The following is a 56,365-nucleotide window of genomic DNA, read 5'->3' as shown; positions in this document are numbered from 1 at the left end:
CGCCCGCGCCGCGGCGGAGGCCGCCGGTGTGCAGGCCGAGTGGATCCACTCCGGGCTCGACGACGTCGAGCTGCCCGAGGATGGCTTCGACCTCGTCTCGGTGTTCTACCCGGCCCTGCCGTCGCAGCCCGAGGGCGTGAACCTCATCGCGCTGCTCGGCGCAGTCGCCCCGGGAGGCACGCTGCTGTTCGTCGGCCACGCGGACATCGACCCCGAGGAAGCCCGGGCTCGCGGCTTCGATCCGGAGGACTACCTCTCGATCGACGATCTGGAGGCTGCGCTGCAGCGCTCCTCGCGCTGGGAGATCGCCGTCCGCGAGCGTCGTCCCCGCCATGTGGAGGGCGGCGCCGGCGGTGGCCACACGCACGACGAGATCCTGAAGGCGGTGCGCTCTGCGGACTGATCCTCGGCGGGGCTGGTAGCGTCCCGAAGCCATGGACCCCGCGCAGCAGCAGCCCGTGAGCGAGACCTCTGCGGCAGGAGGGCGCTCGCGCCCAGTCGCCCCGTCGTCGAAGCCCTCAGTCGATCCCGTACGCGCTGCGGAACCCGCCGAGGACGACCTGCGCACCCAGTCGGTGCGCTGGGCCGTCGAGCTGTTCGAGCGCGAAGGGTTCGAAGCCACGAGCGTGGCGGACATCGCCGCCGCGGCGGGCATCTCCCGAGCCACCTTCTTCCGTCAGGTGGGCGGCAAGGAGGACGCGGTCTTCGCCGATCACCCCCCGCTGCTCGAGCGCATCGAGGCTTGGATGCTCCAGCGGCTCGCGGAGGACGGAGCGGAAGCGCACGTGATCGTGTGCGAGGCTTCCCTGCAGGTCCTGTCCCACCTGGCTCGAGACCTTCCGGCGGCCCGGCGACGCTACGGCGTGGTCCGCTCCGTGGCGGCTCTGCGCGAGCGCGAGATCGTCACCGAGCGGCGCTACGAGCAGCTGTTCGTCCAGACCCTGCGCGCCCACCTGCCGCAGGCGGATTCCCTGGGCACCGTGGTCTTCGCCGCCGCCGTGACCGCGGCGCACAATCACGCGCTGCGCTCTCTGCTGCGCGATGAGCATGCCCAGCAGCCGCAAGCCGTCGACGCGGCCGTCGAGTCGCTGCGCGCAGCCCTCAAGGATCTGCGCGCCCGGCTGGCGACCGGCTCGGCGGGGCTCGGCGGCGAAACCGGCGAAGACGGCGATGGCCACGGCGACCCGGGCGCGCACGACGGTCCAGGCGTGCTCGATGGAGGCAGTCGGGCGGACAGCTCTGCGGCGGATGCGGTGACGGTCGTGGTGGCCACGGCGCCGTCGTCGTCGGGCTCCGGGGTCGATGTCGACGCTGTCGTCGAGAAGGTGCGCAGAGCTCTGAGCTGAGGTGATACTGCGTCTCATTCCATTTGATACGCAGTATCGCTAGAGTGGGGCCATGACTGAGACCCCGCTTCCCGGCGCCACCGAGCCCGAGTACTCGGTGACCCACGCCCTGGACATCGACTACTACAGCCTCTTCACGCAGATCCCGGAGGCCGACCGCGAGCTCTGGGAACGGGCTCGGGAGGTGGGCACCGGGCTGCAGGAGCGCATGGCCGCGGCGTGGGACGCCCACGAGTACCCGCTCGAGGCTGTTGCCGCGCTGGGGGCCGCCGACCTGTTTGTCGACGGGCTCGAGCACCCCCTGCTGAGCGAGATGTCCCCGCTGGGGGCCGGGCTCGTGAACATGGAGCTCTCCCGCATCGACGGCTCGCTCGGCACCATCGTGGCGGTGCAGGGCGGTCTGGCCCTGCGCAGCCTGATCCTGCACGGCAGCCCCGAGCAGCAGCAGCGCTGGGCGAAGCCGCTGGCTTCAGGCGAGGTCTTCGGCGCCTTCGCACTCACCGAACCGGATCACGGCTCGGACTCCGCGCAGCTGGAGACCGTCGCCGAGCGCACGGCCGAGGGATGGACGCTGCGCGGGGCCAAGAAGTGGATCGGCAACGGGGCCGCCGGCGGGATCAGCTTCGTGTGGGCGCGCGTAGTCGACGATTCCGTGCCCGAGGGCGTGCCCGGGGCCACCGGCTCGGTGCGCTGCTTCCTGATCCCGCAGGAGACGCTCGGCTACCGCGCCGAGGTCATCAAGGGCAAGGGCGCTCTGCGCGCGATCGACCAGGCGCTGATCCGCCTGGAGGATGTGAAGGTCCCCGCAGATGCCGTGCTGCCCGGCTCCACGAGCTTCCGCGACGCCTCGCGCGTGCTCTACGCGACCCGCTCCGGGGTGGCCTGGTCCGCGCTGGGCCACGCGACCGGCTGCTTCGAGTCCGCGCTGTCCTACGCCAAGCAGCGACGCCAGTTCGGCAAGCCCCTGGCTGAGCATCAGCTCGTGCAGGAGCGGCTGACCCGCATGCTGTCCATGCTCACGTCCATGCAGCTGTACTGCTCCCAGCTCGCCGCCTCCGAGGCCGGAGGGCATCTGCGGCCCACCCAGGCCTCGCTGGCGAAATACCACAACACCCGCACGGCCCGCGCGATCGCCGCCGAGGCCCGCGACCTCATGGGCGGCAACGGCATCCTGATCGACAACGGGGTCATGCGCCACCTGGCGGACATCGAGGCGATCCACACCTACGAGGGCACCGAGTCGGTGCAGGCGCTGCTGATCGGCCGAGACCTGACGGGCTTCAGCGCGTTCGCCTGAGCGCAGGCGTCGTCGTCGGGTTCGAGCGCTTCAGCTGTTGAGCCCGCGGGCGGCGACCTTCCACGAGCCCAGCACGGCCCCGCCGTCGATCACCGTGACGGAGCCGATGAGGTTCAGGGTCAGGCACACGTGGTTGGGGATCACGCGCAGCTGCTCGCCCATGGCCGGCAGCGCGTCCTCGGACGGGAAGACGACGGTCGCGTGGTGCTCGGACAGCGCCGTGATCCGCGCCCGCGGGTGGTTCGGCAGGCGCCCGTACCCGGTGGCCCACGCCGGGCGGTCGCTGCCGAGGACCTTCGAGCCCGCGTCCAGCACGATCCGGCGCAACGACGGTCCGTCGTCCTCCGCTTCCTCGTGGTCGTGGCGGGAGATGACGGTGGCCGCGACCGACAGGGACACGTCCTGGATGCCGATGCGCCCGAGCTCGAGCTGCTGGGCGTCGCCGAAGACGTAGACGCCCGGGCGGATCTCCTGCGCCGCCGTGGGCTCCTCCACCTCGGCGGTGGGGCTCGAGCCGCCGCTGACGTGCACGATCTCGTGGCCGGCCTCGCGCAGCTCTCGGGCAGTGCCTGCAAGGATCGCGCTCTCCTGGGTGGCCGCCGAGGACTGCTCGCCCGGGGCGTAGCTGTGCCCCGGGAAGGTGAAGAGGCCGTCCAGTCGCACGCCCAGCTCCCGGGCGCGCTGCGCGATCGGCAGGGCGTCGTCGGGCAGCACGCCGCTGCGGTGGTGGCCGCTGTCCAGCTCCAGGGACACCGAGAGCGGCGCATCGCCCAGCTCGCGGGCGATCTGCTCGACGGCCTCGACCGAATCCGTGCCGATGCGCAGCCGCGTCTTCTCCGCCAGCAGCTTCAGCCGCACGGCCTTGCGCATGTCGACCCACAGGGGATAGGCGATGAACAGGTCCTCGATGCCGGCACCGGCGAAGACCTCCGCCTCGCCGATCGTGGCCACGGTCAGGCCCACCGCACCGGCGTCGATCTGCCGGCGGGCGATCTCCGGGATCTTGTGCGTCTTGGCATGCGGGCGCAGCATCAGGCCGCGCCGAGCCGCCGAGTCGGCCACCCGAGCGATATTGGCATCCAGGATCCGACGATCCACCACCACCGCAGGCGTGGACAGGGGAAGATCCGGCAGGTGCTGGGCGGGGAAGTCGGCATGAGCTTCGGTCATGGCCCGACCCTATCTGCGTGCGCCCGGGTCCTGAGCCCCCACCCGACTGCCCGAATCCGAACCGCACCGCCACCGACAGGCCGAGTCGTCACCGGTTCCGGCGGCTTGCGGTGAGGAAGCGGCCACCGGATCCAGGAGCGGTGGGCAATCGGCCAGTCGCTGGAGGGGGAGCGGCGATGCGGCCGCTCGGGCGCCCGGACATCTACGCGACATCAGCCGGGTCTAGGATCTGCTCGACGGCCGCAGGGCCGCCCGTGCGTCGCAGCCGCGGCGCCGCTGCCCCACAGGAGCCTCGATGTCCCCGGCTGAGCCGCACGGAACCCGCAAGACCGACCGCTCGACGCTCGGTGAGCCCGGAACAGCGTCGTCTGTGCGGTCGAACTCGAGTGCCGGATCACCTGAATCCACAGGACCCACGGCCACGGATCATCCGGCCGATGAGCCCGCCGGTCTCGCGGATCTGCTGGACGAGCAGCCGGTCCAGGAATCCCCGGAGACGGGGGTGCCTGCCGAGGACCGCACCACCCTGACCCCGGTCGAGGCCTTCGAGGCCGCACGCGACGGATCCCCTGATGACGGACAGCCACAGGGACAGGAAGAGGCGACCGGGCCGACCCTCGACACAGCCGCTTCGATGCGCGGGGGCGAGGCCGGGTCGCGTCGTCTGGTGCTGATGCTGGTCGGGGTGGCGGCGGCACTGCTGGCTCTGGAGGGGATCAGCCGCTACGCCAGCTTCATCGCCCCGGTCTTCTTCGCGCTGAACATGGTGATCATCGTCCACCCCCTGCACGCCTGGCTCGTGCGAAGGCTGCGGTGGCCGGTCTGGCTGGCCGCGATCACCGCTCTGGCAGTGGTGCTGATCGCGCTGCTGGCCTTCTTCTACTCCATGGGATGGGCGATCTTCGCGCTGCTGACGGCATTGCCCGGCTACTCCGGAGAGTTCGCCGCGCTGGGCGATGACCTCATGCAGTGGCTCGCGCAGTTCGGCGTGACGACCGAGACCATGGCGGCCAACATCGAAGCCAATGTGCCCGACATCGTGGGCTTCTCGACGGAATGGCTGCTCGATGTGGCCTCGAACGTCTCCGGAGTGGCCACCATGCTGGCGATCGTCATCACCGCGATCTTCTTCCTCACCCTGGACTCCATGACCATCCGCCGGCGGATGGGCGTGATCCTGCTGCAGAAGCCCCTGGTGGGCCGCGCGCTGCTCAGCTTCGCCGCCGGGGTGCGCAGGTACTGGATCGTCACGACGGTCTTCGGGCTGATCGTGGCGCTCATGGACCTGGGCTACCTGTGGGCCCTGGGGATCCCGCTGGCCGGTGTCTGGGCGGTGCTGGCCTTCGTGACGAACTACATCCCCAACATCGGGTTCGTCATCGGCATGATCCCGCCGACCATGATGGGCCTGCTCGAGGGCGGCTGGCTCGATGCGCTGGCCGTGATCCTGGGCTTCAGCGTGATCAACCTGGTCATGCAGTCGTTCATCCAGCCCAAGTTCACCGGCGACGCCGTGGGAGTCACCCCGATGGTCTCGTTCGTCTCCGTGCTGCTGTGGTCGCTCGTGCTCGGCCCGCTGGGGGCGCTGCTCGCCCTGCCGGCCACGCTGCTGGTGAAGGCCCTGCTCGTGGATCCCAACCCAGACGTGCGCTTTGTCAACGCGCTGATCGCCTCCTCGCCGGAGGACGGGCTGTCGTCGGCGGCCGCCGAGCAGGCCCGTGCCTCCCGCGGCGCCCTGGCCCGTTGGATCAGCGGGACCACCCGACGCCGGCGCCGCCCCGCACCGGTGGCGGGTCGCAGCACAGCGGAGGCGAGCGACTCGACGCAGGCCTCGGAGGCGCCCGCAGCCTTGGCAGACGAGCGCTCCTGACCCGTCACGGAAGCTTCCCGCGTCAGCGACGTGCGGGGTCTCACTCCACTGAGTCCGACAATTTGAGGGACGCGTCATCTTTTTCTCGTACCGTGGAAGCATGAACTCGCAGATTCCCCTGCAGACCAGTCCGTTCACCGCCGTAGGCGACCTTCCTCTGCATCCGCTCGTGGTGCATCTTCCGGTCGTGGTGCTGCCGCTGACGGCCATCCTGCTGATCGTCGCGGCGGTGGTGCCAGCCGTGCGCCGACGCGTCCTGGGCCTGTCCGTGATCGGCGCCGCGCTCGGGCTGGCCGGGGTCATCCTGGCCCTGATCTCCGGCAACGCCTTCGCCCAGCAGGTCGGCATGCCGCAGCAGCACGCCGACGCCGCGAACCGCCTGCTCGCGGCCTCGATCGCGCTGTTCGTGCTGACGACGGCCTGGTGGATCAGCCGGGTCCTCGCCGACCGGAAGCAGCGCGCCGAGGTCGAGGGCTCGGGCGCAGGTGCGCTGCCGACGGTCCTGGGCGCGCTGAGCGCTCTGACGGGCGCGGCCGTGCTGATCTTCGCCGTGCAGACCGGTCACACGGGCGCCCAGGCCGCGTGGTCAGGGGCCATGGCCACGAACGACCCTGCGGGCACCAGCGCCGAGGAGTCGTCCTCGGCCGCCACCGAGTCCGAGGCTGAGACCGACACGATGGATGAGGTTGCCGAGCACGACGGCGCCGAGTCCTGCTGGGCCGCGATCGACGACGGCGTCTACGACCTCAGCGACTGGATCGCCCAGCATCCCGGGGGTGAGGGCGCGATCGAGTCGCTGTGCGGGAGCGACGGCACCGAGGCCTTCACCGGCCAGCACGAGGGCAGCGATCGGGTGGCCGAGCAGCTCGCGGAGTTCAGGATCGGCGAGCTCGCCGCCTGAGCCTGCTGGCGCACTCAGCGCAGTCCGGCCCGCGTCTGCGGCCGAGCCCCGGAGGTCCTGCCGTCCGGGGCCGGGAGTCGCAGTCCCGGCCTTCCGTGCTGGACCGGGACTCGCAGTCGCTGCCGTCCGGGATCATCGGAGAGCGCGCTGCGCTCAGTCGCCGATCCGGACCTCGGCCGTGCCTGCGACCGCTGCGAAGCGCTCCGGCGTGGCGGTGAGCAGGATGACCTGAGCCCGGCGTCCGGCCGATTCGAGAGCCGCGGCCAGGCTGGCCAGACGCTCGGGGTCGGAGTGGCCAAGGGCGTCGTCGAAGATCACCGGCACTCCCTCCACCGGATCCACCAGGGTGGCCACGGCCAGGCGCACCAGCACGGCGAGCTGCTCGCGGGCGCCCGTGGACAGCGACGACTCGTCGATCCAGGTCCCGTGCATGAAGCGGCGGGTGACCTCCAGATCCTCGTCGACCTCGACCCGGAAGCTTAAGCCGAAGACGTGGGCCCCCAGCCGCTCCAGCTGCTGGCGGAACGGCTCCGTGTAGCGGCGATGCGCCTCCGCCTGGAAGCGCTCCAGGGTGCCGGCCAGCAGCTTGGCGGCCGCTGCCCGCCGCAGATGGCTGCTCAGCTCCTGAGCGACCGCGCGGCGCCGGGTGAGCGCGGTGTCGAAATCGGACTGCTTCTGGTCTCGGTCCAATGCCATCAGAGCACCCCGGGACTGGGCGCGCTGATCGCGGGCCTGATCCAGCACCCGGCGCAGTGCCTCTGGGCGGCGCATGCGCGCCTCGTACTGGCTGCGCTTGTGCTCGCCGTCCTGGTCCTGCCACTGCCGCTCGAGCTGGGCTGCCTGCTCCTGGGCCCGCGCGAGCTCGTCGATGGCCTCCTGATGCGAGGCCTCCACGGCATCGTCGGCGATCTGCTCGCGCTCGTGGGCGAGCTGCTGCTCGTCGCGCTGCGCGGACTCCGCCTGCGCGTCCAGCGCGGCCCGCGCGGCACCCAGCTCCTCCCGCCGGGCTGACAGGGCCGCTTCTGCGCCGGAGACGTCGTCGCGCACGGTCTCCAGCGTGCTGCGGGCGTCCTCGGCGGCCTCCTCCGCCTCCTGCAGGGCATCTGCGGCTTCCTGCGCCGATCCGGTCATGGCCGGAGGATCTGAGTCCGCGGGCCGCTCCGAATCGGCCAGCAAGGAGGCAAGCCGCTCGTGCTCGCGGCGCAGCTCGGCCTCGTCGTGCTGGGCGAGCACGCTACGGCGGCGCTGTACCAGCGCGGTGCGCTCGCGCTGCGCCTCCGTCTGCTCGCGCAGCAGATCGCGGGCCTCCTGCGGGGAGGCGACCTCCCACCGGACCAGCGCTTGCCGCAGGGCCTCCTGAGCGTCGTTCGCGGCCCGGCTGCGGTCCTCGCGCCCCTTTTCGGGGACCACGCTCACCCGCAGCTGCCCCGGCAGCTCGAGGTCGATCTGCTCGGTCACGGCGCGGGTCTGCGCTTGCTGATCGAGCAGCTCGATCGACTCGTCGCCCAGGTGCACCGTGCGGGGGCCTCCCAGGGCGGTCACCGTCAGCTCGGCGGAACCGGCTGCGACCTGCGCTCGAGCGGTCGCCAGGGCCCGCTCGGCGGCATCGATCCGCTCGACGTCGGCGGCGCCGATGGGGGAGTCAGGGGCCTGACCCAGCGCCTCGAGCTGCTGGGCGATCTCCTCGAGCTCGTGCAGCTGCTGTGCCAGCTCGCTGTGGCGCTGCCGGTGCTGGACCAGGCGCTGGGCGGTGCGCAGCGCGCGGACTCGGCCCCGGGCCTGCTCCTCCGCAGTGCGAGCGCTCTCGAGCTCGGTGCGGTGCTGCTGCGCTGCTTCCTGCGCGGAGTCGAGCTTGACCTGCAGCGCTTCTGCCTCCGTACGCAGCTGCGCGGCACGCTGGTGAGCCTCCTGTGCCCGGGTGCGCAGCCGCTCGCGCTGCTCGAGATCGGATCGGCGCTGCTCGGTGCGCGATGAAGCCGCCTCCGCCGCCGCTGCGGCCTGCTCCCTGCGGGTCTGCAGCTGAGTGAGCGCGGCGGCCGAGACTCTGGCCTGCTCGGCGTCCTCCTCCGCTGACGCGAGGGTGCGCTGGGCGGCGGTCAGCGCGCGCTCGTCCCGCTCCAGGCGCTCTTCGGCTTCCACGAGGCTCGCGAGCTCGGCGTCGGCTCGCTCATGGTCGGCCACGGCCTCACGGTGCCGGTCGCGCACGGCCTTGGTGGCGGCGTTCTCCTTGCCGCCGGCCGTCCAGTACCGCTCGCGCTCGGCCTGGGCCAGAGCGAGCAGGCTCGAACCGGACTCGCTCTGGGCGCTGCCTCCGCTGGCCTGCTCCAGGGCGGACTTCAGCGCCGAGGAGTCGGTGAGCCTCTCCCGGCCCGAGGCCGAGCCCTGCAGCATGCGCAGCGCCGACCACAGCGTCTGATCGGAGCGCTCGCGCAGGGCCATGACGGTGTCGTGGGCCTCCCGCCCCGAGAGCGTGTCCCCGGCGCGCGGTCCCTCGAGGAAGCGCAGGGTGGTCTTCTTGGCCTTGAGCCACTGCTTGCGGTACAGCAGGCGGTGGCCCTCCAGGGTGAACTCCGCCTCCACGGCGATCCCCAGGTCATCGCCCACGGGATCCGCCGCCTTGACGGCCTTGGCCCCGGAGCTGTCCGGGATCTCCAGCAGGAGGTCGAAGGCCTCGATGAGGGACGACTTCCCGGACTCGTTGCGCCCCTGCAGCACGGTGATCCCTGTGTCCGGGAACTCGACCGTGCGGTCCCGGACTCCCTTGAAGCTGTCGACGGCGATGCGGTGGATCCTCATGCGCGCTGCCCTCCGCTCAGCCGCACCAGCAGGCGCAGGGCATCCTGGGCGGTCTCGTGCTCAGCAGGCGGCGCCGGCTCGCGGAGCATCTCCTCCTGCTCGGCCTGCTCCGAGAGCTCTTCTGCGGCGATCGGCTCGGGCGACCCGTCCTCAGCGCGCTCCCGCTCGGGCTGCCAGGCCCTCTCCCGAAGCTCCTCGAGGGTCTGCTGGGCGAAGCCGCCCAGCGAGATCTCCTGCATCTCCTCCTGGCTGGGCAGGATCACGATGTCCGTGTGCCGGTCCCAGGCCTCCAGCGACGCGAAGCGCGCCCCCTGGGATTCGAGCAGCTCGTCCAGCTGCGCCGCCTGCCCGACCGTGAGGGCTCCCCGCAGAGCCGTCTTGACCATGGTCCGCTCCTTGGGCGTCTGAGCATCCAGCTCGGCGGCCAGCGCCTCGAGGTCCTCCGGGCCGTCGAGCTCGCGCTCGATCACCACGTGGCGCCACCGCCCGACCTGGTGGTCCTGCACCGTGACCTGGGACCCGGCCGGGGCCTGCGGATCGATCTGGACCTCCAGCACCAGGCCCAGACCGGTCTCCCGGAAGCTGGTGGTCTCGTGGGCCCCCGAGTACTGGATGGCCCCGCGTCCGTCCTGCGGCCAGCGGATGTGGCGATCGCCCAGTGCGACGTAGTGGATCCGCCCGTCCGCCAAGGCTGCCTCCAGCGGTGCCCGCCTGACGGTGACGGGGGAGGAGGCATCCGGATCCAGCTCCTCCAGCATGCCGTGGCCGACGAGCACGCGGACGGTCCCATCTGTCTCCAGGCCCTCCAGCGCAGGAGCCACGGGATCCGCGTCCGGCTTGCGGGTCCGCCACGGCGCCCCGACCACCTGGACGCCGTCGAGCACCTGGACGGGATCCGAGTCCCGCAGCAGCACGACGTTGTCCGGGAGGCCGTCGCGCACGGCGGGCGAGTCCCACAGCGAGCCCGTGCCCAGAGGGTCGTGGTTGCCCGGAAGCAGCAGTACCGGCAGCTCGCAGCGCATGGCCTCCAGCGCCCGGCCCATGTCCTGAGGGCTGAGATTGGCATGGTCGAACACGTCTCCTGCCACGACCACGAACGAGCATTCGCGCTCCAGGGCCAGCGCCAGGAGGGTGCGCACGGTGTCCACCCGGTCGGCGGTGAAGCGCGGCTGAGCCTCACCGGCCAGGTAGTGCCGGGTCATGCCCAGCTGCCAGTCGCTGGTGTGCAGGAAACGAACGGTCACGGCGGGCCTCCATCAGGGCGCTCCGGCGGATGCGGGGACGAGAACGGGCCGGGGAAGCGAACTCCCATGACCCTAGGAAGCGAGTCCGACATCACAAGGTCCTGGTGAGACCCGATGTCAGGCCGTCAGCGAGGTGATGATCCCGTAGATTGGGCCCACGGAATGCGCGGCGGCCGTGCGTCCCCTTCCGGTCCCGCCGCCCCTGAGAGCGAGGAGACCCCATGTCGCAGAACACCCCTTCCGAGCCGACCTGGAACCCGGAGACCAGCCCGGCCGGCGTGTCCGCCTCCGAGGTGCCCGGACAGCAGCCGGAGCAGCCTCGTCCCGCGCAGGAGCCGGCGCCTGCGCCCCAGCAGGCTCCGCGCCAGGCCCCGCCGACCGATCCCGAGCTCGACGGCCACAGCTCCGGCCCGGGCGCCGGCGTGTGGGCCGCGCTGATCGTGGGCATCCTGGTGCTGATCGTCCTGCTGATCTTCATCCTCCAGAACATGGAGGACGCCACGATCCACTTCATGTCCTGGACCTCCTCCATGCCCACCGGCGTGGCCATGCTGCTCGCCGCGATCGCCGGCGCCCTGGTCATGGCCCTGGTCGGCTCGGTGCGACTGTTCGCCGTGAACCGTCGCGTGCGCAAGCTCGAGAAGGAGCGCGAGCGCATCAAGTCCACGCTGCGCTGAGCGCGCTGATCGATCCGCGGAGCATCTCCATGACGGCCGCGTCCTCGCCTGTGCGGGACGCGGCCGTCGTCGGAAGCGGCTCTCCGTGAGCGATCGTGCGGACGTCGTCGTCATCGTGCATCCGCTGAGGCGCCATGCCGCTGCGATCGAGCCCCTGCTGCGGCAGCGAGCGGCCGCGGCCGGGCTGCGGGTGCGCTTCGAGGCGACCACCTCGCAGCGCCCCGGCGCGCAGCAGGCCGCCCAGGCCGTGGCCGACGGTGCGGCTCGGGTGATCGTCGCCGGCGGCGACGGCACCGTCCGCAGCGTCGCTTCCGGCCTGGCAGGCTCGGGAGCGGCGCTGGGGATCATCCCGACGGGCACCGCCAACCTCTTCGCCCGGAATCTGGGCCTCCGTGCTCCGCGCACGGTGAAAGCGCTCGACGCTGCGCTGCGCCATGTGCTCGCAGCTGACCCGATTCCTCGCGACGTCGGCCTCCTGAGCTGGCGCGACGCCGATCAGCAGCGGCATGACGACGTCTTCCTGGCGGTCGCCGGCATGGGCGAGGACGCAGCGGTCGTGGCCGCCACGGACGAGGCGCTCAAATCCCGCACCGGCTGGCCGGCCTACCTGCTGCGCGGTGCCGCCAGGCTGCGCTCGCCCCTGCACACCCTCGGCATGCGCGTGGACGACGGCCCCGAGCTCGAGCTGCCCGCCTGGTCCGTGCTGATCGGCAGCGCGCCGCGGATCCCGCTGGGCATCCGCGTCTTCCCGCACGTGCGCACGGACTCCGGGGACCTGGAGCTGCTACGAGCAGCGCCGCAGTCGCTGCGCGACTGGGCGAGCATCGGCTGGCACGGGCTGATCCGACGACCCCAGCGGGCGCGCGCCCTGCATTACGACTGCGCCCTGTCCGTCGAGCTGCGAGCGCGGAGCCCGCTGCTGCTGCAGGCCGACGGCGATCTGCTGGGCCGCGCTGTCCAGGTCCGGGCCGAGGTCAGCCCCGCAGCGCTGCTCGTGGCGAGCTGAGCGGATCGGCGTCGGTCAGGCCGTGGACGGGACTGCCGCGCCGAAGCGCATGACGGAGCGCAGCCGCACCGATGCCACACTGATCCCGAGAACCAGCACCCGAGGATCACGTCCCAGGAGGACCCCATGGCAGCACGACTGAGCCCCTTCATCATGTTCTTCGGCGAGAACCACGGCCAGGCGGAGACCGCCCTGAGCACGTGGGTCAGCGCATTCCCCGACTCAGAGGTCCTCGAGCTGTCGCGGTGGTCCGAGAGCGACGAGAACGAGGTCGCGGGCACGATCTCCCAGGGCCTGATCCGCGTGGCGGGGACCACCGTGCGGGCCTTCGACAGCGCCTTCGACCACGGCTTCCCGCTGACCCCGGCGGTGTCGATGTTCGTCGAGCTCGACACGCAGGAGCAGGTCCGCGCCGCCCACGAGATCCTGCTCGACGGCGGCACCGAGCTCATGCCGCGGGGGGAGTACCCCTTCAGCCCCGCCTTCGTGTGGCTGCAGGACCGCTGGGGCGTGAACTGGCAGATCAGCGCGGCGGGCTGAGCTGCATCGAGTCATCGGAGGCGCGTGATCCGCCGGAAAGGCCCTGCGACGCACTGCGGCCCCGCTCACCGATCGGTGAGCGGGGCCGCAGTCTGATCCGGTGCCTCAGCAGAGGCGGGAGATCACTTCTTGAGGCTGTCGATCGCCTCGTTCAGCGTGGCCGAGGGACGCATGACCGCGAAGGCCTTCTCGTCCTCGGGGCGGTAGTAGCCGCCGATGTCCGCCGGGGAGCCCTGGACGCCGAGCAGCTCGGCGACGATCTTCTCCTCGCCGTCGGACAGGCGCTGGGCGACGTCCGAGAACGCCGCGGCCAGCTCGGCATCGGCCGTCTGCTGCGCCAGAGCCTGGGCCCAGTACAGCGCCAGGTAGTAGTGCGAGCCGCGGTTGTCGATCTCTCCGACCTTGCGCGAGGGCGACTTGTTCTCCTCCAGGAAGCGGCCGGTGGCCTCGTCCAGGGCGTCGGCCAGGACCTGCGCCTTGGGGTTGTCGTAGCGCGAGGCCAGGTGCTCGAAGGAGGCCGCCAGCGCCAGGAACTCGCCCAGCGAGTCCCAGCGCAGGTGGTTCTCCTCGACCAGCTGCTGCACGTGCTTGGGTGCGGAGCCGCCGGCACCGGTCTCGAACAGGCCGCCGCCGTTCATCAGCGGGACGATCGAGAGCATCTTGGCGGAGGTGCCCAGCTCCAGGATGGGGAACAGGTCCGTGAGGTAGTCGCGCAGGACGTTGCCGGTCACCGAGATGGTGTCCTCGCCCTTGCGGATGCGCTCGATCGAGAACTTGGTGGCCTCGATCGGGCTCAGGATGCGCAGATCCAGTCCCTCGGTGTCCTCCTCGGCCAGGTACTTCTCGACCTTCTCGATGAGGTTGCGGTCGTGGGCGCGGGACTCGTCGAGCCAGAACACGGCCGGCATGCCGGACTCGCGCGAGCGGCGCACGGCGAGCTGGACCCAGTCCTTGATCGGGGCGTCCTTGGCCTGGCAGGCGCGCCAGATGTCGCCCTGCTCGACCTCGTGGGACATCAGGACCTCGCCGGCCGAGTTCACGACCTCGACGGTACCCGGGGCGGGGATCTCGAAGGTCTTGTCGTGCGAGCCGTACTCCTCGGCCTTCTGCGCCATGAGGCCCACGTTCGGGACGGTGCCCATGGTGGTGGGGTCGTAGGCGCCGTTGGCGCGGCAGTCGTCGATCACGGCCTGGTAGACGCCGGCGTAGGACGAGTCCGGCAGCACGGCCAGGGTGTCCTCCTCGGTGTCGTCCTTGGACCACATGTGACCCGAGGTGCGGATCATGGCCGGCATGGAGGCGTCCACGATGACGTCCGAGGGCACGTGCAGGTTGGTGGTGCCCTTGTCCGAGTTGACGTAGGCCAGGGCCGGGCCCTCTGCCAGGCCCTTCTCGATCTCGGCCTTGACGCCGTCACGGACCTCGGGATCCAGCTGCTCCGCGCCCGAGAGGATCGAGGCCAGGCCGTCGTTGGCGGACAGGCCGGCCGCGGCGAGCTGATCGCCGTAGACCTCGAACAGGGTGGGGAAGAAGGCGCGGACCACGTGGCCGAAGATGATGGGGTCGGAGACCTTCATCATGGTGGCCTTCAGGTGCACGGAGAAAAGCACGCCCTCGGACTTGGCGCGCTGGACCTGCTCGGCCAGGAAGCCGTCCAGGGCGCGGGCGGACATGTTGGTCGAGTCCACGACCTCACCCGCGAGCACCGGCACGGACTCCTTGAGCACCTGCTCGCCGTCCTGCGTGCGCAGGCGGATGGTCAGGGTGTCATCGGCGGGGATCACGACGGACTGCTCGTTGTCGCGGAAGTCGTTCGCATCCATGGTCGCGACGTTCGTCTTGGAGTCCTTCGACCACGCGCCCATCTTGTGGGGGTTCTTCTTGGCGTAGTTCTTCACGGCCTTGGGGGCGCGGCGATCCGAGTTGCCCTCGCGCAGGACCGGGTTCACGGCCGAGCCCTTGACCTTGTCGTAGCGGGCGCGGACGTCCTTCTCCTCGCCCGTCTGCGGGTCCTCGGGGTAGTCCGGGATGTCGAAGCCGGCGGCCTGCAGCTCCTTGACCGCGGCCTTGAGCTGCGGGACGGAGGCCGAGATGTTCGGCAGCTTGACGATGTTCGCCTCGGGCGTCTTGGCCAGCTCACCGAGCTCGGCGAGGGCGTCGTCCAGGCGCTGGTCCTCGGTCAGGCGCTCCGGGAACAGGGCGATGATGCGACCGGCCAGCGAGATGTCGCGGGTCTCGACCTCCACGCCGGCGGTGGTGGCGAACGCCTCCACGATCGGCTTGAAGGAGTAGGTGGCCAGCAGCGGGGCCTCATCGGTCTTGGTCCAGATGATCTTGGGCATATGAGTCGTGACTCCTTCGTTCGACGTCATGCGGTGCGTGATCGCCTTCAAACCTACCCGATCCGACCTCTCCATCAGAGGCCTGGGTCACGCTGTCCGGGCGGCAGGCTGGGACGACGGGTCCGCTGTTGCGCGCGGCGCGAACGCCGACGTCAGCGCGTCCCTGCCTCAGCTTCCGGACAGCTGGAGCGGGTAGAACGGGTCCATGCTCTGGAGATGGCTCGTCAATTCGCTCGCGGTGGCCCTGGCCACCGCCCTGGTGCCCGGCATCCACCTGAACACCGCGACCCTCGGCACCCAGATCCTGGTGATCGTGATCGTGGCCGCCGTGCTCGGTGCGTTCAATGCCGTGGTCAAGCCCGTGCTGCAGCTGCTCAGCGGCTGCCTGATCATCCTGACGTTCGGGCTGTTCCTGATCGTGATCAACGCCGCCATGCTGCTGGCGGTCTCCACCGTCATGGAGGTCTTCGGCGGCTACTGGGCGGTCGAGTCCTTCTGGCCGGCGGCCGTGCTCGGCTCGGTCGTGATCTCGCTGGTCAGCATGCTCATGGGCGCGTTCGAGCCCAGGCGGCGCGACGTCGTCGTGGTCGAGCAGCGTCCCGGTGCCGTTCCGGGCCGCGATCCCTACGGCCGCCCCGTGCGCGGCGGCTCGCAGGCCCCGCGGCGCAGCGGGCCGGACACCTACCAGTACCGCGGCGACGACGGCCGCCTGCACGAGGGCGAGATCTACGACCCGGAGGACCCCACCGGCCGCGGCCGCTGAGCACTCCGCCTGATCAGCCCAGCATCGCCAGGCTCACCGCCATGACAGCCATCCCGGCCACGATGCCGTAGACGCACAGGTGGTGCCCGCCGTACTTCTCGGCCGTGGGCAGCAGCTTGTCCAGCGAGATGAAGACCATGATCCCCGCCACGGCGGCCAGCGAGGCCCCGAACAGGGCGTCGGTCAGGAACGGGCGCAGCAGCAGGAAGCCGATCACCGCGCCCAGCGGCTCCGAGAGCCCGGAGAGGAAGGACAGGCCGATCGCGCGGGCCCGCGAGCCGGTGGCCTGGAAGACGGGCACGGCCACGGCGATGCCCTCGGGGATGTTGTGCAGGGCGATCGCCACCGTGATGGCCACGGCCACCGACGGATCGCCCAGGGCCGCGGCGAAGGTCGCGAAGCCCTCCGGGAAGTTGTGGATCGCGATGGCCAGGGCGGTCAGCATGCCGGTGCGCAGCAGCCGGGAGTCGGCTGCGGGCGCTGCGACTGCGGCGTCGGGTTCGGCGTCGCCGGGCTGATAGGCGAACTCGTGCGGATTGGCCTGATGCGGCACGAGCCGATCGATCACGGCGATCACCGCGATGCCAGCGAAGAAGCCCCCGACCATGCCCCACGTCCCGCGACCGGGCCCCCAGGCGGCGCTCAGCAGGTCGCCGGCCTCGGCCAGGATCTCCACGAACGAGACGTAGAGCATCACGCCCGCGGAGAAGCCCAGGCTCAGCGCCAGGAACGATCCGTTCGAGCGGTTCGTGAGGAAGACGGCAAGACCGCCCAGGCCCGTGGCGAGCCCGGCGATCACCGTCAGCAGCAGGGCAGCGGCCAACGACTCTCCTCAGGCGGTGCGGATCAGCAGCAGCGGATCAGAGGTAGCGCGACGGATCGAAGGCGTCGAGCTCGATGATGCGCAGGCGCGGCAGCGGGGCCTTGAAGGCCTCGAAGTCGTCCTCCAGGTCGACGATCTGCAGGCCCTTGTCCTCCATCTCGTGCAGCCCGGCCGAGAGCAGCTCGCGGAAGCACAGCACGGCCACGCGGCGGCCGTCGTCGAGCAGGGCCTCGATCTCGTCGTGGAAGTCGATGTCGTGGGAGGCCAGGATGACGTCGCCGTGGCCCTGGTCCAGGATCGCCTTGAGCATGCGCTGGATGCCGACGTCGACGACCTTGACCTTGGGCGGGGCGGCCAGGGGGATGACCTGGTAGTCGAAGCCGCGCAGCGCGGCCACGAAGCTGAAGGGCAGGTGCCCGTGGGAGCCGTTGAGGAAGAACAGGCCGTTGGTGTCCTGGCGCCACAGCTTGCGGGCGCCCTTCATGACCTTCTCCCAGCGCGGCCGCTCCTCCGGCTTGGGCTTGCGCTCGAGCAGGGACATGCCCAGGGTGGCGTCGATGTTCTCGCCGTCGACCAGCAGGTAGGTGGTGCTGGGGGCGGAGGCCGACGGCTGGACGGTCGGCTCGTCGGCCACGGCGGACTCTGCCGGGGTGGTGGTCCCCTGCGCGGGCAGGGAGCCGGCCTCCGGGGTGTCGAGGATCGCCGGCGTGGGCGCGGAGGAGTCGGAGCGGCGCGAGCCGAACTGGGCAGTGTCATGCGGAACCATGCTCCTGAGGGTACGGGAGGTTCCTGGCGCGCAGGGGAGCTCGGGTGCCGCCGCGGCCTCCATGTGTTGCGCCTTACACGAGGCCGATAGCCTGAGCGCATGAGCGCCATCCATCCCGTCCTGAACCCCGCCCGCGTCCGCTCGGACCTCTCCCGCTTGGGGCGGGAGTCCGAGCAGTACCTGTCCACCGTCGAGTCCTTCCATGACGACGAGTTCGACAAGCCGTCCCACTGCGAGGGCTGGAACCGCGCCATGGTCATCGCCCACGTGGCGGTCGCGGCCCGTCGGCTCACCCGTCTGCTGGACTGGGCGCAGACAGGCGAGGAGCAGCAGCTCTTCGAGTCCAAGGACGAGCGCACGGAGCTGCTCGAGCAGCTGGCCGCCAAGCCCCGCGAGGAGCTCAAGGCCGAGTCCCGCGCCGCGCTGGAGGCCTTCATCGCCGACGCCGAGGTCCTGACCGGTGAGCTGAAGGCCGAGGAGGTCGGCATCGGCCCCAAGCGCTTCCCGGCCACCTCCATCCCCGCCGTGCTGATCGCGGAGGTCGTGGTCCACCACGCCGATCTGGACACCCAGTGGGAGGTCGAGGAGGCCGATCCCGACTCCCTGCTCAACGCCGTGACCGCCGGAGTGCTGAACCTGTCCGTGAAGAACTCTCCGGGCCTGACCATCGTCACCGACGAGGGCGACGAGTGGGTCGTCGGCGACGGCTCCCTGCGCGTGGAGGGCGACCGCGAGGGCATCCTCGACTGGCTCTCGCGCGGGCGCACCGAGGGCATCTACCTGCCCGAGGGCGTCGACGAGGCCCCGGAGCTGCCGGCCTGGTGAGCCGACCCGGCGCAGACGCTGCCGGAAGACCCGACTGCACGACGAAGGCGCCCGGACCATGACCGGTGCGGGCGCCCTCGCGCACTGCGTTCCCTGACAGCTTCCGAGTGCGTCGGCTCAGGAGCTGCGTCGCTGGCGCGCCTGGACCGCCTCCAGATGGCGCGGGCGGACCGCGACCGCGTGCTGCGCATAGTCGTCGTGCCTCTTCAGCCAGGCCTTGACGTACGGGCACACCGGCACGATCCGGAAGCCGCGCTCGATCGCGTCGTCCAGGGCGAAGCGCACCAGCTGGGAGGCCACGCCCTGACCCTCGAAGGCGTCGTCGACCTCGGTGTGGAAGAAGATGCGCTCGGGCTGCTCGGCCTCCGAGGCGTCCACCCAGTACATCTTGCCGGCGATGGCGTCCCCGGACAGCGCCTCGTAGCGCTGGGGGCCGTCGTCGTTGCGGAAGCTCAGCTCAGTCATGGCGTGCCTCGGCCTTCTTCTTGCGGTCCAGTGCGCGCTCCTGGACGGGGTACTCGGACAGGATGGAGAGGCGGTTGAAGGTCCCGATGGTGATGGCCGCCCACTGCACCGCCGAGAACTGGGCGTCGGTCAGCACCTCGCGGGCGGCCTCCAGGCGCGAGCGGCGGGTGACCTGATCGGGCAGCTCGGCGGCGATCTCGGCCACGGTGAGCGCGGCGCATTCGACGTCGTCGAACAGCTCGGTCTCCTCCCAGGCGGTCAGCACAGCCAGCTGACGATCCGTGACACCGGCCCGACGCGCCAGCTTCACGTGCATGTCCAGGCAGAACCCGCAGCCGTTGAGCTGGGAGACCCGCACGTTGATCAGCTCGGCGACGACCCGGGAGAGGCCGGCCTCCGCCAGTGAATCGGCCACCTGCCGGGAGAGGCCGTTGAGGGCCTTCCAGGAGGCGGGATCCGCCTTGTCGAGGTAGAACCGCGCGTCTTCGCTCATGCACCCGAGAATAACGTGACATGTCACGCGCCACAAGAGCCGGCCATGTCCGGCGACACGCCGATGTCTGCCGAGAATGCCGGTCGGAATCAAAGCGTCCGATCCAGGGGCCGAAACCGCTCCAGCGCTGGACAGTCGGGCTCCGACGGGGCGATCTGGCAGACGGAGCGGGTGGTGGCGCGGGGGTATGCGTGGGAGCGTCCCTGAAATCTTCAGAAATGCTGGATGCGAGCTGTAGCCTGTCTTACATTCAGGGGTGTCTCGGATCACATCAGCGACGGCAGAGCCCCACCAGCACTCTCCACAGGAGGTCACCATGAACCCTTCCTTCTCCCGCCGCGGACTGCTGGGCGCCTTCGCCCTCACCTCGGCCTCTGCCCTCGTCCTCACCGCCTGCGGCGGAGGCGGCGGCGAGGACAGCGACGGCCCCATCACGGCCTTCGGCACCGAGCCCGAGAACCCGCTGGTCCCCACCAACACCACCGAGCAGGGCGGTGGCCGCGTGGTCACCCTGATCTTCGTGGGCCTGATCAGCTACGACGACAATTCCGAGGCTGTCAACGAGCTGGCCGAGTCCATCGAGGCCAACGACGACAACACCGTGTGGACCATCAAGATCAAGTCCGGCAAGAAGTTCACCAACGGCGAGGACATCACCGCCCAGAGCTTCGTGGACTCCTGGAACTACGGCGCTGCCGCCAAGAACGCCCAGCAGGGCTCCTACTTCTTCGAGACCATCAAGGGCTACGACAAGGTCTCCGCCGAGGGCTCGGAGGAGGACGAGATGGAGGGCCTGGTGGCGGTGGACGACACCACCCTGGAGGTCACCCTCTCGGGCCCCGACTCCACCTTCGGCAACCGCCTGGGCTACTCCTCCTACGCGCCCATGCCGCCTTCGGCCTTCGACGACATGGAGGCCTTCGGCGAGAACCCCGTGGGCTGGGGCCCCTACAAGATGGACGGCGAGGGCGCCTGGGTCCACGACCAGGAGATGCGCCTGGTCAAGAACGAGGACTACGACGGCTCCACGCCGGCGGCCAACGACGCCGTGACCTTCAAGATCTACCAGACCGCCGAGGCCGGCTACACCGACCTCGTGGGCGGCAACCTCGATCTGCTCGACACCATCCCGCCGTCGAACATCGAGGTCTCCGAGGACGACCTCTCCGGCCGCCTGACCAATCGCGAGTACGCGGGCAACTACACGTTCGGCATCCCGTACTACCTCGAGGGCTGGTCCGGAGAGGCCGGCAAGCTGCGCCGCCAGGCCATCTCCAAGGCGATCGACCGCGAGGAGCTCATCGAGGTGATCTTCAAGGGCGAGAACACGCCTGCTGTGGACTTCACCTCCCCGGTCGTGGCCGGCTACGACGCCGACGCCCTGAAGAACACGGCCAACGCCGAGTTCGACGCCGACGAGGCCAAGAAGCTGTGGGACCAGGCCGAGGACATCGAGCCCTACAACGGCAACACGTTCGAGATCGCCTACAACGCAGATGGCGGTCACAAGGAGTGGGTCGACGCGGTCTGCAACATGATCAAGAACAACCTCGACATCGAGGCTGCGGGCAAGTCGTACCCGACCTTCAAGGAGCTGCGCACCGAGGCCAACGACGGCAAGCTCACCTCGGCCTTCCGCTCGGGCTGGATGGCGGACTACCCGTCGCTGTACAACTTCCTCTCCGCGCAGTACGCCACGGACGGCTCGTCGAACGACGCCCACTACGAGAACAAGGCGTTCGACGACAAGCTCAAGGAGGGCCTGGCCGCCAGCTCGGACGACGAGGCGAACAAGGCCTTCCTGGAGGCCGACGACATGCTGCTCGAGGATCTGCCCGCGATCCCGCTGTACTACCCGAACCGCACCAGCGGCTACAGCGAGGCCGTGGACAACGTGTCGCTGACCTGGAACGGCGAGATCGACTACACCAAGGTCACCCGGGCCTGATGCCTCGCGACCGGGCCGGAGCCGCTGAGCAGCTCCGGCCCGGTCGCGCTTTTCCCGCAGCCGCATCGTTCCAGGAGCCTCTCGCATCATGACTCACCACGCGCCGGCCCTCCGGCATCTCCGTACGACGGGAGGTGCCCGCTGACATGGCCTGGTACCTCGTCCGCCGCCTCCTCCAGATGATCCCGGTCTTCCTGGGAGCCATCTTCCTCGTCTACTTCCTGATGTTCGCCACCTCCGGCGATCCCACCGCCGCCCTGTGCGGCGAGAAGGGGTGCACCCCGGGCACCAAGGCCGCGCTCGAGGCCCAGTACAACCTCGACAAGCCCTTCCTGATCCAGTTCCTGCTCTACCTCAAGGGCGTCGTGACCCTGGACCTGGGCGACAACTTCTCCGGACGCCCGATCATGTCGGTCATCGCCGACACGTTCCCCACCACGATCAAGCTGGCTGCGCTCGCCGTGATCTTCGAGGCGGTCTTCGGCATCCTCTTCGGCGTGATCGCCGGCCTGCGCAAGGGCACCTGGATCGATTCGACCCTGCTCGTCGTCTCCCTGCTGGTGATCGCGGTGCCCGTGTTCGTGCTCGCCTTCGTGGCCCAGTACGTGATCGGCATCCACTTCGGGCTGGCCAGACCCACGGTCTCGGGAGGCGCACCGCTCAACGAGCTGATACTTCCAGCGCTGGTGCTGGGAGCGCTGTCCTTCGCCTACGTGCTGCGGCTGACCCGCAACTCGATCGCCGAGAACCGCGAGTCCGACCATGTCCGCACCGCCACGGCCAAGGGCCTGCCGCGCCGCCGGGTCATCACTGTGCACGTGCTGCGCAACTCCCTGATCCCGGTCGTGACCTTCCTGGGCGCCGATCTGGGCGCGCTGATGGGAGGGGCGATCGTCACCGAGTCCATCTTCAACGTCAACGGCATCGGCAATCAGCTCTACAAGGCGATCAACCTGGGCGACGGCGCCATGGTGGTCTCCATCGTGACGCTCGTGGTGGTCATCTTCCTGATCACCAACCTGGTCGTCGATCTGCTCTACGCCGTGCTCGACCCGAGGATCCGATATGCCTGAGCAGAACCAGAACCCGAACCCGGATTCCCCGCAGGGCTCGGTGCACGAGACCCTGGACCCGTCGCCTCGCGTGATGGGCTCGCACGAGGTCTACCTGCCGGATCACTTCGTGGCCCCGGTGGTGGAGGAGCAGGGCCGCGCCGGCATCGAGAACCAGCTCGAGGGCAAGCCCTCGAGCCTGTGGCGCGACGCCTGGTCGACCCTGCGCCGCAACCCGGTCTTCCTCGTCTCCGCGGTGCTGATGCTCTTCGTGCTGTTCGTGGCCGCGTTCCCCGGGGTGTTCACCTCGGCTGCACCCAACGCCGGGTGCGAGCTGTCGAACTCCAACGGCGGCCCCGCCCCCGGACATCCGCTGGGCTACACCAACCAGGGCTGCGACATCCTGGCCCGCGTGGTCCACGGAACGGGCCCCTCGATCATGGTGGGCTTCGGCGCCACCCTCGGCGTCGTGCTCATCGGCGGGCTGCTGGGCGCGCTGGCCGGCTACTTCGGCGGCTGGATCGACGCGATCATCTCCCGCTTCATGGACATCATCTTCGCGCTGCCGCTGATCCTGGGCGCGATCGTGTTCATGCAGGTCCCGCTCATGCGGGAGAACCGCGGCGTGACCACGCTGGCGATCACCCTGGTGATCTTCGGGTGGCCGTCGATCGCGCGCATCACTCGAAGCTCCGTGATCTCGGTGCGCAATGCGGACTTCGTGACCGCGGCGCGCTCGCTGGGGATGAGCCGGCTCGGCATCCTGTTCAAGCACGTGATCCCCAATGCCGCCGGGCCCGTCATCGTGATCGCCACGATCTCGCTGGGCACGTTCATCGTGGCCGAGTCCACGCTGTCGTTCCTGGGCATCGGGCTGCCCGCGGAGGCGATCTCCTGGGGCAATGACATCTCGGCGGCGCGGCCTCAGCTGCGCACCAACCCCGAGACGCTGTTCTGGCCCTCGCTCATGCTCTCCATCACCGTGCTGAGCTTCATCATGATGGGCGACTCGCTGCGCGACGCCCTCGACCCCAAGGGGAGGACCAAGTGAGCACCTCGGCGAACAGCCCCCAGCCCGACGGCGGCGGGAAGCACCGGGCCGAGACCCAGGGGCCCTGGGCCCCCGGGCAGGAGCCGCTGACCCGCACGGGCCGGATGGTCAGCCTCAAGGCCCACGAGATCCTCAACGCGGGTTCAGACGCCTCGGGGCAGCGCCAGCAGGGGCAGACGCCGCTGCTGGAGATGAAGGGGGTGGGCATCACCTTCAAGACCGGCACGGGTGACGTCCAGGCCGTGGCCGACTCGGACATCCGGGTGATGCGCGGGGAGACCGTGGCGATCGTGGGCGAGTCCGGCTCGGGCAAGTCCACCTCGGCGCTGGCGGCCATCGGGCTGCTGGCCTCGAACGGGCGCGTGTCCTCCGGGCAGATCCTCTTCGACGGGGAGGACATCACGCATCCGTCGGCCAAGCGGCTGGAGGCGCTGCGCGGCTCGCAGATCGGCATGGTCCCGCAGGACCCCATGTCGAACCTCAACCCGGTGTGGACCATCGGCGCGCAGGTCCGCGAGACGCTCAAGGCCAATGACAAGCCGCACGGCGACGCCGACGTGGTCCGGGCTCTGGAGGAGGCCGGGCTGCCGGATGCCGAGCGGCGCATGAAGCAGTACCCGCACGAGTTCTCCGGCGGCATGCGCCAGCGCGCGCTGATCGCCATCGGGCTCTCGTGCCGCCCGCAGCTGCTGATCGCCGATGAGCCGACCTCCGCACTCGACGTCACCGTCCAGCGCCAGATCCTGGATCACCTGGGGCGGCTGACCAGCGAGCTCGGCACCGCGGTGCTGCTGATCACCCACGACCTCGGCCTGGCCGCCGAGCGCGCGGACCGGGTGATCGTGATGCAGAAGGGCCGCGTGGTCGAGTCCGGCCCCGCACTGAGCCTGCTGCGCAACCCGCAGCATCCCTACACCAAGGAGCTGGTGGCGGCGGTTCCGTCGCTGTCCCCGGATGATCTCGCAGCGAGCGTGGACAGCGCCGCCCCGGAGCTCATCCAGGTGAAGGATCTGGTCAAGGAGTACAAGATCCGCGGCTCGTGGGGCCGGTCCTCCGAGTTCCGCGCCGTGGACGACGTCTCCTTCACGGTGCGCCGCGGCCGCACGACCGCGATCGTGGGGGAGTCCGGCTCGGGCAAGTCCACGATCGCCAAGATGCTGCTGGGACTGGAGGACATCACCTCCGGGACCGTGACCGTGGACGGCCACGACATCAGCGGGTTCAAGGGCCGACAGTGGTTCGACTACCGCCGCAAGGTGCAGCCGATCTTCCAGGACCCCTACGGCTCGCTGGATCCCATGCGCAGCGTCTTCCGCTGCATCGAGGAGCCGCTGAAGGTGCACAAGGTGGGCGATGCCGCCTCGCGCCGGGCGAAGGTCCATGACCTGCTGGACCGCGTGGCGCTGCCGCGCCAGCTCGGCGATCGCTACCCGAACGAGCTCTCGGGCGGTCAGCGCCAGCGCGTGGCCATCGCCCGGGCGCTCGCACTGGATCCGGAGATCGTGGTGTGCGACGAGGCCGTCTCGGCCCTCGACGTCCTGGTCCAGGAGCAGGTCCTGCAGCTGCTCGGCCAACTGCAGCAGGATCTCGGTCTGACCTACCTGTTCATCACCCACGACCTGGCCGTGGTGCGGGAGATCGCCCACGACGTCTGCGTCATGGAGAAGGGCAGGCTCGTGGAGACCGGCACCGTGGACTCGGTGTTCGAGAACCCGCAGCAGGAGTACACGCGCCGACTGCTCGACGCGATCCCCGGCAAGGACCTCCTGGAGGTCTGAGCGCGGTCCCGCACCGGGCCCCGTCGTCGTCTCCTTCCGGGACGGCGACGGGGCCCTTCCGCGTTCCTGCTCAGCCCACCAGCCCGAGCTCGTGGGCCAGCACCACGGCCTGCACGCGGTCGCGAGCTCCTGTCTTGGCGAGCACGCGGGAGACATGTGTCTTCACGGTCGGCTCGGAGAGTACCAGCGCCTCCATGATCTCGTGGTTCGACAGCCCGCGGCCCACGAGCCCGAAGACCTCCTGCTCCCGGGGCGTCAGGGACCGGAGGCGGGGGTCATCGGCCACGGTGCGCTGCGGCGGGTCGATGAACCGGCGCATCAGGCGCTGCGTGGTCGACGGCGCGATCACGGCGTCGCCGCGGGCACAGGTGCGCAGGGCGCCGAGCAGCTCCTCCGGCTCGGCGTCCTTGAGCAGGAAGCCCGAAGCCCCGGCGCGGATGCCCTCGAGCGCGTACTCGTCCAGATCGAACGTGGTCAGCAGGACCACCGTGACCTGCGGATGCTCGGCCAGGATGCGACGGGTGGCCTCCAGGCCGTCCATGCCTGGCATGCGGATGTCCATGAGCAGGACGTCGGGCGCCTCACCGGTCGCGGCCAGGCGCGCGACGAGGTCCACGGCCGCCTGGCCGTCCCCGGCCTCGCCGCCCACGACGAGGTCGGGCTGCGAGCCGATCAGCATGGCCATGCCGCTGCGGATCAGGGGCTGGTCGTCGATCAGCAGGATGCGCAGGGGATCGGTCATCGGGTGCCCTCCTCGGTGGTCGTGGGGGTGCCGTGCTGCGGGTCGGTGGCCTGCGGATCACGTGGGAGATGCGGATCCTTCTCGGCCGGCTGATCCCGTGCGGTCGGCTGGTCTCGTTCGTCCTGCTGGTCGGATGCCTCGGACGAGGCGGCTGGCACGTTCCGGGCCTCGGCGGGCAGGCGACCGGCGAGCAGCCATCGTCCGGGCGATGCGGGGTCGGGGCCGGCCTGGATGGTCCCGCCGTAGAGACCGAAGCGCTCGCGCAGGCCGCGCAGGCCCTGTCCGCCGCCGTCGTGCCCCGGGCGGGGAGGCTCGGGGGACTCCGCGCCCAGGCCGTCGCTGGTGACGCGGACGGTCAGCTCCGCGCCGTCGTGGCGGAGCTCGACCCTGACCCGGGAGGCATCCGGGGCGTGCTTGAGCGTGTTGGTCAGGCCCTCCTGCACGAGGCGGTAGGACGCCAAGGAGGGTCCTGAGGCCAGCTCCGGCAGCGGCTCCGGGGAGGTCTCCACATCGATCTGCAGACCGGCGCTGCGCACCGAGTCCACGAGCGCCGGGAGGTCCTGCACGGTGGGGACCGGAGCGCGCTCGGCCTCCTCGCCTTCGGTGCGCAGCACGCCCAGCAGGCTGCGCATCTCGCTGAGCGACCCGCGAGCGGTCGTGGCGATCGTGGCCAGGACGTCGGCGGCCACCGAGGGATCGCTGCGCACGGCGTACCGGGCGCCGTCGGCCTGGGCGATCACGACGGACAGCGAGTGGGCCACCACATCGTGCATCTCCCGGGCGATGCGGGTGCGCTCGTCCTGTGCGGCCAGGCGCACCTCCTGATCGCGCTCGACCTCCAGGCGGTGCGCCCTCTCGGCGAGGACGTCGGCGCGGTGCGCCTCGGCCTCCCGACGCTGCAGGGTCACACGATGCAGATCGCCGGCCAGGTACGCGGCGACGATGATCAGCATCATCATGATCCCCTGGGTGGCGGCGCCGATGGCCCACTCGGTGGTCGTGACCTCGGCGATGCCGAAGGACAGGGGACCACCCAGGCGCCATCCGGGCCAGCTGGCGCTGACAATCGCAGCCACCAGCAGGGCCAGCGCCAGCACCGACACACGGGTGCGACGGCGGCAGCGCGAGGCCACGGTGTAGAGCAGCCAGGGCACGCCGAGCAGGCCGATGCCCAGGGGGAAGACCCCCAGCACCACCGTGGCGATCACGGACAGGAGGGCGAACAGCGCGGCGGATAGGGCGGGGCGCAGGGGCCGCAGGACCAGCACGGCGATGAGCGCCAGCGAGCAGGCCATCTGCGCCGGCGAGCTCACGGTCACGAGCGTGGTGAAGGCAGCCAGCACCAGGAGGAACAGGGCATTGGCCCAGACGGAGTGGGTGCGCAGCCAGTCGGCCACGCGGTGATGCAGCTGCATGGGACCTCGGGGGTATCGAGCGGATGGGCATCGCGTCGGCACTGGGGCGACGGGCCTCGAGGCGGCCGCGTCGACAGGACAGCGGAGAGCGCTCAGGGCAACGGCCACGGCCGGGACCCGACGGATCGGGCCCCGGCCGCGGACGCGGACCGGATCAGTCCAACGATGCCAGACCCTCCACGGGGGCCACCCGTGTGGCGCGGCGGGCCGGCAGGGCCGAGGACACCAGGGCCACGACGAGCACGCCGATCGCCACCGCGAGCAGACCGCCCCACGGGACCGTGATCGCCACGGGGATGGTGTCGGGGACCATCGCGGAGACCACGCCGGTGCCCAGCAGCCAGCCGGCCACCGCTCCCGCGACGCCGGCCGCGGCGGAGATGACCAGCGCCTCGCGGCGGATCATGGCGCCCAGCTGAGCGCGCGAGAGCCCCAGGGCCCGCAGCAGCGAGTTCTCCCGCGTGCGCTCCAGCACCGACAGCGACATCGTGGACGTGATGCCCAGGACGGAGACCGCCACGGCGGCGGCCAGCAGGCCCAGCGCAACCCAGAGCATCACGTTGAGGATGTCGACCATCATGGCCTTCTGCATGCCGTTCGCCGCGATCTCGTAGGCCTCGGTGTCCGTGAGCTCGGCGATCTCCTGTGCTGCGGTCGTGGTCTCCGTGGAGCCGATGCCGCGCTCGAGATCCACCTCCACGACGTCGTCCGTCTGCTCGACGGAGACCACCGAGTCGACGTCCTCGATCTGCTGCAGGGTGTCCTGGTCCACCTGCTGGGAGACGGTGATGTCCACCGGCATGGAGCGGTCCAGGTCATCGAGCACCGACTTCTGCGCCACGGCGTGGCCGGTGAGCACGGTGGTCACCAGCGTGATGCCGATCAGCAGCGCGGTGGCCGTCGTCGTGGTGCGGGACTTGTGCCGGATCGCGTTCGCGGCTGCCAGCCGTGACGGGACGCCGCCGGGCAGGATCCGTCCCAGCACGCCGACAATCGCCGGCATCCACAGCCGCGAGGTGAGGATCAGGCCCACGCCCGCGCCGATCCCGCTCACGACGCCCACGGCGGGGTGGTCGTGCGTGAAGGCGGCCCATGCCAGGGCGATCACCGAGGGGATCAGCACGAGCAGCCCGAACCCGGAGCGCACCCACGGGATCCGCTCGGCGCGACGGGAGCCGCGCATGCCGTCCAGCGGGAAGGCGCCCATGGCCCGGCGCGCGGGCCCGAGCGAGGCCAGCACGGTCACCAGGATGCCGATCACCAGGCCCAGGACGATGTCCTTGGGGGCCACGGCGACGTCGATCGGGGCGGTGGCGGGAAGCAGCGGCTCGAGCGCGAAGCCCGCACCGACCACCGCCGCTACACCGATCGCCGAGGAGACGAGCCCGAGCACGAGCGCCTCGAGCAGCACCGAGCGCTGGATCTGGCCGCCGGTGGCACCCAGGCAGCGCAGCAGCGCCAGCTCGCGGGCCCGCTGGGCCGTGAGCACTCCGAAGGTCGTGGTGATCACCAGGAAGGCCACCAGCACGGCCAGCATGGCGAAGGCCAGCAGGAAGGCGGACAGACCGGCGGCGGCGCCTGCCATGTCCTCGAGGGCGTCCTCGGTCTGCTCCTGCGGGGTCTGCACCAGGAAGGCGGTGTCGCCGGGCAGGGACTCGAGCTGATCCTGGATGTCCGCGCGCACGGTCTCCAGGTCCGCGCCGTCGGCCAGGGCAATCTGGGTGCTGGAGGAGACCGGCAGCATGTCGGTGTCGAACGGGGAGATGGTGCTCATGACGTCGGGCGAGACCCAGGCCATGTACATGTCCGCGCCGCTCTCGGCGCCCACGATGCCCGTGACGGTGACCTCGGCGTCCCCGCCGGACGGGATCATCTGATCCTCAGACATGCCCTGCTCCTCCGCCGACTGCACGGACAGGGTCATCGTGTCGCCGACGCCCACGCCGAGGTCTTCGGCGCGCTTGGTGTTCAGCGCGATCTCGTTCTCGCCCTGGGGCATGGAGCCCTCGTCGAGCTCCCAGGGGAAGATCTGGGGATCCTCCGGGGCGGTGCCGATGTAGAGGACCGGGGAGGAGCTGTCGTTCGATTCGACGTCGACGGCGGTGCCGGTCGGGGCCCACACCGTCTCCACGCCGTCGATGTCCTGCAGCTGCTTGATGTCTCCGCTGGAGACGTAGTCCGCCCCGTACAGGGACTCGGGGTCCTCGGCATCGGAGGCCTCGGTCTCCTCGGTCTCTGCAGAGGTGTTGTTCTCCCAGTCCTCGCTCACCACCAGATCCGCGTTGCGGGTCGAGTCGGAGATGGTCGAGACCATCGAGTGCTGCATGGTGGTGCCGAGCATCAGCGACCCGGTCGCGAAGGCGGCCGAGACGGCGATCGCCAGCAGGATCAGGACGTAGCGGGTCCACTGCAGGCGCAGTCGGCTCAGGACGATGCGGCGCATCAGCGCACACCCCCTGCCCTGCTGCCGTCGGCGACCGGGCGGCCGGCGCGGGACTCGTCCGAGACGATCGCCCCGTCCTGCACGCGCACGGTGCGGTCCGCGAAGTCCGCCACACGGGGGTCGTGGGTCACGACGACGACCGTGTGGCCCTGCTGGTGGACGGTGTCGGCCAGCAGCTGCAGGACCTGGGTGGTGGTGTCGGTGTCCAGGGCTCCGGTGGGCTCGTCGGCGATGATGACGTCCGGGCTCGTGATCAGCGCGCGGGCGATCGCCACGCGCTGCTGCTGACCGCCCGAGAGCTCGTCGGGGCGGTGGTCCAGGCGCTCTGTGAGACCGAGGCTGTCGGTGATCCGGGCCAGCAGCTCGGGATCGGGCCGGTGCCCGGCCAGGGTCAGGGGCAGCTCGATGTTCTGCCGAGCGGTGAGCACGGGGACCAGGTTGAAGGCCTGGAACACGAAGCCCACGTGCTCGCGACGGAACTCCGTGAGCTCCTTGTCGTTGAGGGAGACGATGTCCCGGCCGCCCACCACGATGGAGGTCTCCGGGCGACGATCGGGGGAGTCCAGGCCCGCCAGGCAGTGCACGAGGGTCGACTTGCCGGAGCCCGAGGGCCCGACGACGGCGGTGAAGGTCCCTCGCTCGATGTCCAGGGAGACGGAGTCCAGGGCGGTGACGGTCAGCTCGCCGTCGCCGTAGGTCTTGGAGACGTTCCGGGCGGCCACCGCGAGCTCGCGCGGGGGCTGCCAGGGGGTGTGCGGGATGGCTTGGTGGGTGTGGCCGGACGGGGCAGAAGACTCAGGCGATGTGCTCATGGTCCAAGACTGCGCCCTCCAGGCCTGCGGCACATCGGACCGACGGCCTATTCGGGGCAGTTGTCAGGTCATCCCGGGGTATGACGTCCTGGGGCGTCGGTCGTGGTCGCGGGCTCCGGTCCGGCCTCCGGCGGACTGCTGGGTGGCCGTCGTCGTTCAGAGCAGCCCGAGCACTCCCTTGACCACGGCGGCCGCCCCGCCGAGACCGGCGAGGATCAGCGCCAGCGTGCGGGCGCGCCCGGGCGTCACGCGGGACTCGAGGGCGGCGGCGACTCCCACCCCGCCGAGCACCAGGGCGATCACCGCGGGCAGGACCCACCACGGGGGCAGTCCCTGGTCTCCGGTGGCGCCCATCAGGGACTTGAGCACGACCGACATCAGTCCCATGGACATGAAGATCGGCTGCAGCGACGCCGCGAACGCCTTCTGCTCCCAGCGGGTGAGCCGAGAGACGATGACCATGGCCGGGGCGGCCACTCCTGCGGTGGTGTTCAGCAGGCCGCCGACAGCTCCGGCCACGGGCAGCGCGGCGCGATTCGTGACATGCGGCAGCTCCGGCGTGGCGACGGTGAGCGACAGGGCGATGAGCACCAGCACGCCGATGCCGATCTGCAGCCAGGAGGCCTCCAGCCACAGCACCAGCAGAGCGCCCAGAACCGCCCCCGGCAGGGCAGCGGCGACCACGATCCCCGCGCGGCGCCAGTCCACGCGCTTGCGGACCGAGAGCATGATCGTGAAGCCGGAGACGGTGGTGACCGCATTCGTCAGCAGCACCCCGGCCACGGGTCCGAGCAGCAGGGAGAGCACCGGGGTCACCACCAGCCCCACGCCGGTGCCCGAGAGCCGCTGCAGTGCGGAGCCGATCAGGATCGCCGCGGCAGCCAGCACCAGAGCGCCCCATGAGAGGTCGCTCAGCATCCTGGCTCCATGGCGTGGCCCCTAGAGTGATTCATGGCACGTTCGATCAGCCACCACGCTACTCGCCTGAAAGGTCCCTCCATGTCGATGGATGCTCCGGCCGCCCGTCCGTTCGCACTCGATGCCCTCGAGGTGCCGCTGATCGCAGCGCCCATGGCCGGCGGGCCGTCGAGTCCGGAGCTGGCGGTCGCGGTCGCGCGCGCAGGCGGACTGGGGATGCTGGCTGCCGGGTATCAGTCGGCCGAGGCGCTCGCCGAGCAGATCGCGGCGGTGCGCTCGGGGCTGCGTGACGTCGACCGTCTGTTCGGTGTCAACGTGTTCGTGGCGGAGTCCTCGCCCACCGATACGCAGCAGCTTGCGGACTTCCGCTCGCGGTGGGTGCAGGCGGTCGCTGCGCTCGATGCCGAGATGGGGGAGCAGGCCGCGGCGCGCCCGCTTCCCGACTACTCGGACGACGGCTGGGATCAGAAGATCGCCCTGCTGGTCGAGGATCCGGTGCCTGTCGTGAGCTTCACCTTCGGCCTGCCGCCGGCGGCCACGATCCGGGCGCTGCAGGATGCGGGCACGACTGTGCTGCTGTCGGTGTCCTCGTCCGAGGAGGCGGTGGAGGCCGCGGCCTTCGGCCCCGACGCCCTGGTCCTGCAGGGCCCCGACGCCGGCGGGCATCGCTTCACGCTCGCGCAGGACACTGCGCCGGGGACCACCCCGCTTCAGGAGCTGCTGGAGCAGACGCTGGCGGCGCTGGCGTCGTCCCATCCGCAGCTGCCGGTCATCGCGGCGGGCGGCATCTCCTTCCGCGCGGATGCGGCTCGGCTGCTGGAAACGGGAGCTCACGCCGTTCAGGTGGGCACCCTCTTCCTCGCCGCCGAGGAGGCCGGCACCGGGGCGGTCCATCGGGAGGCAGTGCTGGCTGCGGCGGGCGATCCGTCGTCGGCGCAGACCGTGGTGACGCGCGCGTTCTCCGGTCGCCCTGCTCGGGCGCTGTCCACGCCGTTCACCGAGGCGATGGCCGAGCACGAGATCGCGGGCTATCCGCAGGTCAACTCGCTGACGTCGCCGATCCGCAAGGCCGCGGCTGCTGCGGGGAAGCGGGAGCTGGTGCACCTGTGGGCCGGCACGGGCTTCCCCGCGTGCCGAGCCCGCCCCGCCGCCGAGATCGTGGAGTCCTTCCGGGGCCTGTGACCCGCACCGGATCACGTGCATCCTCGGTTGCGTTCTGTCCCGAGCCGTACCGCCGCACGCGTCCCACCGCGACGCCCCACCGGGCCGCGCAGCTCGAGGTCGGGTCGAAAGCCTCCGTACCCGTGGTCCTCCAGCATCAGGCGCAGCCGCGTCTCGGGCTCGGAGTCGACGCCCCGCCCCGCCGCGCTCGCTCCAGGGCTCGCAGCACAGCACGCCGTCCCCTGGTCCCCGCGGGCTCGCTCAGGTCGCGCCCGAGCAGCTCCAGACTGCGCAGCGCCGGCGGAAGCCCCAGAGCACGGCCGCAGACTGGTGGCTGATGGCATGGCCGGGCATGGCTTCGCGCTGTGCCCGGGCGAGCTGGATCAGTTCGGCTCGGGCGTCTGGCCGGGCGGAGGCCGCCGATGGCGTCAGGGATCGCCAGATCCCGGAGGCCACGCGCTCGTAGTAGGGCGCTCGCAGCTGCCGTGAAGTGAGGCCGACGGCCATCGCCTCCGGGCGAGCGAAGATGCGCCCTGCAAGAGGCTGGGGAACCTGATGACGCTGCGGCGTGCGCCCAGGGTTTACCGAGACGTCGACGGCGTCCTCCGCGAGCTGTCCGTGTGGAGGCCGAGCCGGGGCGCAGGCGTCGTCCCTCGGTGTGTGTCGCACCCTCAGCTGTTCAGCCGCTGTGCCGAGGAGACGGATCGCCCGGACAGGGAAGCGGCTCTCAGGCCACGCGTTGATCCTGTCGCGTCGAGCGGCCGATCTCTCACCGTTCATGCATCGAGTGGCCAGAAGATCACCGTTTCCCGGCGGAACCGGTGATGGAACGGCCACTCGATGGGAGAGCGGGCCAGAAGCGGCCACTCGATGTGCGGGCCGGTGCCGGCGACGGGCAGAGCGGCGTGCGAGCGCTGCGACGGCGACATCGGCGTGTGAGGTGCGCGACGTCCCGGGGGAGGGGTTGGACTTGCGCGCTAGACTCGTCGGCGGACTTCCGCGACCCTCGTCGCGACCCCCGCCGGCCACGGGCCGGAACCGAGCACCGTCCTGGCAGAAGGGGCGGGAGCACGCCATCGTCTGAAGAGAGACCCCACTCGTATGAGCACTGCCCAGCGCACCGACCTCCGCAACGTCGCGATCGTGGCCCACGTGGACCACGGCAAGACCACGATCGTCGACGCCATGCTCCGGCAGACGAACACGTTCTCCGAGCACGGCGAGGTCGCCGAGCGCGTCATGGACTCGGGCGATCTCGAGCGCGAGAAGGGCATCACCATCCTCGCCAAGAACACCACGGTGTTCTACGAGGGCCCGTCGGCGAACGGCGAGGTCATCACCATCAACGTGATCGACACCCCGGGCCACGCCGACTTCGGCGGCGAGGTCGAGCGCGGCCTGTCCATGGTCGACGGCGTCGTGCTGCTCGTGGACGCCTCCGAGGGACCGCTGCCGCAGACTCGCTTCGTGCTGCGCAAGGCCCTCGAGGCCAAGCTGCCGGTGATCGTGGTCGTCAACAAGATCGACCGCCCCGACGCCCGTGCTGAGGAGGTCGTCTCCGAGACCATGGACCTGCTGCTCGGCCTGGCCTCCGACATCGCCGAGGACTACCCGGACATGGACCTGGACGCCGTGCTCGACGTCCCGGTCGTCTACGCCTCCGGCAAGGCCGGCCGCGCCGACACCGAGTTCCCCGGCGACGGCAACCTGCCGGCCAGCGAGAACCTCGAGCCGCTGTTCAAGACGATCATGGAGCACATCCCGGCTCCGTCCTACGAGGACGACGGCGTGCTGCAGGCCCACGTGACCAACCTGGACGCCTCGCCGTTCCTGGGCCGCCTGGCCCTGCTGCGCATCTTCTCGGGCACGCTGAAGAAGGGCCAGACTGTGGCCTGGGCGCGCAAGGACGGCTCCCTGAAGAACGTGCGCATCTCCGAGCTGCTGGCCACCAAGGGCCTGGACCGCGTCCCGGCCGAGTCGGCCGGCCCCGGCGAGATCGTGGCTGTGGCGGGCATCGAGGACATCACGATCGGCGAGACGCTGACCGATCCCGAGAACCCCAAGCCGCTTCCGGTCATCACGGTCGACGATCCCGCGATCTCCATGACCATCGGCATCAACACCTCGCCCATGGCCGGTCGCGTGAAGAACGCCAAGGTCACCGCCCGCCAGGTCAAGGACCGCCTGGACAAGGAGCTCGTGGGCAACGTGTCGCTGCGCGTGCTGCCGACCGAGCGCCCGGACGCCTGGGAGGTCCAGGGCCGCGGCGAGCTCGCCCTGTCGATCCTGGTCGAGCAGATGCGCCGCGAGGGCTTCGAGCTCACGGTCGGCAAGCCGCAGGTCGTCACCCGCGAGATCGACGGCAAGGTCCACGAGCCGGTCGAGCGCATGACCATCGACACCCCGGACGAGTTCCTGGGTGCGATCACCCAGATCATGGCCACCCGCAAGGGCCGCATGGAGACCATGACGAACCACGGCACCGGCTGGGTGCGCATGGAGTTCGTGGTGCCCGCCCGCGGTCTGATCGGCTTCCGCACCACCTTCATGACGGAGACCCGCGGCGCGGGCATCGCCTCGTCCTACTCCGATGGCTTCGAGCCCTGGTTCGGCCCGATCGAATACCGCACCAACGGCTCCATGATCTCGGACCGCGCCGGTGTGGCCACTCCGTTCGCCATGATCAACCTCCAGGAGCGCGGCACGATCTTCGTGAAGCCGACCGAGGAGGTCTACGAGGGCATGGTCGTCGGCGAGAACGCGCGCGCCGATGACATGGAGGTGAACATCACCAAGGAGAAGAAGCTCACCAACATGCGCTCGGCCGCGGCCGACAACTTCGAGAACCTCACCCCGCCGCGCCAGATGACGCTGGAGGAGTGCCTCGAGTTCGCCCGCGAGGACGAGTGCGTGGAGGTCACCCCGGAGGCCATCCGCATCCGCAAGGTGATCCTGGAGTCCAACGAGCGCGTGCGCCAGGCGCGCCAGCGCAACCGTGCCTGATCAGCACCACGACACGCCGGCGCCGGGGGAGACCTCGGCGCCGCCGTCGTACCCGGAGCCCGGCACGCTGATCCGCCCGGATGCCGTGGACTCGCTGCTGCCGCGCGGCACGGCCCCCGAGCAGGCCCGCGTGGTGGCCGTGCACGCGCATCCCGACGACGAGACGCTGGCCTCCGGGCTGGCCCTGGCCTCGCTGGCCCAGGCCGGGGCGCAGGTCCACCTGATCACCATGACCCGCGGGGAGCGCGGCGAGGTGATGATCCCGGAGCTGGCCCACCTGGAGGTGGGGCACCCGGACAACCACGACGACGGCACCGCCCTGGGCGCCTATCGCGAGGGCGAGCTGGCCGCGGCCTGCCGTGCCCTGGGCGTGGAGCACCACGTCTACGCGGGCCAGTCGCCCGCCCTGGACGCCCAGACGGGCTTCCCGGGCGGCGGGGACCGCTTCATGGACTCCGGCATGTCCTGGGGCCCCGAGGGCCGGGCCCAGCCCGCCGAGGACGTCTCGCCGAAGGCGCTCACGACGGCCGGCGTGGATCAGGCCGCCGCCCACGTGGCAGCAGCCCTGCGCGAGATCCGCCCGCATGCGGTCCTGAGCTATGACGACGACGGCGGCTACGGCCACCCCGATCACGTGCGCACCGCGCGCGTGCTGGCCCGGGCGCTCGAGCTGCTCGAGGACGAGTCCGGGGCTGAGCCGGCCCTGAGGCCTCTGGCCTGGGCGATCGAGGGCCAGCCGGATCCGCAGGATGAGCGCCCGCAGTCTGTGGTGCACGCCGACGAGGCCTCGCGCGCGGCCCGCCACGCGGCCATGCGCGCCCATGCCACCCAGATCGAGACGGGCGATGATCCCGCGGATCCGCGCTACGCGCTCTCGAACCGGGTGCCGCAGACCCTGCCGCAGGCCGAGACCTTCCGTCTCATCGGGGGCGACGCCGCCAGGCTCGCGCCGCGGGAGCCTGCTCGATGAACGGCGAATGGGATGAGCAGGGCCGCAGACGCGGCCGTTCGTCGGTGGATCAGGCGTCCGTGCCGGTCTCGGCGACCATCGCGATCGTCAGCGGCATGCTGGCGGGCGTGGTCGGCACGGCGGTGCACGGCAACATCGCCCGCTTCGGCGACGGCGTGTGGATCCCGTGGGGCGCCCCGCTGGCGCTGGCCCTCCTGCTGAGCCTGTCGGTGTGGTCGGGGACCACCACGCGGCGCATCTGGGCCGCCGCGGTGCCCGGGATCGTGGCCTACGCAGCCGCCTTCGTGCTGGCCTTCGGCCGTCAGGACTCGCCGCTCGTGGTCCTGTCGACCACCTCGGCGATCGGGCTGGCCGGGCTGCTGTGGTTCGGCGGCATCCTGGTGGTGACGCTGCTGTCGGTGGTCCTGGTCGGCCGCTGGTGGCGCCGGCGTCGTGCGGAGGTGCGCCGGGCACTGGCCGCGCACTCGGCGGAGGCCTTCGACGCTGAGCCGCTCGTCAGCCCTGAGGACGTCAGCGGGGCCGTCGGCGCGGCACCGGGGGCGGGACCTCGCGGGCGAGCCTGACCAGCTCGAGCGGGATCCGCACGGGCCCGCTGCGGGTCTGCAGGGTCACGGCGGGGGGATCGTCGTGCCGGGAGACGAGCGTGCCGATCGCATCCGTGCGTCCCTTGCCGGACGGGTCCCCGGTCGGCAGCGCATAGCGCACACTGAACCGCGTGCCGAGCGCTGCGCCGGCCAAGCGGCTCAAGGCGATGCTCCGTGCGGGGTCCTGCTGAGGCTGGGACGTCATGGGCCTCACAGTATCGGCGTATGACGCGCGGGGCGGACCACCGGGCGCTCGCCCCTAGAATGGGCGGAGAACTCCGCGAGAAAGGACCGCCGCCACCATGACGTATGTGATCGCTCAGCCCTGTGTCGATGTCAAGGACAAGGCCTGCGTGGAAGAGTGCCCCGTCGACTGCATCTACGAGGGCGAGCGCAGCCTCTACATCCACCCCGACGAGTGCGTGGACTGCGGAGCCTGCGAGCCCGTGTGCCCCGTCGAGGCCATCTACTACGAGGACGACACCCCGGACGAGTGGGCCGAGTACTACAAGTACAACGTCGAGTTCTTCGACGACCTCGGCTCGCCCGGCGGCGCCGCCCGCCTGGGCAACACCGGCAAGGACCACCCGGGCATCGCCGCCCTGCCCCCGCAGAACCAGGACTGAGCTGGCCATGACGCTGCAGCCCCGCGCCTTCGGCCTGGATCTGCCGGAGTACCCCTGGGAGTCGGTGGCGCCGTACCGGCGGATCGCCGCCGAGCACTCGGAGGGGACCGTCGATCTGTCGATCGGCACGCCCGTGGACCCCACGCCGCTGGTGGTCCAGGACGCGCTGGCCGCGGCCTCCGACGCCCCCGGCTACCCGACCACCCATGGCACCCCCGCGCTGCGCGAGGCCATCGCCCGCTGGTACGACCGCCGTCGCGGCGTGCCCGGACTGGACCCCGAGCAGATCATGCCCACGGTCGGCTCCAAGGAGCTCGTGGCCTGGCTGCCCCTGCTGCTGGGGCTGCGCGCCGGGGACGTCGTGGTGCGCCCCTCGGCCGCCTACCCCACCTACGACATCGGGGCGCAGCTGGCCGGTGCGGAGAACGTGGCCGCAGATGACCTGGACGAGCTGCCGCAGGACGTGCTGGAACGGGTCCGCCTGATCTGGCTGAACTCGCCGGGCAACCCCACGGGCGCGGTCGCCGACGTCGAGGCCATGCGCGCCACGGTGGAGAGGGCTCGCGAGCTGGGCGCGGTCGTGGCCTCGGACGAGTGCTATGCCGAGCTGGGCTGGGGCGAGTGGGATCGCGAGGAGGGCGGCCAGGCTGTGCCCTCGGTGCTGGATCCGCGCGTGTCCGGGGGAGACCCCACGGGGCTGCTGTCCGTCTACTCGCTGTCCAAGCAGTCGAACCTCGCGGGCTACCGCGCGGCCTTCGTGGCCGGCGACGCCCAGATCGTCGCCGGGCTCGTGAATTCCCGCAAGCACGCGGGCATGATCGTGCCGGCCCCCGTGCAGGCGGCCATGCGCGCCGCGCTCGACGACGACGCCCACGTGGTCGCGCAGAAGGCGCTGTACCGGGCTCGTCGCGATCGTCTGCGCCGAGCCGTCGAGGCCTTCGGGCTGAGCATCGAGCACTCGGAGGCCGGGCTCTACCTGTGGTGCCGGCGCGACGGCCGCACGGAGCAGGACACATGGGACCTGGTCCGTCAGTTCGCCGAGCTGGGCATCGTGGTGGGCCCTGGGGTCTTCTACGGAGACGCCGCGGCAGGCTTCATCCGGATCGCGCTGACGGCCTCGGACGAGCGGATCGACGCCGCCGTCGCCAGGCTGCAGGCCGCCGCCGACTGAGTTGCGGCCGGGCCCCGCCGAGGGCTCGCGAGGCGCGTCCCAGATTGGCGGGGGCGGGCGACGTGCGAGTAGATTGGCATTCGATGGCGTGTCTGCACACGCCCCTTGACCTGCCGCCGCGCGACAGCGACGTCGCCGGCTCCCGTGACCCGACGCCCCCGCAGAAGACCGGTGCGCAACGGGACCAGGTGAGCCCCATGGGCTCACAGACTATGGAGGAGACCCATGACCGAGTCCGGCAAGGACGGCCGCACGGCCCAGCTGAGCATCTCCGAGGGCGCGCCCCTCGAGCTGCCCGTCCTGGGTGCCACCGAGGGCAACGAGGGCATCGGGATCGGCGCCCTGCGCAAGGAGACCGGTGCGGTCACGTATGACCCCGGCTTCATGAACACCGCGAACGCTCGTTCGGCGGTCACCTACATCGACGGCGAGAACGGCGTGCTGCGCTACCGCGGCTACCCGATCGAGCAGCTCGCGGAGCACTCCAACTTCCTGGAGACCGCCTACCTGCTGATCTACGGCGAGCTGCCCACGCAAGAGCAGTACGAGGACTTCGTGCACCGGGTCACCACCCACACCATGGTCCACGAGGACCTGAAGATGTTCTTCAACGGGTTCCCGCGCTCGGCCCACCCCATGCCGGTGCTGTCCTCCGCGGTCTCGGCGCTGTCCACGTTCTATGCCGACTCGCTGGATCCGCACGATCCCCAGCACGTCGAGATCTCCACGATCCGCCTGCTCGCCAAGGTGCCCACGCTGGCGGCCTACGCCTACAAGAAGTCCATCGGCGAGCCCATGCTCTACCCGCGCAACGAGCTGTCCTACGCGGAGAACTTCCTGCGCATGTGCTTCGGCGTCCCGGCCGAGGACCTCGAGATCGACCCCGCGCTGGCCAAGTCCCTGGATATCCTGCTGATGCTGCACGCGGATCACGAGCAGAACTGCTCGACCTCCACCGTGCGCCTGGTGGGCTCCTCCGAGGCCAACATGTTCGCCTCGGTCTCCGCGGGCATCAACGCCCTCTACGGCCCGCTGCACGGCGGCGCCAACGAGGCCGTGCTGGCCATGCTCGACCAGATCCAGAACCAGGGCCTGTCGCCCGAGGACTTCATGGAGAAGGTCAAGAACAAGGAAGACGGTGTGAAGCTCATGGGCTTCGGGCACCGCGTCTACAAGAACTACGATCCCCGCGCCAAGATCATCAAGGGCTACGCCCACGACATCCTGGAGCGCCTGGGCGGCGACAACGAGATGCTCGACATCGCCATGCGCCTGGAGGAGAAGGCCCTGGCGGACGACTACTTCGTGGAGCGCAAGCTCTACCCGAACGTCGACTTCTACACTGGCCTGATCTACAAGGCCATGGGCTTCCCGGAGCGCATGTTCACGGTGCTGTTCGCGATCGGGCGCCTGCCGGGCTGGATCGCCCAGTGGCGCGAGATGGTCCAGGACCCTGAGACCAAGATCGGGCGTCCGCGCCAGCTCTACGTGGGCGAGGGCGCGCGCGACTACCCCACCAAGTGATCGGACGCGCGGGCGCGGGCTGCTGAGGCTCCCGGGCCCGCGCCGCTCACCGAGCAGGTCCTTGAGACGACGGCGGGCCGCCTCCCGAGCTGGGAGGCGGCCCGCCGTCGTCGTGCCCGCTCGCGCGCACCGGGCGGGGTGGCTTCAGGAGGCGTAGCCCATGGGGTTGTTCTTCTGCCAGTTCCAGTGGTCGCGGCACATGGTGTCCATGTCGCGATCGGCGGACCAGCCCAGATCCGCCAGGGCGGAGGCGGGGTCGGCATAGTTGATCGCCACATCGCCGGGGCGGCGGTCGACGATCTCGTAGGGGATCTCGACCCCGGAGGCCTTCTCGAAGGCCTCGCGGACCTCGAGCACGGAGTAGCCGCGGCCCGTGCCGAGGTTCCAGATCTTGGCGCCGCCGTTGTCGGCGAGCCACTCCAGGGCGCGGACGTGGCCGTCGGCCAGGTCGACCACGTGGATGTAGTCGCGCACGCCGGTGCCGTCCGGGGTGGGGTAGTCGCCGCCGAAGACCTTGAGCTTCTCGCGCCGCCCCACGGCCACCTGCGCCACGAAGGGCATGAGGTTGTTGGGGATGCCCGTGGGGTCCTCGCCGATGATCCCGGACTCGTGGGCGCCCACCGGGTTGAAGTAGCGCAGCAGAGCCACGTTCCAGCGATCGTCGGAGGCGGCGATGTCCGCGAGGATGTCCTCGATCTGCTCCTTGGTGCGCCCGTACGGGTTGGTCGCGTCCTTGTCGACCTTCTCGGTCAGGGGCATGGTCTCGACGTCGCCGTAGACGGTCGCGGAGGAGGAGAAGACGATGGTGCGGCAGCCGCTGTCCTCCATGGCGTGCAGCAGGTTCAGCGTGCCGCCCACGTTGTTGGAGTAGTACCACAGCGGCTTCTCATTGGATTCGCCCACGGCCTTCAGACCGGCGAAGTGGATGACGGCCTCCGGCTTCCACTGCTCGAACACGCGGTGCAGCCCCGGCTGATCGAGCAGGTCGACCTCCTCGAAGCCCAGCACTTCCCGGCCGGCGAGCTGGTGGACGCGCTCGAGGCTCGTCTTCGACGAGTTGGCCAGGTTGTCGAGCACGATGACGTCGTGCTCGGCCTGGAGCAGTGCCAGGACGGTGTGCGAGCCGATGTAGCCGGTCCCCCCGGTGACAAGGATGCGCATGCGGATGTCTCTCCTTCAGCTGGATGCGTTGCGCCCAGCCCCCGATGAACAGGGCGCGGTGGAGCGAGCCGGAGCCAGCCCGGCTCCGGCGCGCACAGATCAGTTCTTGTGCAGGGCGTCGTTCAGCTCCACCGTGCGGCCCCCGCGCGGCAGGGCCTCGACGGCGCCGCTGGTGGAGTTGCGTCGGAAGAGCAGGTTCGACACCCCGGACAGGTCGAGCGCCTTCACGGTGCGGGCCGCCTGCGCGCTGTCCTCGAGCACCTGCACGCGCGTTCCGGCGGTGAGGTAGAGGCCGGCCTCGACGATGCAGTCATCGCCCAGGGAGATGCCCACGCCGGCATTGGCGCCGAGCAGCACGCGCTCGCCCAGGCGGATGCGCTGCTTGCCGCCGCCGGAGAGCGTGCCCATGATCGAGGCGCCGCCGCCGATGTCGGTGTGATCCCCCACGACCACGCCGGCGGAGATGCGGCCCTCGACCATGGCGGAGCCGAGCGTGCCGGCGTTGAAGTTCACGAAGCCCTCGTGCATGACGGTGGTGCCCTCGGCCAGGTGGGCGCCCAGGCGCACGCGGTCGGCGTCGCCGATGCGCACGCCGGAGGGCACGACGTAGTCGACCATGCGCGGGAACTTGTCCACGGACAGCACGCTGACGTGACCGGTGGAGCGCATGCGCAGGCGGGCCAGGTTCAGCTCCTCGGCCAGGACGGGGCCGCGGTCGGTCCAGGCCACGTTGGCCAGCAGGCCGAACACGCCGTCCAGGTTGATCGAGTGGGGCTGCACCAGGCGGTGGGAGAGCAGATGCAGGCGCAGGTAGACGTCGGCGGCATCGACCGGAGCGGCATCCAGGTCGATCACGCGGTCCACGACCTCGACCGTGACATTGCGATCGGCATCCGGCAGCGCGGAACGGCGGAGGTCGCCGTCGAGCGAGCGGTCGGGCTCCTGGCCCAGGACGGGGGCCGGGTACCAGACGTCCAGGATCGTCCCGGCGCGGGGGCCCTCGGCGACGACGCTGGCCAGGCCGATGCCGGCCGCGTGGCGGGTCTCGTTGTTGCTGGGGGCAGGGGTGGCTGAAGTCATGGTGCCCATCCTACGGATAGGCCCGGCCAGCGCAGGGGCCGGGGCCTGCGCGTCGGCCGATATGGTGGCGTCATGTCGAGCCCCGAGTCACCCGCCGCCACCGAATCCCCCTCGAGCCCCGAAGGACGCCCGCAGGCCCTGGACCTGGCCGCGGATCCCGCGCAGCTCACGGCCGCGCTGATCGATGTCGAGTCCGTGTCCGATCACGAGACGCCGCTGGCGGACCTGGTCGAGAATGCCCTGCGCGGCCTGGAGCACCTGAGCGTGCATCGCGACGGCGATGCGATCATCGCCCGCACCGAGCTGGGCCGGGCCGAACGCGTCGTGTTGGCAGGTCACCTGGACACGGTGCCGCTGCCCACCGCCGCGGGTTCGCGCGGGACGGTGCCCTCGAGCTGGGAGGACCACGACGGCGATCTCACGCTCTACGGCCGCGGCGCCACCGACATGAAGGGCGGGGTGGCCGTGCAGCTCGGCTTGGCGGCCGAGCTCACGGAGCCGAGCCGGGACATCACCTACGTCTTCTACGACCATGAGGAGGTCGACTCGGCCAAGTCCGGGCTGGCCCGTTTGGAGCGCAGCGTCCCGGACCTGCTGCAGGCGGACTTCGCGGTGCTGCTCGAGCCCACCGACGGCACGGTCGAGGGCGGCTGCAACGGCACGCTGCGCTTCGCGATCGCCCCGCAGGGACTGGCCGCGCACTCGGGCCGGGCCTGGCGCGGGGACAACGCGATCCACAAGCTCGCCGACGTGCTGTCCGTGCTGGCCGACTACGAGCCGGCCACGATCGAGGTCGAGGGGCTGGCGTACCGGGAGGGGCTCAACGCGATCCGCATCAGCGGGGGCACCGCGGGCAATGTGATCCCGGACGCGGCCTCGGTCGAGATCAACTACCGCTTTGCCCCGGACAAGACCCTCGAGCAGGCCCAGCAGCACTGCCGGGAGCTGTTCCCGGGCCATGAGCTGGAGTTCGTGGACCTCTCCCCGGCGGCACGCCCCGGGCTGGACCGGGCCTCTGCGGCGGCTTTCGTGGCAGCCGTCGGGCAGGAGCCCAAGCCCAAATACGGCTGGACCGACGTGGCCCGCTTCTCGGCCATGGGCGTGCCGGCCGTGAACTTCGGCCCCGGAGACGCCCTGCTGGCCCACACGGACGACGAGCACGTCTCGGCCGAGGCGATCCGTCAGTGCCGCCGGGTCCTGCTGAGCTGGCTGTCCTAGGGCATAGCCTGGGGTCATGAGTCACAGCGACCCCCGCGCCAGCGACCGCCGCGAGTCCGCACAGGACCTCCCGGGCGAGGACCAGCCCGTCTCCTCCTCGGCCGAGCGCCCCGCCACCAGACCCTCGCGCTTCAAGGGGCCCATCGTCCTGCGCGGCCGCGAGGCCCACCGTCGGACCTCGGATCAGCGGCTGCTGGAGCAGGGCGGACCCCAGGACTTCGGTCACGACGACGACTTCACCCGCACGGACCCCTGGCGGATCATGCGGATCCAGTCGGAGTTCGTCGACGGCTTCGACACCCTGGCCCGGCTGGGGCCGGCGGTGACCGTCTTCGGCTCGGCGCGCGTGCCCGAGGGCGCCGCCGACTACGACCTGGCCCGTGAGGTCGGCCGGGCGCTGGGCCGCGCCGGCTACACCGTGATCACCGGCGGCGGTCCCGGCATCATGGAGGCAGCCAACCGCGGCGCGCACGACGTCGAGGCCCCGTCCGTGGGCCTGGGGATCGAGCTGCCGCACGAGCAGAGCCTGAACCCCTACATCGACCTGGGCATCAACTTCCGGTACTTCTTCGTGCGCAAGACCATGTTCGCCAAGTACAGCCACGGCTTCATCGCCCTGCCCGGCGGCTTCGGGACCCTGGACGAGCTCTTCGAGTGCCTGACCCTGGTCCAGACCGGCAAGGTGACCCGCTTCCCGGTGGTGCTCATGGGCGTCGCGTTCTGGACACCGCTGCTCGAGTGGATCCGCGGCTCGCTCGTGGAGCAGGGGATGGTCTCCCCGGATGATCCGGATCTGGTGCGCCTGACCGATTCTGCCGAGGAGGCGGTGCGGATCATGCGCGAGGCGCACGACCGCTTCACCCGCGAGGCAGAGCACCGCGCCGATCTGGGCGGCTACGACCAGGCGCCCTTCGGGGACTTCGACGACGACGGCCGAGCGGGTCGCTGGTGAGCGCTCCGGTCATGGCGATGGTGCTCAGCCTCCTGCTCGTCGCGGCGGGAACCGCCGCGGCGGTGCGGCAGCTGGGGCGTTCGGGGGTCGCTGAGCCCTCTTCCGGTCCCTCGGCCGCAGCGCCCGTGCACTGGACGCGCCGAGGCCGCAGCGAGGTCGGGGCACCGGCACGGGCGCGAGCGGCTCGCACCTCCGGCGGGCCGCGATCCGGGCGGTCAGCCGGCGCGGCGCGCGTCCCCGGGGTATACCGGTGAACTCGGCGGGGCCGGAGGCCTCCGGCCCGCAGAACAGCTCGGAGCACGGACCAGGTCGCGAGTCGATGCGCGGCACTGTGCGCAGCACCGCTGCACAGGGCGGTTCCGCTGCGGGGACTGCCGCCGCCGACGTCCGTCCCACGCGGGTCCACTCGGCCCTGGCCGGCTGGGCCGGCGAGGCCGGTGCTCGGCTGGCTCGTCAGCCGCTGTGGCTGCAGGTCCTTCTGCTCTGGGCGGTGGCCCGAGCCTGGTCGGCTCTCGTGCTGATCGTGATCGACCGGCAGGCCCCGGACGGTCCGTGGGGCGAGACTCCGCTGGGCTACTTCGCCACGGCCGGGATCTGGGACGGCGAGTGGTACCAGCGCATCCACGACGACGGCTATCCCACGCAGGTCCCTCGCGACCGGACCGGCAGCGCCGAGGAGAACGCCTGGGCCTTCTACCCGGTGTTCCCCCTGCTGGTCCGCGGGATCACGAGCCTGACGGGGGCGCCGTGGTCGATCGTCGCGCCCCTGGTCTCCTTGGCCGCGAGCTTCGCCGCGGCCCTGGCGATCGCGGCGCTGTTCCGTCGTCTGCTCGGGCAGCGCGATGCCCTATGGGCGCTGGCGGTGGTGGGCCTGTGCGCCGTCTCGCCGATCCTGCAGACGGCCTACGCGGAGTCGCTGCATCTGGCGCTGCTGGCGCTGTCGCTGCTGCTCGTGCTGCAGAGGCGCAGCGCCCTGGCCGCCGTCGCCATCCTGGTCATGTGCCTCTCGCGTCCGGCCGGGGTGCCTTTCGCCGCGGCGCTCGGCATCGTCTGGGCCCTCCGCGCCGTGCGCGTGCTGACGGAACGGGGGCCGGGCGGGCTCGGCCAGGTCCTGGACCGCTGGTTCTGGCTGGCCCTGTGGGCCTGCGCCTGCGCGCTGGCCTGGCCGGCGATCGCGTGGCTGGCCACGGGGGAGCCGCGCGCGTACACGGACACCGAGACCGCATGGCGCGGCACCTCGCTGGTGCCGCTCGAGCCCTGGGCGGTCTTGGGCGCTCAGCTGCTCGGGGAGGGCTGGGGGTGGCTGTTCGTGCTGGTCCTGGTGGTGCTGTGGGTGCTGCTGATGACCACGACCGCGGTGCGCCGCACCCTGCCGCTGGGCCTGCAGGTGTGGGTCCACGCCTATGCCGTCTACCTCCTGCTCTTCCTGCACCCCCAGTCCTCCACGCCGCGCCTGCTGCTGCCGCTGTTCGTGCTGGCCGCGCCGCTGGTCGCGGCGAGCGAGTCGAGGGCCTACCGGTGGGGTTCGGTGGTGGTCTGCGCGCTGTCGCAGGTCGTGTGGGTCGGGGTGCTGTGGCAGTGGTCGCCGCTGCCGCAGGGCGGCGACTATCCGCCGTGATCGGGGACCCCTGGAGACCCCCGCCACGCCTCGTGTGACGCATCCGATATGATGGATGCTGGAAGAACGTGCCGACGGACAGGAGATCGAGTTCCATGGCGGCTATGAAGCCCAGGACCGGTGATGGCCCTATGGAGGTCACCAAGGAGGGTCGCAGCCTCATCATGCGCGTGCCCCTGGAAGGCGGCGGTCGTCTCGTCGTCGAGCTCAAGGCCGATGAGGCCGCAGAGCTGAAGGGCTGCCTCGAAGGCGTCACCGGCTGACAACCCCACGAGCATCGACAAGGACCCCCGCACCCGACCAGGGTGCGGGGGTCCTTCCCATGGGGGCCCGCCTCAGCGGCGCACGGCCACGAACAGCCCGGATCCCGGAGTGAGGATGGCGGACACGAAGCGCTCGTCCTCGCGCAGCATGCGGTGGATCTCGCGGTGCACGCGGGTGGAGTCCTGGCGCTGCACCGGATCCGGCACGCGGTCCTGATCGAGGGCGTCCTGGACGATCAGGGTACCGCCGCGGCGCAGCAGGCGCACGGCCTCGTCCACGTAGAGCAGGGTGTTCGACGGCTCCGCGTCGAGGAAGACCAGGTCGTAGGACGCGGAGCTCAGCCGCGGCAGCACGAGCGAGGCGCGCCCGGAGATGGTGCGCACGCGCGGCTGCGTGCCGATCTCGCGGAAGGTCTCGCGGGCCGCGCGCAGGGCCCGGATGTCCGTGTCGATGGTGGTGAGCACCGAATCCTCCGGCATGCCGCGCAGCAGCGCGGCACCCGAGACGCCGGCTCCCGTGCCGACCTCGACGGCCGCCCGGGGCTGACCTGCGGCGGCCAGGACCGTGAGCGTGGCGGCCACCGCGGGGGTGACCGGACGCAGTCGCAGGGCCATGGAGCGCTCGCGGGCCCGCAGCAGGACGTCGTCCTCCTGCGGATAGGCCTCGGCGTAGGCCCAGCTGGTCGCCTTGCCGCTGCTCATCGCCACCCGCCCGTTCCTCTGCTCGGTCCTGCCCTGCTGCCTTCGCGCCGCCGATTCCGCGCGGCCCGTGATCAGGGCTCGGCAGCACCGGCTGCGCAGTGCACTTCGGGTCATCCTACCCGTCGGCCCCCGTCCGCCTGCGACGTGGGGGTCGGCGCCTCGAACGGGCCGGCAGCGGCGTCGAGGGCGAGAGCGCACACAGGATCCGTCAAGGTCCGTCTCGGATCCTTGGCCTGCACGAGCGCGGCCTGCGCTCGATCCGACGCGAGCACCCCAGGGGAGGACCATGAGCTCCACGGCTCTGCCCACGTTCCTCTCCAGGGCTCGGCTCGTCACGGCCGTGGTCTCGGTGATCCTCCTGCTGCTGCTCGGCATCCTGCTGCTGGGGTGGTTCGCCGGATCGCGCTCGAGCGTGCCCTCGACTCCGGGCGCCACCGCGGCGCAGGGCTCGCCGTGGGCTCAGTCCTCGGGGCTGCTGATCTCGGAGGTCTCCGACCTCGACGTCCTGCGCTCACAGGGCTGGACGCTGCCGCTGGCCGGGATGCCCGGCTACGAGGTGCTCTCGCTGAGCGAGGACACGATCGCCGGTCAGCCCGCTGTGCGCATGCAGCTGCAGGACGCGCAGGGCCGCGATGTCCAGATCACCGAGCAGCGCGGCAGGATCGATCAGTACCACCCCACCGACGGCATCGCGGGTCTGCCGTCCACGACCACGGGTCTGGACCCGGCGGTCCTGAGCGGCACCCCGGTGCGGGTGCGCGAGGGCAGCCCGTGGCGCGCGCAGATCGTCCACGACGACGTGGTCTACACGCTGCAGAGCGAGTCCTCGGCCGCGGAGATGGTGCGCCTGATGCACCACACCGAGGCCGCGGACCGGGCCACGCTGGTGCAGCGTCCGGAGGAGACCTCCTCGCCGGGGGAGACCGTGCTCAGCGGCTGGCGGCGCATGCTCGGGATCGGGGCCTGAGCCGGTGCACGCCCTGATAATCTCGACGACGTGTTAGGCATCAGCGGCTGGGAAGCCATCGTCCTCATCGTCCTGATCCTGCTCGTCCTGGGTCCGGAGAGGCTTCCGGAGTACGCCGAGAACCTCCGAGACCTGGTCAAGCGGGCGCGCCGCTACGCAAGCGGCGCCAAGGAGGACCTGCGCGAGACCCTCGGCCCGGAGATCGGCGACCTCGACTGGCGCAAGCTCGACCCGCGCCAGTACGACCCTCGCACGATCGTGCGCGATGCCCTGCTGGAGGCCGATCAGGAGGACTCCGCCGAGAAGCGCAAGCGCGAGCGCGAGGAGCGCGAGGCCGCGCGCGCCGAGCGCAAGCGCCGGCGGGAGGAGGAGGCGGCGGCCGCCGGCGAGGACCTCCCGGCGCAGGCCCAGCCGTTCATGCGCCTGGGCGATTCCCAGCAGGCCCCGTTCGATCCCGAGGCCACCTGAGACGCAGACCTCCGTCGTGGGGAGGGCACCTGAGCGCTCAGCGCGGGGTGATCCCCAGGGAGCGTCCCTCCAGGCCGCGAGGACCGTCCAGGCGCGCGGCCACACCGCGCAGGACCTGGGAGGCCGGTGCCTCCGGGTCGGACCACACGAGCGGCATTCCGGCGTCGCCGGCCTGCCGCAGGGCGATGTCCAGGGGGATCGAGCCCAGCAGGGGGACGTCGTAGCCCATGCGGCGGGTGAGGGAGTCGGCGATCTGCTCGCCGCCGCCGCTGCCGAAGAGATCGAAGGACGAGCCGTCGGGCATGACCATGGCGGACATGTTCTCGATGACCCCGGAGACCGTCTGATCGGTCATGGCTGCCAGGGCCCCGGAGCGCTCGGCGATACCCGCTGCGGCCTGCTGCGGCGTGGAGACCACCAGGACCCCCGAGCCGGGCAGCTTCTGGGCCACCGCGATCGCGACGTCGCCGGTGCCGGGCGGCAGATCCAGCAGCAAGTGGTCCAGGTCGCCGAAGTGGACGTCGGCCAGGAACTGCTCGACCGCTCGGTCCAGCAGCGGTCCGCGCCACACCACCGGGTTCGCCGGATCCGTGAACATGCCGATCGAGATGGCCCGGACGCTGCCGCGCCGGTGTCCGTCGGCGGCGCGCGAGGCTCCGTCCTCCGACGCGGCGGAGTCAGGGACCTCGACGACGGGCGGCAGGATCATCTCGTCGACCTTCGTGGGCCCGGCGGTGATGCCGAACAGGCCCGGGATCGAGAAGCCGTGGATATCGGCGTCGACGACGCCCACCGAGCGTCCGCGCGCGGCCAGGGCCGCGGCCAGATTGGCGGTCACCGTGGACTTGCCGACACCGCCCTTGCCGGAGGTCACCGAGTGCACTCGGGTCAGCGACGTCGGATCCGCGAACGGGATGGTGCGCGTGTGCCCGAGCCTGTCCTTGAGCTCCTCGCGCTGCTGCGGGGTCATGACGTCCAGCTCCACCACGGTGCGATGCACGCCGTCGACCCCGCGCACGGCCTCTGCGACGTCCGTTTCGATCGTGGAGCGCAGCGGGCAGCCGGAGATCGTGAGCAGGACCTCGACGACCGCGGTGCCGTCCGGGTCGAGCCGGGCTGCGCGCAGCATGCCCAGATCGATCAGCGGGCGGCGCAGCTCGGGGTCCTCCACGGAGGACAGGGCCGTGGCCAGGCGGGGATCGATGGGGTCCTGCTCAGTCATGGTCACCTGTGCTCCGAGGGCTCTCGGGATCCTCCGCCGCCGACGCCACGGCCGCCGTCTGCTGGGCGCCGTGCTGGTCGGCGCTCGCCCGCTCGAGACCGGCCGAGCGGGCGGCCACGGTCTCGCCGGAGCGCTGCTTCTTGCGGCCCTTGCGCTTGCGGCTGGAGGGCTCGGGGTCTGCGTCGTCGGCGCCCTCAGGCTCGTTCAGCTCCTCGAGCAGCTCCTCGAACAGGTCGCGCAGCTCGGAGCGGACGTAGTCGCGGGTGGCGACCTCTCGCATGGACATGCGCAGGGCGGCGATCTCGCGGGTCAGGTACTCGGTGTCGGCCAGGTTCTCCTGCGTGCGCTGGCGGTCGCGCTCGGCCACGACCTTGTCGCGGTCGTCCTGGCGGTTCTGGGCCAGCAGCAGCAGGGGGGCCGCATAGGAGGCCTGCAGGGACAGCATGAGCGTGAGCAGGGTGTAGTTCAGCGCGCGCGGGTCGAACTGCATGTCCTCGGGCATGAACGTGTTCCAGCCCAGCCAGATGAACACGAAGACGGACATCCACAGCAGGAACTGCGGGGTGCCCATGAACCGGGCGAAGCCCTCCGTGAGCTGGCCGAAGGCGTCCGGGTTGGGACGCAGCCGGTTCCACATCCCGTGGCGCAGGCCGGTGGGGGTGTCCAGGCCGGCAGTGCGGCGCTCGGTGCGGCTTTCAGACATAGCGTCGTCCCACCTTCCTCACGGGGGTTCCGTCGTCCCAGGTCCGCCAGTCGTCCGGCAGCAGGTCATCGAGCACGTCGTCGATCGTGACCGCTCCCACCAGGCGGCGGTGCTCGTTGATCACGGGAATGATCGTCAGGTCGTAGGTGGCCAGCTCGCGGGCCACGTCCGAGATGGGGGAGAGGTCCTTCACGGGATCGATCGCCGAGTCGATCAGGCTGCCGATCGGCTCGGGCGGCGGCACGCGCAGCAGCTCCTGCATGTGCACCATGCCCAGGTACCGCCCGGTGGGCGTCTCCAGCGGCGGACGGCACACGAACACGGCCGCGGCCATGGCCGGGGAGACCTCCTCCTGGCGGATCGCGGCCAGCGCCTCGGCCACCGTGGTCTCCGGGGCCAGGATGATCGGCACCGGGGTCATCATCGAGCCGGCGGTGCCCTCCTCGTACTCGAGCAGGCGGCGGACGTCGTCGGCGTCCTCGGGCTGCATCAGCTCCAGCAGCGACTCGGCATCCGGGTCCGGCAGCTCGTTGAGCAGGTCCGCGGCGTCGTCTGGCTCCATCTCCTCCAGGACGTCGGCGGCGCGCTCGACCTCCAGGTGGGTCAGGACGAAGACCTGATCCTCCTCGGTCATCTCCTGCAGGACATCGGCCAGGCGGTCGTCGCGCAGCTCGGCGGCGATCTCCAGGATGCGCTTGCGGGGCAGCTCGCGCAGCTCGTCGGCCAGGTCCGCGGGCTTGTCGTCCTCGTGCGAGCTCACCCACTGCGTCGCCGGCTGATGGCCGACGGCCTCCTGGTCGGTGGCCTCGTTCCAGTCGATGACGAGCGTCTCGCCGCTGCGACGGCGCATGAGGCCGCCGCCGACGGGGCCGCGGCGCACGAACAGCTGCGTGACCTGCCAGTCGCCAGAGCGGGCCAGCTCCATGCCGACGTCGATGATGGTGGCGGTGCCGCTGCCGTCGCGCATGGTGACGGTGCGGTCGAACATCTCGCCGACCACCAGGATCTCGGAGCCGCGCTGCTCGAAGCGGCGCAGGTTCACCAGGCCGGTGCACAGGACCTGCTCGGAGTCCATGGACGTCACCCGGGTCATGGGCAGGAACACGCGGCGCTTGCCCAGGACCTCCACCACCAGGCCCACGACCACCGGCTGCTTGGCCGAACCGGCGCTGTCGCGCCTGATCATGACGAGGTCGCGCACTCGCCCCACGCGGTCGCCCAGGGGGTCGAACACGTCCAGGCCGATGAGGCGCGCGATGAAGATCTTCTCGAGGGAACTGCTCACCGCACCAGGGTAGTCGCTGCACGGATTCAGCCGGGCGCGATCGAGATCTGCGTCTCAAGGCTCCGGTCAGCTGCATGGGGGAGTCTTGAGCCCATGAGCAGCTCAGCGCAGAAGGCACGTCAGATCTCCGGGGCAGGACTGCCGGAGGGCAGGGTGATCGCCTCTTTCACCAAGTACGCGGACGCGCAGAGGGCCGTGGACCACCTCTCGGACGAGGAGCTCGAGGTCTCGGCGCTGTCGATCGTCGGGCACGACCTCGCGACCCTGGAGAAGGTCACCGGCCGGCTGACGTATCCCCGCGTGGCCCTCATGGCCGCGGGTCAGGGCGCGTTCTTCGGCCTGTTCTTCGGGCTGATCCTCAGCCTGTTCGGGGGCGGCGGGCCCCTGGCCATCCTGTTGACCGTGGCCCTGGGCGCGGCGTTCTGGATGCTGCTCGGCGTGGTCTCCTACGCCGCCCAGCGCGGACGCCGCGACTTCACCTCCATGTCCACGATCGTGGCCACGCGCTACGACGTCCTGGCCCGACCGGATGTGGCCGATCAGGCCGAGCGCATGCTCCAGGGGGCCGGTCTGCAGGGCAGGGCCCCGCGCGCGGCGGCGCCCGCTTCGCCGGCTCCCGGAGCCGCCGGGCCGGTCGGCAATCTGGGCGCCGCCCCCGACGGGCAGCCGCAGGAGCAGTCGGCTCCGGTCTCGCGCCCCGATGAGACCCCGGACGGCCGCCCGCTCTACGGCGTGCGCGTCTCCCCGCAGGAGCAGGAGGCGCACCGGGGGCACCCCGAGGGCCAGGAGCAGGGCCAGGGCCCGGACCAGGCTGCCCCCGGTGGGGACGCCCAGACCGACGGCCCGTGGAGCGGCGGCGAGCCGCGCAGCTGAGCTTCTGCAGGCAGATGACCTGCTGTCGGACGGCCGTCCGCCTGCGGAGGCGGCCGCCCGTCGCGGGGCCGGAGCTGCGACCGGCCCCGCGACCGTCGGCTGATCAGTGCGCGGTCGAGGACGTCTCGGAGGACTCGAACAGGCCCTGCATCCAGGACTCGACATCGTCCGGATGACGCGGCAGAGCGGCCGAGAGGTTCTCGTTGCCGTCGGCGGTGATCAGGACGTCGTCCTCGATCCGCACGCCGATGCCCCGGTACTGCTCCGGGACGGCCAGGTCCTCGGCCTTGAAGTACAGGCCCGGCTCGATCGTGAAGACCATGCCCGGCTCGATCACCGCGTCCTGGTAGAGCTCGCGGCGCGCCTGGGCGCAGTCGTGGACGTCCAGGCCCAGGTGGTGGCTGGTCCCGTGCGGCATCCACCGGCGATGGTGCTGGCCGCGCTCCGAGAGCGAGACCTCGGCGGAGACCGGGAGCAGGCCCCATTCCTCCAGCCGGGCGGCCAGCACCGACATGGCGGCGTCGTGGACGTCGCGGAACCGGTTGCCGGGCACCGCGACCGTGAACGCGTGATCGGCGGCATCGAGCACGGCCTGGTAGATCTGGCGCTGGATCTCGGAGAACTCGCCGGTGACCGGCAGGGTGCGGGTGATGTCCGCCGTGTAGAGCGACTCGGCCTCCACACCGGCATCCAGCAGGATCATGTCCTGCGGGCGGATCTCTCCCGTGTTGCGGATCCAGTGCAGCACGGTCGCGTTGTTCCCGGAGGCCGCGATGGTGTCGTAGCCGAGGTCGTTGCCTTCAGCTCGGGCGCGGGCGAAGAACGCCCCCTCCACGAGCCGCTCGCCGCGCGGCTTGGCGATGGCGTGGGGCAGGGCCCGCACGACGTCCTCGAAGCCCCGGACGGTCATGTCCACCGACTCGCGCAGCTGCGCGATCTCGTGCTCGTCCTTGATCAGCCGCAGCTCGGAGAGCCGCTCCACGAGCTGGTCGTCCTGCAGGTGAGCCTGCTCCAGCTCCACGCCGCCCGCCTGCCGGGCCGAGTCGACGATGCCGTCCACGGCCGCGTCCTGCGCGCGGACCAGACGGAGCTGGACGCCGTCCGCCCCGACGTCCTTGCTCAGCGCGGCCTCCAGCTCCGACAGATCCCGCGTCCGCAGGCCGTAGGCGGTGGAGATCTCGCGCAGCGTGGGCCGGTCGCCCACCCAGAACTGACCGTTGCGGGCATCGGCGTAGAACTCGCGGGTGTCCCGCCCGGCCATGGGATGGAAGTACAGCACCGCGGTGTGATCACCGGCGTCGTCCCCGCTGCCCGGCTCGACCGGCTCCAGCACGAGCACCGCGTTCGGCTCGTGGTCCAGGCCCAGCCCGGTGAGGTGGGCGAAGGCCGAGTGGGGGCGGAAGCGGTAGTCGGTGTCGTTGGAGCGGACCTTGGGCGCCCCCGCAGGGATCACCAGGCGCTGACCGGTGTGCTCCTTCGAGATCCGCAGCCGCCGCTGGGCGGCATGATCGGCGACCTCCTCCCGCGGCAGGTCCTTCTCCGCTGCCGGGGCCCACTGCGAGGCCATGAACTCGGCGAAGGCCGAGGACTCGGGGGAGTGGGTCCTGTTGTCCACTCGCTCGGACAGCGGCTGCGAGCCGGGCTCTGCGCCGGTGTCTGCCGGTGCGCCGGCGCTCGCCTCGCGGGCGGCTGCGGGGGTGGTCTCCGAGGGCTGATCCGTCATGCTCGCTCCGTCCTGCCGGTCGGGGACCGGCTGCTCGGGGCGCAGCCGTCACCTGAAGCTGCGCGGTCTTCGTCCTGCCATGGTGCCACCGGGCTCCGACGGGGGTGGGGTCGAGGCGACCTGAGCCCGCCCGCCGAGCGGGATGGCGGCGTCTGCGGGCCGTGCCACGATGGGGCCATGAAGATCGATCTGCACACCCACTCCTCGGCCTCCGACGGCACCCAGCTGCCGGGAGAGGTCATCCGCAGCGCGGCGGAGGCGGGTCTGGACGTCGTGGCCCTCACGGATCACGACACGACCGCCGGGTGGGAGGAGGCCGCGGAGGCTGCGCGCGAGCACGCAGTGGCCTTCGTGCCCGGGACCGAGGTCTCGTGCCAGACCGACGACGGCATCTCGGTGCACCTGCTGTCCTACCTGCAGGACCCGCAGGACCGGGCGCTGGACGAGGTCATGCAGAGGGCCCGGCGCTCGCGGCGCACACGCGCCGAGCGGATGGTGGAGTTGATCGCCGAGGACTATCCCATCAGCTGGGAGCAGGTCCTGGACCAGGTCGTCGGGGATGCCACCGTGGGTCGGCCGCACATCGCCGACGCCCTCGTGGCCGCCGGGATCGCGCAGACCCGCTCCGAGGCTTTCAGCACGGTCCTGCACCCGCGCTCGGGCTACTACGTGGGCCACTACGCCCCGGATCCGGTCACCGCGGTGCGGCTGGTGCGCCAGGCCGGAGGCGTGCCGGTCATGGCCCATCCGCTGGCCCGCGTGCGGGGGCGGACGGTCGGGCAGGAGGTCTTCGACGCCATGATCGAGGCGGGCCTGGCGGGCCTGGAGATCGCTCACCGGGACAATCCGCCCGAAGCTCGGGCGGTGCTGTCGCAGATGGCGGCCGAGCACGATCTGATCGTCACCGGCTCCTCCGACTACCACGGCTCCGGCAAGCCGAATGAGCTGGGCGAGAACCTCACCTCGGAGCAGTCCCTGCGCCGGATCATGGCGGAGGCGGGCTCCGGGACGCAGGTCGTGCGTCCCTGAAGAGCCCGCCTCAGGGGTGCTCGCGCCGAGGCGGCGCGAGCGGATCAGCTCCGGAGGATCAGTCCTGGCCGTCGACCAGGCGAGCCGGGGAGCCCGTCAGCTGCTCGCCGCTGGAGCGGCGGCGGCGCCGACGGCGCGCGTTCGCCGTGGCGCGGTCCTGAGCGGTGTTCGGAGCTGCCGTCTCGGAGCCGCGGGTGCGCTCTGCGTTGCGGCCCTCTCGAGGGCTGCGCGAGGACTTGCCCGTCTCTGAGCCACGACGGCGCCCGCCGCGCTGGGAGCGGCCTTCGTCCGAGGAGCCGCCCTTCGCCGCATCGCGGGAGCCGCCGCCGCGCTGCCCGTCGTGCGAGCCCTCGCCGGAGCGCTCCGTGCGGTTCGCGCGTGCGGTGTCCTCCGAGCGCCCGCCGCGGGAGCGGCTGCGCGAGCGGCCGGAGCCGCCTCGACCCGAGCCGGATCCGCCGGAGCGAGCGCCGCGGGAGCCCTCGCGGCCGCCCGAGCCGCCGCGCGAGGAGCGGGAATCGCCCTTGTCGCCGCGGGAATCCGGGCCGCCCAGGTCCTCGAGCTTCTCCGCGCCCAGACCGG

51 protein-coding genes (2 of these 51 running past the window's edge) are annotated in these 56,365 nt (G+C 71.0%); 29 read left to right on the top strand and 22 right to left on the bottom strand.

Annotated elements, in window-relative coordinates; translation table 11 throughout:
* The 3 genes in view from RF645_RS03560 to RF645_RS03550 are tightly spaced (at most 52 nt apart) and all read left to right on the top strand, a layout consistent with a single transcriptional unit that may run on beyond the window.
* Positions 1-403 carry the 3' portion of a bifunctional 2-polyprenyl-6-hydroxyphenol methylase/3-demethylubiquinol 3-O-methyltransferase UbiG gene (locus RF645_RS03560; RefSeq protein WP_235444570.1) on the top strand. Its footprint begins 302 nt before the window's first position, so 403 of the gene's 705 nt are visible here — the last part of the coding sequence; its start codon lies off the left edge, out of view; its stop codon occupies positions 401-403.
* 31 nt (positions 404-434) lie between these two features.
* Positions 435-1,346 carry a TetR/AcrR family transcriptional regulator gene (locus RF645_RS03555; RefSeq protein ID WP_368818605.1) on the top strand — a complete coding sequence of 304 codons (912 nt, stop codon included), beginning with the start codon at positions 435-437 and terminating at the stop codon, positions 1,344-1,346.
* A 52-nt stretch (positions 1,347-1,398) separates the two neighbouring features.
* Positions 1,399-2,643 carry an acyl-CoA dehydrogenase family protein gene (locus RF645_RS03550; protein ID WP_251714821.1) on the top strand — a complete coding sequence of 415 codons (1,245 nt, stop codon included), beginning with the start codon at positions 1,399-1,401 and terminating at the stop codon, positions 2,641-2,643.
* 30 nt (positions 2,644-2,673) lie between these two features.
* Here the strand turns inward: RF645_RS03550 and RF645_RS03545 are convergent, their stop codons facing one another.
* Positions 2,674-3,813 carry an alanine racemase gene (locus RF645_RS03545; RefSeq protein ID WP_061711093.1) on the bottom strand — a complete coding sequence of 380 codons (1,140 nt, stop codon included), beginning with the start codon at positions 3,811-3,813 and terminating at the stop codon, positions 2,674-2,676.
* A gap of 295 nt (positions 3,814-4,108) precedes the next feature.
* Between RF645_RS03545 and RF645_RS03540 the strand changes: the two genes are divergently transcribed.
* Together RF645_RS03540 and RF645_RS03535 are read left to right on the top strand one after the other, a co-directional pair.
* On the top strand, positions 4,109-5,683 hold the full coding sequence (locus tag RF645_RS03540) for an AI-2E family transporter (protein WP_368818604.1): 1,575 nt from the start codon (positions 4,109-4,111) through the stop codon (positions 5,681-5,683).
* A gap of 100 nt (positions 5,684-5,783) precedes the next feature.
* Positions 5,784-6,584 carry a cytochrome b5 domain-containing protein gene (locus tag RF645_RS03535; protein WP_368818603.1) on the top strand — a complete coding sequence of 267 codons (801 nt, stop codon included), beginning with the start codon at positions 5,784-5,786 and terminating at the stop codon, positions 6,582-6,584.
* A 153-nt stretch (positions 6,585-6,737) separates the two neighbouring features.
* Here RF645_RS03535 and RF645_RS03530 read toward each other — a convergent pair whose 3' ends face one another.
* The gene (locus RF645_RS03530; protein ID WP_368818602.1) at positions 6,738-9,380 is read right to left on the bottom strand and encodes a hypothetical protein; all 2,643 of its coding nucleotides are present in this window, start codon (positions 9,378-9,380) and stop codon (positions 6,738-6,740) included.
* Positions 9,377-10,624, bottom strand: a complete 1,248-nt coding sequence (locus RF645_RS03525; RefSeq protein WP_368818601.1) for an exonuclease SbcCD subunit D — start codon at positions 10,622-10,624, stop codon at positions 9,377-9,379. The genes RF645_RS03530 and RF645_RS03525 overlap by 4 nt, the downstream gene beginning before the upstream one ends.
* A 221-nt stretch (positions 10,625-10,845) precedes the next feature.
* Between RF645_RS03525 and RF645_RS03520 the strand changes: the two genes are divergently transcribed.
* The 3 genes from RF645_RS03520 (at position 10,846) to RF645_RS03510 (ending at position 12,847) form a co-directional block, all read left to right on the top strand.
* Positions 10,846-11,301, top strand: coding sequence for a lipopolysaccharide assembly protein LapA domain-containing protein (locus RF645_RS03520; protein ID WP_006214946.1), 456 nt, complete (start codon positions 10,846-10,848; stop codon positions 11,299-11,301).
* 85 nt (positions 11,302-11,386) lie between these two features.
* Positions 11,387-12,307, top strand: a complete 921-nt coding sequence (locus RF645_RS03515) for a diacylglycerol kinase family protein (RefSeq protein WP_368818600.1) — start codon at positions 11,387-11,389, stop codon at positions 12,305-12,307.
* A gap of 126 nt (positions 12,308-12,433) precedes the next feature.
* Positions 12,434-12,847, top strand: a complete 414-nt coding sequence (locus RF645_RS03510) for a VOC family protein (RefSeq protein ID WP_368818599.1) — start codon at positions 12,434-12,436, stop codon at positions 12,845-12,847.
* Between the two features lie 122 nt (positions 12,848-12,969).
* On the opposite strand, the gene RF645_RS03505 is transcribed toward RF645_RS03510, so the two are convergent.
* A complete protein-coding gene (locus RF645_RS03505; RefSeq protein WP_368818598.1) occupies positions 12,970-15,189 on the bottom strand; it encodes an NADP-dependent isocitrate dehydrogenase in 2,220 nt (739 codons plus the stop codon).
* Positions 15,190-15,394: 205 nt separating this feature from the next.
* Here RF645_RS03505 and RF645_RS03500 point away from each other — a divergent pair, with 205 nt between their 5' ends.
* Complete coding sequence (locus tag RF645_RS03500; RefSeq protein WP_368818597.1) at positions 15,395-15,952, top strand: phage holin family protein; 558 nt, start codon at positions 15,395-15,397, stop codon at positions 15,950-15,952.
* Positions 15,953-15,965: 13 nt separating this feature from the next.
* Here RF645_RS03500 and zupT read toward each other — a convergent pair whose 3' ends face one another.
* Positions 15,966-16,775: a zinc transporter ZupT gene (zupT, locus tag RF645_RS03495; protein WP_368818596.1), complete on the bottom strand. Its 810-nt coding sequence runs from the start codon at positions 16,773-16,775 to the stop codon at positions 15,966-15,968.
* 37 nt (positions 16,776-16,812) lie between these two features.
* Positions 16,813-17,541, bottom strand: a complete 729-nt coding sequence (locus RF645_RS03490) for a nuclease (RefSeq protein ID WP_368818594.1) — start codon at positions 17,539-17,541, stop codon at positions 16,813-16,815.
* A gap of 99 nt (positions 17,542-17,640) precedes the next feature.
* On the opposite strand from RF645_RS03490, the gene RF645_RS03485 reads away from it, so the two are divergent.
* Complete coding sequence (locus RF645_RS03485) at positions 17,641-18,366, top strand: maleylpyruvate isomerase family mycothiol-dependent enzyme (RefSeq protein ID WP_006214939.1); 726 nt, start codon at positions 17,641-17,643, stop codon at positions 18,364-18,366.
* A 117-nt stretch (positions 18,367-18,483) separates the two neighbouring features.
* Here RF645_RS03485 and RF645_RS03480 read toward each other — a convergent pair whose 3' ends face one another.
* Positions 18,484-18,831, bottom strand: coding sequence for a GNAT family N-acetyltransferase (locus RF645_RS03480; protein ID WP_024290935.1), 348 nt, complete (start codon positions 18,829-18,831; stop codon positions 18,484-18,486).
* Positions 18,824-19,324, bottom strand: coding sequence for a carboxymuconolactone decarboxylase family protein (locus RF645_RS03475; RefSeq protein ID WP_368818593.1), 501 nt, complete (start codon positions 19,322-19,324; stop codon positions 18,824-18,826). Before RF645_RS03475 ends, RF645_RS03480 begins: the two co-directional genes overlap by 8 nt.
* Before the next feature lie 316 nt (positions 19,325-19,640).
* On the opposite strand from RF645_RS03475, the gene RF645_RS03470 reads away from it, so the two are divergent.
* The 4 genes from RF645_RS03470 (at position 19,641) to RF645_RS03455 (ending at position 25,153) form a co-directional block, all read left to right on the top strand.
* On the top strand, positions 19,641-21,272 hold the full coding sequence (locus RF645_RS03470) for an ABC transporter substrate-binding protein (protein ID WP_368818592.1): 1,632 nt from the start codon (positions 19,641-19,643) through the stop codon (positions 21,270-21,272).
* A 146-nt stretch (positions 21,273-21,418) separates the two neighbouring features.
* Positions 21,419-22,345: an ABC transporter permease gene (locus tag RF645_RS03465; RefSeq protein WP_006214935.1), complete on the top strand. Its 927-nt coding sequence runs from the start codon at positions 21,419-21,421 to the stop codon at positions 22,343-22,345.
* Positions 22,346-22,418: 73 nt separating this feature from the next.
* Complete coding sequence (locus RF645_RS03460) at positions 22,419-23,375, top strand: ABC transporter permease (RefSeq protein ID WP_040561054.1); 957 nt, start codon at positions 22,419-22,421, stop codon at positions 23,373-23,375.
* Between the two features lie 191 nt (positions 23,376-23,566).
* Complete coding sequence (locus RF645_RS03455) at positions 23,567-25,153, top strand: ABC transporter ATP-binding protein (RefSeq protein WP_285729585.1); 1,587 nt, start codon at positions 23,567-23,569, stop codon at positions 25,151-25,153.
* 70 nt (positions 25,154-25,223) lie between these two features.
* On the opposite strand, the gene RF645_RS03450 is transcribed toward RF645_RS03455, so the two are convergent.
* From RF645_RS03450 to RF645_RS03430, 5 genes are all read right to left on the bottom strand, one after another.
* Positions 25,224-25,895, bottom strand: coding sequence for a response regulator transcription factor (locus RF645_RS03450; RefSeq protein WP_053447052.1), 672 nt, complete (start codon positions 25,893-25,895; stop codon positions 25,224-25,226).
* Entirely contained in the window at positions 25,892-27,310 is a 1,419-nt protein-coding gene (locus tag RF645_RS03445; protein WP_053447053.1) for a sensor histidine kinase, read from the bottom strand. Before RF645_RS03445 ends, RF645_RS03450 begins: the two co-directional genes overlap by 4 nt.
* A 154-nt stretch (positions 27,311-27,464) precedes the next feature.
* Positions 27,465-29,753, bottom strand: coding sequence for an FtsX-like permease family protein (locus tag RF645_RS03440; RefSeq protein ID WP_368818591.1), 2,289 nt, complete (start codon positions 29,751-29,753; stop codon positions 27,465-27,467).
* A complete protein-coding gene (locus RF645_RS03435; RefSeq protein ID WP_368818590.1) occupies positions 29,753-30,565 on the bottom strand; it encodes an ABC transporter ATP-binding protein in 813 nt (270 codons plus the stop codon). The genes RF645_RS03440 and RF645_RS03435 overlap by 1 nt, the downstream gene beginning before the upstream one ends.
* Positions 30,566-30,721: 156 nt before the next feature.
* Entirely contained in the window at positions 30,722-31,483 is a 762-nt protein-coding gene (locus RF645_RS03430) for a TSUP family transporter (RefSeq protein WP_368818589.1), read from the bottom strand.
* Positions 31,484-31,564: 81 nt separating this feature from the next.
* On the opposite strand from RF645_RS03430, the gene RF645_RS03425 reads away from it, so the two are divergent.
* The 4 genes from RF645_RS03425 to RF645_RS03410 all read left to right on the top strand — a co-directional run bounded on the left by RF645_RS03425 (position 31,565) and on the right by RF645_RS03410 (position 37,180).
* The gene (locus RF645_RS03425; RefSeq protein WP_368818588.1) at positions 31,565-32,665 is read left to right on the top strand and encodes an NAD(P)H-dependent flavin oxidoreductase; all 1,101 of its coding nucleotides are present in this window, start codon (positions 31,565-31,567) and stop codon (positions 32,663-32,665) included.
* Between the two features lie 1,080 nt (positions 32,666-33,745).
* Entirely contained in the window at positions 33,746-35,647 is a 1,902-nt protein-coding gene (gene typA, locus RF645_RS03420; protein WP_024290922.1) for a translational GTPase TypA, read from the top strand.
* On the top strand, positions 35,640-36,617 hold the full coding sequence (locus RF645_RS03415) for a PIG-L family deacetylase (RefSeq protein WP_368818587.1): 978 nt from the start codon (positions 35,640-35,642) through the stop codon (positions 36,615-36,617). Before typA ends, RF645_RS03415 begins: the two co-directional genes overlap by 8 nt.
* Positions 36,614-37,180 carry a hypothetical protein gene (locus RF645_RS03410; RefSeq protein WP_368818586.1) on the top strand — a complete coding sequence of 189 codons (567 nt, stop codon included), beginning with the start codon at positions 36,614-36,616 and terminating at the stop codon, positions 37,178-37,180. The genes RF645_RS03415 and RF645_RS03410 overlap by 4 nt, the downstream gene beginning before the upstream one ends.
* Here RF645_RS03410 and RF645_RS03405 read toward each other — a convergent pair.
* Positions 37,128-37,364: a hypothetical protein gene (locus RF645_RS03405; RefSeq protein WP_368818585.1), complete on the bottom strand. Its 237-nt coding sequence runs from the start codon at positions 37,362-37,364 to the stop codon at positions 37,128-37,130. The two genes, RF645_RS03410 and RF645_RS03405, sit on opposite strands and share 53 nt — an antisense overlap.
* Before the next feature lie 139 nt (positions 37,365-37,503).
* Here RF645_RS03405 and fdxA point away from each other — a divergent pair, with 139 nt between their 5' ends.
* The 3 genes from fdxA to RF645_RS03390 all read left to right on the top strand — a co-directional run bounded on the left by fdxA (position 37,504) and on the right by RF645_RS03390 (position 40,522).
* Positions 37,504-37,827 carry a ferredoxin gene (gene fdxA, locus RF645_RS03400; RefSeq protein ID WP_006214921.1) on the top strand — a complete coding sequence of 108 codons (324 nt, stop codon included), beginning with the start codon at positions 37,504-37,506 and terminating at the stop codon, positions 37,825-37,827.
* A 7-nt stretch (positions 37,828-37,834) separates the two neighbouring features.
* Positions 37,835-38,998 (top strand): succinyldiaminopimelate transaminase, encoded by a 1,164-nt coding sequence (gene dapC, locus RF645_RS03395; protein WP_368818584.1) that lies wholly within the window; start codon positions 37,835-37,837, stop codon positions 38,996-38,998.
* Between the two features lie 225 nt (positions 38,999-39,223).
* Positions 39,224-40,522 carry a citrate synthase gene (locus tag RF645_RS03390; RefSeq protein ID WP_137801961.1) on the top strand — a complete coding sequence of 433 codons (1,299 nt, stop codon included), beginning with the start codon at positions 39,224-39,226 and terminating at the stop codon, positions 40,520-40,522.
* A 144-nt stretch (positions 40,523-40,666) separates the two neighbouring features.
* On the opposite strand, the gene galE is transcribed toward RF645_RS03390, so the two are convergent.
* Together galE and dapD are read right to left on the bottom strand one after the other, a co-directional pair.
* Positions 40,667-41,683 (bottom strand): UDP-glucose 4-epimerase GalE, encoded by a 1,017-nt coding sequence (galE, locus tag RF645_RS03385; protein WP_368818583.1) that lies wholly within the window; start codon positions 41,681-41,683, stop codon positions 40,667-40,669.
* Positions 41,684-41,782: 99 nt separating this feature from the next.
* Complete coding sequence (dapD, locus tag RF645_RS03380; RefSeq protein WP_368818582.1) at positions 41,783-42,763, bottom strand: 2,3,4,5-tetrahydropyridine-2,6-dicarboxylate N-succinyltransferase; 981 nt, start codon at positions 42,761-42,763, stop codon at positions 41,783-41,785.
* A 72-nt stretch (positions 42,764-42,835) separates the two neighbouring features.
* Between dapD and dapE the strand changes: the two genes are divergently transcribed.
* The 4 genes from dapE (at position 42,836) to RF645_RS03360 (ending at position 46,814) form a co-directional block, all read left to right on the top strand.
* Positions 42,836-43,981: a succinyl-diaminopimelate desuccinylase gene (gene dapE / locus RF645_RS03375; protein WP_368818581.1), complete on the top strand. Its 1,146-nt coding sequence runs from the start codon at positions 42,836-42,838 to the stop codon at positions 43,979-43,981.
* Between the two features lie 16 nt (positions 43,982-43,997).
* On the top strand, positions 43,998-44,933 hold the full coding sequence (locus RF645_RS03370) for a TIGR00730 family Rossman fold protein (protein WP_024290909.1): 936 nt from the start codon (positions 43,998-44,000) through the stop codon (positions 44,931-44,933).
* A 319-nt stretch (positions 44,934-45,252) separates the two neighbouring features.
* On the top strand, positions 45,253-46,551 hold the full coding sequence (locus RF645_RS03365) for a hypothetical protein (RefSeq protein ID WP_235586758.1): 1,299 nt from the start codon (positions 45,253-45,255) through the stop codon (positions 46,549-46,551).
* Positions 46,552-46,646: 95 nt separating this feature from the next.
* Positions 46,647-46,814, top strand: a complete 168-nt coding sequence (locus RF645_RS03360; protein ID WP_081609586.1) for a DUF3117 domain-containing protein — start codon at positions 46,647-46,649, stop codon at positions 46,812-46,814.
* A 72-nt stretch (positions 46,815-46,886) separates the two neighbouring features.
* Here the strand turns inward: RF645_RS03360 and RF645_RS03355 are convergent, their stop codons facing one another.
* Complete coding sequence (locus RF645_RS03355; protein ID WP_040561587.1) at positions 46,887-47,516, bottom strand: O-methyltransferase; 630 nt, start codon at positions 47,514-47,516, stop codon at positions 46,887-46,889.
* 286 nt (positions 47,517-47,802) lie between these two features.
* Here RF645_RS03355 and RF645_RS03350 point away from each other — a divergent pair, with 286 nt between their 5' ends.
* On the top strand, positions 47,803-48,483 hold the full coding sequence (locus RF645_RS03350) for a hypothetical protein (protein WP_006215779.1): 681 nt from the start codon (positions 47,803-47,805) through the stop codon (positions 48,481-48,483).
* Between the two features lie 30 nt (positions 48,484-48,513).
* Positions 48,514-48,951, top strand: a complete 438-nt coding sequence (locus tag RF645_RS03345) for a twin-arginine translocase TatA/TatE family subunit (protein ID WP_058871344.1) — start codon at positions 48,514-48,516, stop codon at positions 48,949-48,951.
* A 37-nt stretch (positions 48,952-48,988) separates the two neighbouring features.
* On the opposite strand, the gene RF645_RS03340 is transcribed toward RF645_RS03345, so the two are convergent.
* The 3 genes from RF645_RS03340 to RF645_RS03330 are packed head-to-tail and all read right to left on the bottom strand — an operon-like array spanning position 48,989 to position 52,161.
* Positions 48,989-50,173: a P-loop NTPase gene (locus RF645_RS03340; RefSeq protein WP_006215777.1), complete on the bottom strand. Its 1,185-nt coding sequence runs from the start codon at positions 50,171-50,173 to the stop codon at positions 48,989-48,991.
* On the bottom strand, positions 50,166-50,876 hold the full coding sequence (locus RF645_RS03335) for a DUF1003 domain-containing protein (RefSeq protein WP_058871343.1): 711 nt from the start codon (positions 50,874-50,876) through the stop codon (positions 50,166-50,168). Before RF645_RS03335 ends, RF645_RS03340 begins: the two co-directional genes overlap by 8 nt.
* Entirely contained in the window at positions 50,869-52,161 is a 1,293-nt protein-coding gene (locus RF645_RS03330; RefSeq protein WP_006215775.1) for a CBS domain-containing protein, read from the bottom strand. Before RF645_RS03330 ends, RF645_RS03335 begins: the two co-directional genes overlap by 8 nt.
* Positions 52,162-52,254: 93 nt before the next feature.
* On the opposite strand from RF645_RS03330, the gene RF645_RS03325 reads away from it, so the two are divergent.
* Positions 52,255-53,034, top strand: a complete 780-nt coding sequence (locus tag RF645_RS03325; RefSeq protein WP_058871342.1) for a general stress protein — start codon at positions 52,255-52,257, stop codon at positions 53,032-53,034.
* 103 nt (positions 53,035-53,137) lie between these two features.
* On the opposite strand, the gene RF645_RS03320 is transcribed toward RF645_RS03325, so the two are convergent.
* Positions 53,138-54,757, bottom strand: coding sequence for an aminopeptidase P family protein (locus RF645_RS03320; protein ID WP_058871341.1), 1,620 nt, complete (start codon positions 54,755-54,757; stop codon positions 53,138-53,140).
* A 177-nt stretch (positions 54,758-54,934) separates the two neighbouring features.
* Between RF645_RS03320 and RF645_RS03315 the strand changes: the two genes are divergently transcribed.
* Positions 54,935-55,786, top strand: coding sequence for a PHP domain-containing protein (locus RF645_RS03315; protein ID WP_053447070.1), 852 nt, complete (start codon positions 54,935-54,937; stop codon positions 55,784-55,786).
* 58 nt (positions 55,787-55,844) lie between these two features.
* Here RF645_RS03315 and RF645_RS03310 read toward each other — a convergent pair whose 3' ends face one another.
* Positions 55,845-56,365, bottom strand: partial view of a DEAD/DEAH box helicase gene (locus RF645_RS03310; protein ID WP_368818580.1) — the 3' portion only. The gene runs 1,351 nt beyond the window's last position; 521 of the gene's 1,872 nt are visible here — the last part of the coding sequence; the start codon falls outside the window, past its right edge — the gene reads right to left on this strand; the stop codon is at positions 55,845-55,847.

The sequence above is a fragment of the Kocuria sp. CPCC 205260 genome (genome assembly GCF_040981045.1).
In the GTDB taxonomy this organism is placed as follows: domain Bacteria; phylum Actinomycetota; class Actinomycetes; order Actinomycetales; family Micrococcaceae; genus Kocuria; species Kocuria palustris.
This window is presented reverse-complemented; position numbering and strand designations above follow the sequence as displayed.

Coding starts and splice junctions, on each gene's coding strand:
- RF645_RS03460 (WP_040561054.1), top strand. CDS start 22,419: ATGGGCTCGCACGAGGTCTACCTGCCGGATCACTTCGTGGCCCCGGTG.
- RF645_RS03490 (WP_368818594.1), bottom strand. CDS start 17,541: ATGGTTCCGCATGACACTGCCCAGTTCGGCTCGCGCCGCTCCGACTCC.
- RF645_RS03350 (WP_006215779.1), top strand. CDS start 47,803: ATGAGCTCCACGGCTCTGCCCACGTTCCTCTCCAGGGCTCGGCTCGTC.
- RF645_RS03530 (WP_368818602.1), bottom strand. CDS start 9,380: ATGAGGATCCACCGCATCGCCGTCGACAGCTTCAAGGGAGTCCGGGAC.
- RF645_RS03550 (WP_251714821.1), top strand. CDS start 1,399: ATGACTGAGACCCCGCTTCCCGGCGCCACCGAGCCCGAGTACTCGGTG.
- RF645_RS03475 (WP_368818593.1), bottom strand. CDS start 19,324: ATGAGCGAAGACGCGCGGTTCTACCTCGACAAGGCGGATCCCGCCTCC.
- RF645_RS03325 (WP_058871342.1), top strand. CDS start 52,255: ATGAGCAGCTCAGCGCAGAAGGCACGTCAGATCTCCGGGGCAGGACTG.
- RF645_RS03315 (WP_053447070.1), top strand. CDS start 54,935: ATGAAGATCGATCTGCACACCCACTCCTCGGCCTCCGACGGCACCCAG.
- RF645_RS03510 (WP_368818599.1), top strand. CDS start 12,434: ATGGCAGCACGACTGAGCCCCTTCATCATGTTCTTCGGCGAGAACCAC.
- typA (WP_024290922.1), top strand. CDS start 33,746: ATGAGCACTGCCCAGCGCACCGACCTCCGCAACGTCGCGATCGTGGCC.
- RF645_RS03535 (WP_368818603.1), top strand. CDS start 5,784: ATGAACTCGCAGATTCCCCTGCAGACCAGTCCGTTCACCGCCGTAGGC.
- RF645_RS03355 (WP_040561587.1), bottom strand. CDS start 47,516: ATGAGCAGCGGCAAGGCGACCAGCTGGGCCTACGCCGAGGCCTATCCG.
- RF645_RS03500 (WP_368818597.1), top strand. CDS start 15,395: ATGCTCTGGAGATGGCTCGTCAATTCGCTCGCGGTGGCCCTGGCCACC.
- RF645_RS03485 (WP_006214939.1), top strand. CDS start 17,641: ATGAGCGCCATCCATCCCGTCCTGAACCCCGCCCGCGTCCGCTCGGAC.
- RF645_RS03430 (WP_368818589.1), bottom strand. CDS start 31,483: ATGCTGAGCGACCTCTCATGGGGCGCTCTGGTGCTGGCTGCCGCGGCG.
- RF645_RS03410 (WP_368818586.1), top strand. CDS start 36,614: ATGAACGGCGAATGGGATGAGCAGGGCCGCAGACGCGGCCGTTCGTCG.
- RF645_RS03505 (WP_368818598.1), bottom strand. CDS start 15,189: ATGCCCAAGATCATCTGGACCAAGACCGATGAGGCCCCGCTGCTGGCC.
- RF645_RS03520 (WP_006214946.1), top strand. CDS start 10,846: ATGTCGCAGAACACCCCTTCCGAGCCGACCTGGAACCCGGAGACCAGC.
- dapD (WP_368818582.1), bottom strand. CDS start 42,763: ATGACTTCAGCCACCCCTGCCCCCAGCAACAACGAGACCCGCCACGCG.
- RF645_RS03370 (WP_024290909.1), top strand. CDS start 43,998: ATGAGTCACAGCGACCCCCGCGCCAGCGACCGCCGCGAGTCCGCACAG.
- RF645_RS03365 (WP_235586758.1), top strand. CDS start 45,253: ATGCGCGGCACTGTGCGCAGCACCGCTGCACAGGGCGGTTCCGCTGCG.
- RF645_RS03360 (WP_081609586.1), top strand. CDS start 46,647: ATGGCGGCTATGAAGCCCAGGACCGGTGATGGCCCTATGGAGGTCACC.
- RF645_RS03450 (WP_053447052.1), bottom strand. CDS start 25,895: ATGACCGATCCCCTGCGCATCCTGCTGATCGACGACCAGCCCCTGATC.
- RF645_RS03390 (WP_137801961.1), top strand. CDS start 39,224: ATGACCGAGTCCGGCAAGGACGGCCGCACGGCCCAGCTGAGCATCTCC.
- dapE (WP_368818581.1), top strand. CDS start 42,836: ATGTCGAGCCCCGAGTCACCCGCCGCCACCGAATCCCCCTCGAGCCCC.
- RF645_RS03335 (WP_058871343.1), bottom strand. CDS start 50,876: ATGTCTGAAAGCCGCACCGAGCGCCGCACTGCCGGCCTGGACACCCCC.
- RF645_RS03480 (WP_024290935.1), bottom strand. CDS start 18,831: ATGACTGAGCTGAGCTTCCGCAACGACGACGGCCCCCAGCGCTACGAG.
- RF645_RS03470 (WP_368818592.1), top strand. CDS start 19,641: ATGAACCCTTCCTTCTCCCGCCGCGGACTGCTGGGCGCCTTCGCCCTC.
- dapC (WP_368818584.1), top strand. CDS start 37,835: ATGACGCTGCAGCCCCGCGCCTTCGGCCTGGATCTGCCGGAGTACCCC.
- RF645_RS03425 (WP_368818588.1), top strand. CDS start 31,565: ATGTCGATGGATGCTCCGGCCGCCCGTCCGTTCGCACTCGATGCCCTC.
- galE (WP_368818583.1), bottom strand. CDS start 41,683: ATGCGCATCCTTGTCACCGGGGGGACCGGCTACATCGGCTCGCACACC.
- RF645_RS03455 (WP_285729585.1), top strand. CDS start 23,567: ATGAAGGGGGTGGGCATCACCTTCAAGACCGGCACGGGTGACGTCCAG.
- RF645_RS03435 (WP_368818590.1), bottom strand. CDS start 30,565: ATGAGCACATCGCCTGAGTCTTCTGCCCCGTCCGGCCACACCCACCAA.
- RF645_RS03320 (WP_058871341.1), bottom strand. CDS start 54,757: ATGACGGATCAGCCCTCGGAGACCACCCCCGCAGCCGCCCGCGAGGCG.
- RF645_RS03540 (WP_368818604.1), top strand. CDS start 4,109: ATGTCCCCGGCTGAGCCGCACGGAACCCGCAAGACCGACCGCTCGACG.
- RF645_RS03465 (WP_006214935.1), top strand. CDS start 21,419: ATGGCCTGGTACCTCGTCCGCCGCCTCCTCCAGATGATCCCGGTCTTC.
- fdxA (WP_006214921.1), top strand. CDS start 37,504: ATGACGTATGTGATCGCTCAGCCCTGTGTCGATGTCAAGGACAAGGCC.
- RF645_RS03340 (WP_006215777.1), bottom strand. CDS start 50,173: ATGACTGAGCAGGACCCCATCGATCCCCGCCTGGCCACGGCCCTGTCC.
- RF645_RS03440 (WP_368818591.1), bottom strand. CDS start 29,753: ATGCGCCGCATCGTCCTGAGCCGACTGCGCCTGCAGTGGACCCGCTAC.
- RF645_RS03445 (WP_053447053.1), bottom strand. CDS start 27,310: ATGCAGCTGCATCACCGCGTGGCCGACTGGCTGCGCACCCACTCCGTC.
- RF645_RS03555 (WP_368818605.1), top strand. CDS start 435: ATGGACCCCGCGCAGCAGCAGCCCGTGAGCGAGACCTCTGCGGCAGGA.
- RF645_RS03545 (WP_061711093.1), bottom strand. CDS start 3,813: ATGACCGAAGCTCATGCCGACTTCCCCGCCCAGCACCTGCCGGATCTT.